This window comes from Kitasatospora sp. NPDC089797 (assembly GCF_040684795.1).
GTDB lineage: Bacteria > Actinomycetota > Actinomycetes > Streptomycetales > Streptomycetaceae > Kitasatospora.
Genome location: NZ_JBFBGS010000005.1, coordinates 172,005 through 228,826, shown reverse-complemented (window position 1 = coordinate 228,826; position 56,822 = coordinate 172,005). Strand labels below are relative to the sequence as shown.

The 56,822-nt window shown below is 74.6% G+C and carries 52 protein-coding genes (2 of these 52 cut by a window edge); 25 read left to right on the top strand and 27 right to left on the bottom strand.

The window, feature by feature from the left end:
- Window positions 1-115, top strand: the end of a protein-coding gene (locus AB0O91_RS06645; RefSeq protein ID WP_363428575.1) for an AAA domain-containing protein. 3,758 nt of this gene lie to the left of the window's left edge; 115 of the gene's 3,873 nt are visible here — the last part of the coding sequence; the start codon falls outside the window, past its left edge; its stop codon occupies window positions 113-115.
- A 631-nt stretch (window positions 116-746) separates the two neighbouring features.
- Window positions 747-1,688 carry a hypothetical protein gene (locus tag AB0O91_RS06640; protein ID WP_363428573.1) on the top strand — a complete coding sequence of 314 codons (942 nt, stop codon included), beginning with the start codon at window positions 747-749 and terminating at the stop codon, window positions 1,686-1,688.
- A gap of 12 nt (window positions 1,689-1,700) precedes the next feature.
- On the opposite strand, the gene AB0O91_RS06635 is transcribed toward AB0O91_RS06640, so the two are convergent.
- From AB0O91_RS06635 to AB0O91_RS06625, 3 genes are all read right to left on the bottom strand, one after another.
- Complete coding sequence (locus AB0O91_RS06635) at window positions 1,701-2,315, bottom strand: hypothetical protein (protein ID WP_363428571.1); 615 nt, start codon at window positions 2,313-2,315, stop codon at window positions 1,701-1,703.
- Window positions 2,316-2,680: 365 nt separating this feature from the next.
- Window positions 2,681-4,021 (bottom strand): GH1 family beta-glucosidase, encoded by a 1,341-nt coding sequence (locus tag AB0O91_RS06630; protein ID WP_363428569.1) that lies wholly within the window; start codon window positions 4,019-4,021, stop codon window positions 2,681-2,683.
- 547 nt (window positions 4,022-4,568) lie between these two features.
- Window positions 4,569-5,507, bottom strand: coding sequence for a LuxR C-terminal-related transcriptional regulator (locus AB0O91_RS06625; RefSeq protein WP_363428567.1), 939 nt, complete (start codon window positions 5,505-5,507; stop codon window positions 4,569-4,571).
- A gap of 523 nt (window positions 5,508-6,030) precedes the next feature.
- Here AB0O91_RS06625 and AB0O91_RS06620 point away from each other — a divergent pair.
- The 9 genes from AB0O91_RS06620 (at window position 6,031) to AB0O91_RS06580 (ending at window position 15,702) form a co-directional block, all read left to right on the top strand.
- Window positions 6,031-6,732 carry a hypothetical protein gene (locus tag AB0O91_RS06620; protein WP_363428565.1) on the top strand — a complete coding sequence of 234 codons (702 nt, stop codon included), beginning with the start codon at window positions 6,031-6,033 and terminating at the stop codon, window positions 6,730-6,732.
- A gap of 1 nt (window position 6,733) precedes the next feature.
- Window positions 6,734-8,008 carry an ATP-grasp domain-containing protein gene (locus AB0O91_RS06615; protein WP_363428563.1) on the top strand — a complete coding sequence of 425 codons (1,275 nt, stop codon included), beginning with the start codon at window positions 6,734-6,736 and terminating at the stop codon, window positions 8,006-8,008.
- Window positions 8,001-9,311, top strand: a complete 1,311-nt coding sequence (locus AB0O91_RS06610) for an ATP-grasp domain-containing protein (RefSeq protein WP_363428561.1) — start codon at window positions 8,001-8,003, stop codon at window positions 9,309-9,311. The genes AB0O91_RS06615 and AB0O91_RS06610 overlap by 8 nt, the downstream gene beginning before the upstream one ends.
- 11 nt (window positions 9,312-9,322) lie before the next feature.
- Window positions 9,323-10,441, top strand: a complete 1,119-nt coding sequence (locus AB0O91_RS06605) for an LLM class flavin-dependent oxidoreductase (protein WP_363428559.1) — start codon at window positions 9,323-9,325, stop codon at window positions 10,439-10,441.
- On the top strand, window positions 10,438-11,880 hold the full coding sequence (locus AB0O91_RS06600; RefSeq protein WP_363428557.1) for an MFS transporter: 1,443 nt from the start codon (window positions 10,438-10,440) through the stop codon (window positions 11,878-11,880). Before AB0O91_RS06605 ends, AB0O91_RS06600 begins: the two co-directional genes overlap by 4 nt.
- Window positions 11,877-12,461, top strand: a complete 585-nt coding sequence (locus tag AB0O91_RS06595; protein WP_363428555.1) for a flavin reductase family protein — start codon at window positions 11,877-11,879, stop codon at window positions 12,459-12,461. Before AB0O91_RS06600 ends, AB0O91_RS06595 begins: the two co-directional genes overlap by 4 nt.
- Window positions 12,454-13,455 (top strand): NAD(P)-dependent oxidoreductase, encoded by a 1,002-nt coding sequence (locus tag AB0O91_RS06590; protein ID WP_363428553.1) that lies wholly within the window; start codon window positions 12,454-12,456, stop codon window positions 13,453-13,455. The genes AB0O91_RS06595 and AB0O91_RS06590 overlap by 8 nt, the downstream gene beginning before the upstream one ends.
- Window positions 13,452-14,462, top strand: coding sequence for a hypothetical protein (locus tag AB0O91_RS06585; protein ID WP_363428551.1), 1,011 nt, complete (start codon window positions 13,452-13,454; stop codon window positions 14,460-14,462). The genes AB0O91_RS06590 and AB0O91_RS06585 overlap by 4 nt, the downstream gene beginning before the upstream one ends.
- A gap of 193 nt (window positions 14,463-14,655) precedes the next feature.
- Complete coding sequence (locus AB0O91_RS06580; RefSeq protein WP_363428549.1) at window positions 14,656-15,702, top strand: alcohol dehydrogenase catalytic domain-containing protein; 1,047 nt, start codon at window positions 14,656-14,658, stop codon at window positions 15,700-15,702.
- 121 nt (window positions 15,703-15,823) lie between these two features.
- Here AB0O91_RS06580 and AB0O91_RS06575 read toward each other — a convergent pair whose 3' ends face one another.
- Complete coding sequence (locus tag AB0O91_RS06575) at window positions 15,824-16,846, bottom strand: LacI family DNA-binding transcriptional regulator (protein ID WP_363428547.1); 1,023 nt, start codon at window positions 16,844-16,846, stop codon at window positions 15,824-15,826.
- Between the two features lie 126 nt (window positions 16,847-16,972).
- Between AB0O91_RS06575 and AB0O91_RS06570 the strand changes: the two genes are divergently transcribed.
- Together AB0O91_RS06570 and AB0O91_RS06565 are read left to right on the top strand one after the other, a co-directional pair.
- Window positions 16,973-17,680, top strand: a complete 708-nt coding sequence (locus AB0O91_RS06570; RefSeq protein ID WP_363428545.1) for an alpha/beta fold hydrolase — start codon at window positions 16,973-16,975, stop codon at window positions 17,678-17,680.
- A 66-nt stretch (window positions 17,681-17,746) separates the two neighbouring features.
- Window positions 17,747-20,263, top strand: a complete 2,517-nt coding sequence (locus tag AB0O91_RS06565) for a glycoside hydrolase family 3 C-terminal domain-containing protein (protein WP_363428543.1) — start codon at window positions 17,747-17,749, stop codon at window positions 20,261-20,263.
- Between the two features lie 72 nt (window positions 20,264-20,335).
- Here the strand turns inward: AB0O91_RS06565 and AB0O91_RS06560 are convergent, their stop codons facing one another.
- The gene (locus tag AB0O91_RS06560; protein ID WP_363428541.1) at window positions 20,336-20,944 is read right to left on the bottom strand and encodes an SMI1/KNR4 family protein; all 609 of its coding nucleotides are present in this window, start codon (window positions 20,942-20,944) and stop codon (window positions 20,336-20,338) included.
- 85 nt (window positions 20,945-21,029) lie between these two features.
- Between AB0O91_RS06560 and AB0O91_RS06555 the strand changes: the two genes are divergently transcribed.
- A complete protein-coding gene (locus AB0O91_RS06555; protein WP_363428539.1) occupies window positions 21,030-21,155 on the top strand; it encodes a hypothetical protein in 126 nt (41 codons plus the stop codon).
- On the top strand, window positions 21,152-21,523 hold the full coding sequence (locus AB0O91_RS06550) for a fic family toxin-antitoxin system, toxin component (RefSeq protein ID WP_363428537.1): 372 nt from the start codon (window positions 21,152-21,154) through the stop codon (window positions 21,521-21,523). The genes AB0O91_RS06555 and AB0O91_RS06550 overlap by 4 nt, the downstream gene beginning before the upstream one ends.
- Before the next feature lie 16 nt (window positions 21,524-21,539).
- On the opposite strand, the gene AB0O91_RS06545 is transcribed toward AB0O91_RS06550, so the two are convergent.
- Window positions 21,540-21,740 carry a hypothetical protein gene (locus AB0O91_RS06545; protein ID WP_363428535.1) on the bottom strand — a complete coding sequence of 67 codons (201 nt, stop codon included), beginning with the start codon at window positions 21,738-21,740 and terminating at the stop codon, window positions 21,540-21,542.
- A gap of 272 nt (window positions 21,741-22,012) precedes the next feature.
- On the opposite strand from AB0O91_RS06545, the gene AB0O91_RS06540 reads away from it, so the two are divergent.
- Window positions 22,013-22,657 carry a restriction endonuclease gene (locus tag AB0O91_RS06540; protein WP_363428533.1) on the top strand — a complete coding sequence of 215 codons (645 nt, stop codon included), beginning with the start codon at window positions 22,013-22,015 and terminating at the stop codon, window positions 22,655-22,657.
- A gap of 11 nt (window positions 22,658-22,668) precedes the next feature.
- Here AB0O91_RS06540 and AB0O91_RS06535 read toward each other — a convergent pair whose 3' ends face one another.
- The 8 genes from AB0O91_RS06535 to AB0O91_RS06500 form a co-directional block, all read right to left on the bottom strand.
- Window positions 22,669-23,364 (bottom strand): alpha/beta fold hydrolase, encoded by a 696-nt coding sequence (locus AB0O91_RS06535; protein ID WP_363428531.1) that lies wholly within the window; start codon window positions 23,362-23,364, stop codon window positions 22,669-22,671.
- An 87-nt stretch (window positions 23,365-23,451) separates the two neighbouring features.
- Window positions 23,452-24,207: a methyltransferase domain-containing protein gene (locus AB0O91_RS06530; protein WP_363428529.1), complete on the bottom strand. Its 756-nt coding sequence runs from the start codon at window positions 24,205-24,207 to the stop codon at window positions 23,452-23,454.
- Window positions 24,208-24,210: 3 nt separating this feature from the next.
- Window positions 24,211-24,978 (bottom strand): SDR family oxidoreductase, encoded by a 768-nt coding sequence (locus AB0O91_RS06525; RefSeq protein WP_363428527.1) that lies wholly within the window; start codon window positions 24,976-24,978, stop codon window positions 24,211-24,213.
- Entirely contained in the window at window positions 24,966-25,835 is an 870-nt protein-coding gene (locus AB0O91_RS06520) for a TauD/TfdA family dioxygenase (protein WP_363428525.1), read from the bottom strand. Before AB0O91_RS06520 ends, AB0O91_RS06525 begins: the two co-directional genes overlap by 13 nt.
- Complete coding sequence (locus AB0O91_RS06515; protein ID WP_363428523.1) at window positions 25,832-27,133, bottom strand: aminotransferase class III-fold pyridoxal phosphate-dependent enzyme; 1,302 nt, start codon at window positions 27,131-27,133, stop codon at window positions 25,832-25,834. Before AB0O91_RS06515 ends, AB0O91_RS06520 begins: the two co-directional genes overlap by 4 nt.
- Before the next feature lie 102 nt (window positions 27,134-27,235).
- Window positions 27,236-31,510, bottom strand: coding sequence for an AMP-binding protein (locus tag AB0O91_RS06510; protein WP_363428521.1), 4,275 nt, complete (start codon window positions 31,508-31,510; stop codon window positions 27,236-27,238).
- A complete protein-coding gene (locus AB0O91_RS06505) occupies window positions 31,507-32,082 on the bottom strand; it encodes a DUF6309 family protein (RefSeq protein ID WP_363428519.1) in 576 nt (191 codons plus the stop codon). The genes AB0O91_RS06510 and AB0O91_RS06505 overlap by 4 nt, the downstream gene beginning before the upstream one ends.
- A gap of 130 nt (window positions 32,083-32,212) precedes the next feature.
- The gene (locus AB0O91_RS06500; protein ID WP_363428517.1) at window positions 32,213-33,013 is read right to left on the bottom strand and encodes a phytanoyl-CoA dioxygenase family protein; all 801 of its coding nucleotides are present in this window, start codon (window positions 33,011-33,013) and stop codon (window positions 32,213-32,215) included.
- A gap of 355 nt (window positions 33,014-33,368) precedes the next feature.
- On the opposite strand from AB0O91_RS06500, the gene AB0O91_RS06495 reads away from it, so the two are divergent.
- The 3 genes from AB0O91_RS06495 (at window position 33,369) to AB0O91_RS06485 (ending at window position 35,239) form a co-directional block, all read left to right on the top strand.
- A complete protein-coding gene (locus AB0O91_RS06495; RefSeq protein WP_363428515.1) occupies window positions 33,369-34,040 on the top strand; it encodes a TetR family transcriptional regulator in 672 nt (223 codons plus the stop codon).
- A gap of 108 nt (window positions 34,041-34,148) precedes the next feature.
- Complete coding sequence (locus AB0O91_RS06490) at window positions 34,149-34,343, top strand: DUF1918 domain-containing protein (protein WP_363428513.1); 195 nt, start codon at window positions 34,149-34,151, stop codon at window positions 34,341-34,343.
- A gap of 41 nt (window positions 34,344-34,384) precedes the next feature.
- Window positions 34,385-35,239 carry a DedA family protein gene (locus tag AB0O91_RS06485; RefSeq protein ID WP_363428511.1) on the top strand — a complete coding sequence of 285 codons (855 nt, stop codon included), beginning with the start codon at window positions 34,385-34,387 and terminating at the stop codon, window positions 35,237-35,239.
- A 27-nt stretch (window positions 35,240-35,266) separates the two neighbouring features.
- On the opposite strand, the gene AB0O91_RS06480 is transcribed toward AB0O91_RS06485, so the two are convergent.
- The 5 genes from AB0O91_RS06480 to AB0O91_RS06460 form a co-directional block, all read right to left on the bottom strand.
- Entirely contained in the window at window positions 35,267-36,520 is a 1,254-nt protein-coding gene (locus tag AB0O91_RS06480) for an MFS transporter (protein ID WP_363428595.1), read from the bottom strand.
- A 5-nt stretch (window positions 36,521-36,525) separates the two neighbouring features.
- A complete protein-coding gene (locus tag AB0O91_RS06475) occupies window positions 36,526-37,086 on the bottom strand; it encodes a GNAT family N-acetyltransferase (protein WP_363428509.1) in 561 nt (186 codons plus the stop codon).
- Window positions 37,083-38,300 carry a type III PLP-dependent enzyme gene (locus AB0O91_RS06470; RefSeq protein WP_363428593.1) on the bottom strand — a complete coding sequence of 406 codons (1,218 nt, stop codon included), beginning with the start codon at window positions 38,298-38,300 and terminating at the stop codon, window positions 37,083-37,085. Before AB0O91_RS06470 ends, AB0O91_RS06475 begins: the two co-directional genes overlap by 4 nt.
- Before the next feature lie 115 nt (window positions 38,301-38,415).
- Window positions 38,416-39,729, bottom strand: a complete 1,314-nt coding sequence (locus tag AB0O91_RS06465; protein ID WP_363428507.1) for a DUF6271 family protein — start codon at window positions 39,727-39,729, stop codon at window positions 38,416-38,418.
- Window positions 39,711-40,787, bottom strand: coding sequence for a phytanoyl-CoA dioxygenase family protein (locus tag AB0O91_RS06460; RefSeq protein ID WP_363428505.1), 1,077 nt, complete (start codon window positions 40,785-40,787; stop codon window positions 39,711-39,713). The genes AB0O91_RS06465 and AB0O91_RS06460 overlap by 19 nt, the downstream gene beginning before the upstream one ends.
- Before the next feature lie 433 nt (window positions 40,788-41,220).
- Here AB0O91_RS06460 and AB0O91_RS06455 point away from each other — a divergent pair, with 433 nt between their 5' ends.
- Window positions 41,221-43,197 carry an FUSC family protein gene (locus tag AB0O91_RS06455; RefSeq protein ID WP_363428503.1) on the top strand — a complete coding sequence of 659 codons (1,977 nt, stop codon included), beginning with the start codon at window positions 41,221-41,223 and terminating at the stop codon, window positions 43,195-43,197.
- Window positions 43,198-43,297: 100 nt separating this feature from the next.
- On the opposite strand, the gene AB0O91_RS06450 is transcribed toward AB0O91_RS06455, so the two are convergent.
- Window positions 43,298-44,701, bottom strand: a complete 1,404-nt coding sequence (locus tag AB0O91_RS06450) for an amidase (RefSeq protein WP_363428501.1) — start codon at window positions 44,699-44,701, stop codon at window positions 43,298-43,300.
- Between the two features lie 303 nt (window positions 44,702-45,004).
- On the opposite strand from AB0O91_RS06450, the gene AB0O91_RS06445 reads away from it, so the two are divergent.
- On the top strand, window positions 45,005-46,354 hold the full coding sequence (locus AB0O91_RS06445; RefSeq protein WP_363428499.1) for a cytochrome P450: 1,350 nt from the start codon (window positions 45,005-45,007) through the stop codon (window positions 46,352-46,354).
- Window positions 46,355-46,458: 104 nt separating this feature from the next.
- Entirely contained in the window at window positions 46,459-47,178 is a 720-nt protein-coding gene (locus tag AB0O91_RS06440) for a rhomboid-like protein (protein ID WP_363428497.1), read from the top strand.
- A gap of 87 nt (window positions 47,179-47,265) precedes the next feature.
- Here AB0O91_RS06440 and AB0O91_RS06435 read toward each other — a convergent pair whose 3' ends face one another.
- Both AB0O91_RS06435 and AB0O91_RS06430 read right to left on the bottom strand, forming a co-directional pair.
- A complete protein-coding gene (locus AB0O91_RS06435) occupies window positions 47,266-47,847 on the bottom strand; it encodes a YetF domain-containing protein (RefSeq protein WP_363428495.1) in 582 nt (193 codons plus the stop codon).
- A gap of 60 nt (window positions 47,848-47,907) precedes the next feature.
- On the bottom strand, window positions 47,908-48,735 hold the full coding sequence (locus AB0O91_RS06430; protein WP_363428591.1) for a LysR substrate-binding domain-containing protein: 828 nt from the start codon (window positions 48,733-48,735) through the stop codon (window positions 47,908-47,910).
- 66 nt (window positions 48,736-48,801) lie between these two features.
- Between AB0O91_RS06430 and AB0O91_RS06425 the strand changes: the two genes are divergently transcribed.
- The 3 genes from AB0O91_RS06425 to AB0O91_RS06415 all read left to right on the top strand — a co-directional run bounded on the left by AB0O91_RS06425 (window position 48,802) and on the right by AB0O91_RS06415 (window position 52,257).
- Window positions 48,802-49,221, top strand: a complete 420-nt coding sequence (locus tag AB0O91_RS06425; RefSeq protein ID WP_363428493.1) for a DUF5997 family protein — start codon at window positions 48,802-48,804, stop codon at window positions 49,219-49,221.
- Between the two features lie 268 nt (window positions 49,222-49,489).
- Complete coding sequence (locus AB0O91_RS06420; protein WP_363428491.1) at window positions 49,490-51,187, top strand: DUF885 domain-containing protein; 1,698 nt, start codon at window positions 49,490-49,492, stop codon at window positions 51,185-51,187.
- 320 nt (window positions 51,188-51,507) lie between these two features.
- Complete coding sequence (locus AB0O91_RS06415) at window positions 51,508-52,257, top strand: hypothetical protein (protein ID WP_363428489.1); 750 nt, start codon at window positions 51,508-51,510, stop codon at window positions 52,255-52,257.
- Between the two features lie 80 nt (window positions 52,258-52,337).
- On the opposite strand, the gene AB0O91_RS06410 is transcribed toward AB0O91_RS06415, so the two are convergent.
- The 5 genes from AB0O91_RS06410 to nadE form a co-directional block, all read right to left on the bottom strand.
- Window positions 52,338-53,732: a nucleotide disphospho-sugar-binding domain-containing protein gene (locus AB0O91_RS06410; RefSeq protein ID WP_363428487.1), complete on the bottom strand. Its 1,395-nt coding sequence runs from the start codon at window positions 53,730-53,732 to the stop codon at window positions 52,338-52,340.
- A 34-nt stretch (window positions 53,733-53,766) separates the two neighbouring features.
- Window positions 53,767-54,534: an SDR family oxidoreductase gene (locus AB0O91_RS06405; protein WP_363428485.1), complete on the bottom strand. Its 768-nt coding sequence runs from the start codon at window positions 54,532-54,534 to the stop codon at window positions 53,767-53,769.
- A gap of 3 nt (window positions 54,535-54,537) precedes the next feature.
- Window positions 54,538-55,014 (bottom strand): SAM-dependent methyltransferase, encoded by a 477-nt coding sequence (locus tag AB0O91_RS06400; RefSeq protein WP_363428483.1) that lies wholly within the window; start codon window positions 55,012-55,014, stop codon window positions 54,538-54,540.
- 297 nt (window positions 55,015-55,311) lie between these two features.
- A complete protein-coding gene (locus AB0O91_RS06395; protein WP_363428481.1) occupies window positions 55,312-56,262 on the bottom strand; it encodes an ADP-ribosylglycohydrolase family protein in 951 nt (316 codons plus the stop codon).
- A protein-coding gene (gene nadE / locus AB0O91_RS06390; RefSeq protein ID WP_363428479.1) for an ammonia-dependent NAD(+) synthetase crosses the window boundary here: on the bottom strand, window positions 56,259-56,822 show its 3' portion. 276 nt of this gene lie beyond the right edge of the window; 564 of the gene's 840 nt are visible here — the last part of the coding sequence; its start codon lies beyond the right edge, outside the window; it ends in the stop codon at window positions 56,259-56,261. Before nadE ends, AB0O91_RS06395 begins: the two co-directional genes overlap by 4 nt.

The following is a 56,822-nucleotide window of genomic DNA, read 5'->3' as shown; positions in this document are numbered from 1 at the left end:
CGTGGGACTGCCTTCGGGCGGAGTCGGAGCCAAATCAGCGCCAGTCGCTCGGAGCATCCGCATCCCCGCATGGCGCATCCTGGCCGGAACAGGTGTACCAGGTCTCACCGGTTGAGCATGCAGGATCCCTCCGAGTCGACGCACTGGTTGGCCGATAGAGGTGCCAGCCACGTGGCGAATGTGTGACGCCGCCCACGGCGCCGACCGGCAGGCCCCGCCACCGAATTCGAGTCCATGATGTCGGCGGCGACCACGGTCAGCTATCCGTGGTCGCCGCCCGCGCACCGCAGCTTCTCTTCTCGCCGCGCGCGGTGAGTCGCAATCAGGTAGTAGCGGTACCAGGCGCAGAAGGTCTTCGGAGTTCGTTCCTATGTCCGGGAGTTGAAGTGAACGAGGCCGAAGCGCCAACCGAACACCTCTGCCCCCGAGTGTCGGTGCAGTCCGTAGACTGAAGTCACGAGTACGTCGTCGAGTGTTGCCGCCGATTCGAAGGCGAGGCCATGTCTGACTCCTTCGTCCCACTCTCCCATCCCCACAGGGCCTCCCGACGTCCGAGGGCGCGGGTCACCGACCGAACCTGTTTCACCCGACCGGAGTTGCTCACTGACCGGCTGCTGATCCAGGTCGACGCATCCCGCGTGGGATTCGCACAGGACTAACTCGACCCCATCCGCAGCGGTCTCGTGATCAGCGGGCCGAGGGCGCTCAGGAAGTCATCCGAACTGCGGGACGACGACTACGCAGGTGTGCTCATCGCCGACCCGGCCTTCTACGAGGCCGGCGTCGCGACGGTGGAGGAGCCCTACCTGTCGCGAACCGACGAGCTACCCGCCGCTGATCCGCTCGGCCAGGCAGTCCAGGAGCAGCTCGCCGTCGGCGCAACGGCGGCGCTCACACCGACCGGGTACCTCCGGGCCGGGGACGCGGCAGCCGCACGGGCTGCCGCGCGCGAGGTGGCGGCGCGCGAGGACCCGCGGATCGTGCTCGCCCTCCCGATCGACGTCGGCTGGCTGCGCAGCGACCTGGTCGGCCGCCTCATCGAAGAACTGGTCGCGGCACCGGACCTGAAGGCCGTCATGCTCGGCGGCCAGTTGGACCCTCTGGCGGGTTTCCCGGAGGCTCTCACCGGGTTGGCGCGGATACTGGCCCGGATACCGGGAACCACCCTGCTACGGACCGATCTCGCGGCATTCGGCGCACTGGCACGGGGGGCGGTGTTCGCCGGCTACGGGCTTTCGAGTCGCCTCCGACACATCGTCCCGCCCGGTGAACCCGCGAAGAGATCGGGGTTCACCACCTCCCCCGCCGTGCTGTTCCCCGAGTTGATGGCCCTGTTCCTTGGCAAGACCCTCGCTCGCCGCTTCGCCGCGACGCACGCACCTGTGTGCGAGTGCGCGGCCTGCGGGCGTCGGCTCCTGGACAGCTTCCCGAGCAACCGGGATGTCCGGCCGGCAGCCCGGCACAACACGGCCGTGCTGATGTCCTGGCATCGGACGTTGCAGGCCCTGACGACCGGGCCCGACCGTCACCGGTGGTGGCAGAATCGCTGTCGTGCCGCAGTGGACCGGTACCCGCTCGTCAACGCCGCCATCCAACAGCCGAACGGCTTCCACGTCCCGCCGCAGCTACTGCGGTGGTCCCTCCTCGGTCCGGCGCCCTCAGCACCGGCCGGCGCAGGAGTCGACTGACGGGCGGGCGGCTCAGCCCAGGCGTCCGTACAACTCCTCGACAAAGTGCCGGGCCGCAGCGGTGTGCCGCTGCGGCCGGTACGCCTCGGGTTCCAGGGCCATCCGGATTCCGTCCGACTCATGGACGAGCACGCCGATGCCGTAAAAGGCGGCCTCCGCCAAGGTTTCGTCCAGCCCTGCGCGCCAACCCCGCAACTCGTCGAAAAGGACGGCTCGTCGGCAGAACGGTGCAAATCGACCCGCACGCTCCAGACCCGTCTGCCAATCGGTGGCCCGCACAACTGCGAGGTCAACGGCGAGCAGCCGGACCGTCCGGCGCGTGACCAGATCCTCGTCCCACTCGACCGCTCCGCGCGGAAGGTCACGAACCACGGCCTGTCCCGGGAGAGAATCCATCGGAACAGGAAGGCCGATCGGGAGACCGAGCAGGCGCTCCAGCACGGGGATCCTGTCCAGCCGCTCGGCATCAACCGCCTGCCGCCTGCCGTGCTCGGCCCCATCAACCTGGTACAGCAGAAGGGCGCGGGTACCCAGGACGGAGAGCATGACGCCTTCACTCTCCGAGGGCACCTTCAAGACCGCCTCGCGCACCGAGTGCCATGCCGCAGGATTCGCCACACTTGCCATGTAGCCCACCCTGCCCTACCGGTCGGTACGACGGCCACGCGCCCCTCCGCCCAGACCTCGTAAGAGTCCTCCGGTGGATCTCGCTTCCGCAGGACAGCGCGCCCCAAACCGCGTTGCGCAGCGAGAGACGCTCGGCACAGAACTCATATCGGGTGGGCGCGTGGTGGCGGGCGTCCCCAGAGTCGCATGGCCGCCCGTCCCCGCGCGACCGGCCCACGACTGAACCACTGGCAACGGGCTGCGGACTTATCGAACACCCTGTCTTTTGCGCAGTGTCTGGGGCGCAGCTGCCGCGGGCCGCGCCATCCAGCTGGCCTCTCGGTCGTTGCCAAGAGGCCATACATCCCACAACGAATGGAGGCCAACTACCTTGGACGAGACGCCCGGTGGGCGGCGATCAGGTCGCGGTACCAGGCGTACGAGGCCTTCGGCGTGCGCCGCTGCGTCGCGAAGTCGACGTGGACGAGGCCGAAGCGCTGGTGGTAGCCCTCGGCCCACTCGAAGTTGTCGAGGAGGGACCAGGTGTAGTAGCCGCGGACGTCGATGCCCTCGGCGACGGCGGCGGCGAGGGCGTCGAGGTGGGTGGCGAGGTAGTCGATGCGGGGCCGGTCGGGGTCGGTGGACTCCTCGACGGAGCAGCCGTTCTCGGTGATGGTGACGGGTGGGAGGGCCTTGCCGTAGAAGTCCCGCAGGCCGAGGAGGAGTCGGGTGAGGGACTCGGGGACGACGGGCCAGCCGAAGGCGGTGTGGGGGACGTCGGGGACGGGGACCAGGTCGAAGGGGAGGTCGGGGCTGCTGGGGGCGGCGACCCGGGTGGGGTTGTAGAAGTTGAGGCCGAGGCCGTCGAGGCCGGGGGCGTGGATGAGGTCGACGTCGCCGGGGCGGATCGCGCCGAAGATGTCGTCGGGGACGCCGAGGGCGGTGAGGTCGGGGTAGCGGCCGAGCAGGACGGGGTCGGTGAACAGCCGGTTGTGCAGGGCGTCGTAGGCCTCGGCGGCGGCCGCGTCCGCGGCGGAGTCGGAGGCCGGCTCGACCGGGGTGAGGTTGTTGGAGAGCATCACCTCCAGGCCGCGCTCGTGGAGCAGCGAGGCGGCCAACCCGTGGGCGAGGAGCTGGTGGTGGGCGGCCGGGAGGGCCTCGAACATCAGGGTGCGGCCGGGCGCGTGGGTGCCCAGGGCGTAGCCGAAGACCGTGTGGACGAAGGGCTCGTTGAGGGTGATCCAGGCGGGGACGCGGTCGCCGAGGCGGTCGGCGACGACGGCGGCGTACTCGGCGAAGCGGTACGCGGTGTCACGGTTGAGCCAGCCGCCCTCGTCCTCCAGGGCCTGGGGCAGGTCCCAGTGGAAGAGGGTGGGGAGGGGCGCGATGCCCGCCTCCAGCAACGCGTCCACGAGGCGGTCGTAGAAGGCGAGGCCGGCCGGGTTCACGGGGCCGGCGCCGGTGGGCAGGACGCGGGGCCAGGCGATGGAGAAGCGGTAGCCGTCCAGCCCGAGGCCCTTCATCAGGGCGATGTCCTCGGGGTACCGGTGGTAGTGGTCGCAGGCGACCGCGCCGGTGTGGCCGTCGCGGACGGCGCCGGGCTGGGCGCAGAAGGTGTCCCAGACGGAGGGGCCGCGGCCGTCCTCGTGCACCGCGCCCTCGATCTGGTAGGCGGCGGTGGCGGCGCCCCAGCGGAACCCGGCCGGCAGGTCGAAACGGTCCGGCATGGCAGCCTCCTGACGAGAATGTGAGGAGGCCTCATGTTACCGGCGCCACCACGGAACACCAGAGGGCGACCGGCCGCTTCCGGACCGGTCCGCACACCCCACCACCCCTGCCCCGAAGGCCAGTTGGACGCGAGGACAAGAGTGGCGGGCACCCCTGCGGTTAATCGCCGGACCCACTCCCGGGGCAATATGCCCGCACATGACAAATCGGGCTTTACCCGCCATTCGACCCGTCATTGTGAACGCCGCATGAAAGAAATCCGGGAGGCCTTTACTGCACAATTCCCGCGATGGATACTACGACGGATCCACCGGCCTTCGATTCGCCCGATCGGCAATCGGCCGGGCCGGACCGCGGGCCCGCCGCACTTCACTCGGAGTTACTGCCCGCGATATCGCCGGAAGCCGCGGTCGCGGAACTCCGGTATTCACTCACCGTCACCGTCACCACGATTCGCGGACGGCCTGCGGGCGTGCAGAAGTGACCACCGGTCGGGCCGCCGCGCCCGGTGGGGGTGACCCCGCCGGGCGGCGCCCCGGCTCCCCCCTAGTCCTGCTCCTGCGCCGGGTCGGCGAGCGACGGCCCGGCGGGCGGCGATCCGGCCGACGACGGCCCGGGGAACGGCGGGTTCGCGCCCCCGTCCACCCCCCAGAGCACGCCGTTCAGGGCGATCAGGTAACCGAGTTGGGCCCGGCTCGAACTCCCGAGCTGCTCCGAGATCCGGCGGACGTGCTCGACGATGCTGCGGCGGCTCAGGCCGACCCGGCGGGCGATCCACTCGTCCGTCTGGCCGGACACCAGGTGGTGCAGGATCGCCCGCTGGGTGTCGGAGATCTGCGGGGTGTGCCGGGCGCCGGCGCTGCTCACGTCGATCGCGCGCTCCCAGATGTGGTCGAAGATCTTGCCCAGGTAGCGGACGATCCCCGGGTGGTGGATCTGCAGGGCGGTGACCTCGCGCTCGTCGTCGATCGGGATGAAGGCGGTCTCCCGGTCGATGATGATCAGCCGGTCGAAGAGCTCGCTGGTGGTCCGCACCTGGCCGCCGGCCGCGGTGATCACATCGATGTACTCCATGGTCGGGACGTCGAAGCGGATCTTGTGCTGGTAGATGGTCCGCTGCCGGATCCCCTGGCGCAGCCGGGGGATCTCCGACTCCAGGGCCCGGGCCAGCAGTTCGGCCGGCCGGCTGGTGCCGGGCTGGGTGGTGAGGAGTTCGGACCGGCAGGCGGCGACCGAGGTGCTCAGCACCTCGCTGATGGTCTCGCTGCCCATGATCAGCGAGTAGCCCGCGCCGTCGCGTCTGGAGGACTCGGCGTGGACCGACTCCAGCGCGGAGAACGCCGCCTGGGTGCTGAGGATGGCCGCCTGGTACTCGGCGACCCGCTCCTCCATCCGGGAGACCGCGAATCCCGCCGCGGTGCCCGGGGAGAGCGCGTAGACGAAGTCCGGCGCATCGGGCAGCGGGGGGGTCAGTCCCAGGCCCACCAGACACTCCGGGGTTTCCGAACGGGGGCGCCGGGACTCCTGGAGAACCGCGGCATACGCCTTCAGTGCCCGCTCGCAGAGTACCGGCGCAGGGGTATCGGGGGAATTGCCTGCTTCCGGGCAATCTGCACAGTGCTGCATAAGTGAGCGGTTCACAACTGTGAAGGCTAACTGATCATGCGCCCGTTCGGACCTGCGTGTCAGGATCGATACATCGCCGACGGGCCTTTGTCCGTCGGCCTAAACGGGGTGTTGAAGGAGCTGGAACGTGCGTCAGTCGGCTAATCGCCTGCTTCGCTTCGCGACCGTTGTCGCGAGCTGTGTGGTGCTCACAATTCTGGCGGCCGAAGGGGCGTCGGCCGACGACTTGTTCCGGTCGGCCGCTGCGACGGCGGGGGCCAACATCCCCGCCGACTCGCAGTGGGGGCCCTGATCCTCCACGATCCGGCCCTCGGGGATCCGCAACCCCGTGGCCGAGCTCACACACCACGCGTGACCTCCACAGGAAGGCAGTTGTCCCACCATGTCCAAGCTTGACCGTGATTCGTTCGAGGCGCTCGCCGCGCAGCTGATGGAGAAGCAGTTCCAGCGCGTGCCGAAGCTGCGCGAGCTGCACCAGGGCGAGTGGATCGACCGCGACTACTACATCCGGCACATCGCCGAGACGGTGCTGCGCATCCGCCTCAACAACGAGGTCGACGCCTACGCCCTGTACCGGGTCGGCTCGCAGGACGACGTGCTCGCCGCGAAGCTGGCGCGCTACCTGGCCGAGGAGTACGGCCACGAGCACATGTTCACCCGTGACCTGGAGCGGTTCGGGATGTCGATCGAGCAGCTCGACGCCACCCCGGTGTTCACCTCCACCGCGATGCTGATGGGGTACCTGCGCCTGGAGGCCGACCGTTCCGGCCCGGCCCCCACCACCATCTGGGACTGGTTCGTCGAGTGGTACTCGGACCGCTACAACCCGGTCATCACCGAGAAGGCCGCGGCCGAGTTCGGCGCGGACTTCGTCTACGGCACCCGCGCGCACATCGCGTTCGACGAGTCGCACGACCACGACGACCTGATGTTCCGCACGGTCTCGCGCGCCGTGGAGAAGTTCAGCACCCCCGAGCAGGCCGAGGCCTACCTGACCACCTTCATCGACCTGATCGGCGACTACTTCGCCGAGCTGTACGCGAGCACCGTGGGCGCCCGCGAAGCGCAGCCGGTCGGGGTCTGACGTGAACACCCGTCGCGAATCCCCGGTCGGGCCCGGCCGCGTCCTCATCATCGAACCGGCGTCGTCGGGTACCGCGTTGGTGGGAGCGGCCCGGGGTCTCGGATTCGAGACCGTGGTGGCCTCCTTCGACGCCGACGACCGCACGGTGCCCGACCGGGTGCGGCAGGAGGCCGATGAAGTCCTCGTCGTGGACACCAACGACGAGGAGGCGCTGTTCCTCGCCGCGGCCTCGGCGCACGGGGCCTCCCCGTTCGCCGGGGTCCTGGCGGGCTTCGAGTTCTACGTCCCGGTCGCCGCCCGGCTCGCGGCGCGGCTGGGGCTGCCCGGCCTGCCGGTCGACACCGTCGAGGGCGTCCGGGACAAGGCGGTGATGCGGGCCGCGACCGCCGCCGCCGGGCTGCGGGTGCCGCGCTTCGCCGAGGTGTCCACCGAGGCCCAGGTCGCGCAGGCCGCCGCCCGGGTGGGCTTCCCCTGCGTCCTCAAGCCGGTGGACTCGGCCGGCAGCGTGCACGTCACCCGGGCCGACGACGTCGACCACCTGCTCGCGGCCTACCGCGAGCTGGCCGCGGACGACCGCCCGGACATGGGCCGGCGGACCGAGGGCCGGGCGCTCGTCGAGGAGTACCTCGACGGTCCCGAGCTGTCGGTGGAGGGCTGCGTGGGTGCGGACGGCCGGACGGTCGTCGTCGCGGTGACCCACAAGGTCCTGGGCCCCGAACCGTCCTTCGTCGAGATCGGGCACGTGGTCCGGGCGGACCTGCCGCCGGCGACCAGGCGCGCGGTCGAGGACTACGTCGGCGAGGTGGTGGACGCGCTGCGGGTCACCGTCGGGCCGTTCCACTGCGAACTGCGGCTCGTCGCGGGCGAGCCGGTGCTGATCGAGCTGGCCGCCCGGCTCGGCGGCGACCGCATCCCTGACCTGGTCGAGGCCGCCACCGGGGTCCGTCTGCCGGAGCTGGCCGTGGCCGCGCTCACCGGGCTGGACGCCGCGGCGCTGCCGTCCCGCGCGCCGCGGGCCAAGTACGCCGGGATCCGCTTCCTCACCGCCTCCGGGGAGGGCGGGCGCCCGACGGCCGAAGGGCTGGCCCGGATCGCCGGGTGGCCCGGAGTGCTGGAGTCCGAGCTCACCCACGCCGCGGACACCCCGGTTCCGGGGGACCAGGACTACCGCAGCCGCGTCGGCCACGTCCTCTACACCGCCGACTCGTACCAAGACGCCCTCGACCTGGGCAGTCGCATCACACTTGGAGTCAGCCTTGCCCTGCCAGTTGCCTGATCAGTCCCCGAGCGAGCCGCCCGTCCCGCCGATCCCGGGCCAGGAACCGCTGCTCCTGGTCGTCAACCGGTTCGACGACGAGTTCGGCGAGTACCACCGCTTCCTGCCGGAGGGCAGCTTCCGGCTGGCCTACCTGGCCACCGCCGACGCCCTCGACCCGCTGGACCGCGAGGGCGCCGTGGCCACCGTCGTGGTCCCCGACCTGCGGCTGGAGACCCTGCTGCCGGCGGCCCGCGCGATCGCCGAGGAGCACGGCCCGCTGGCCGGCGTGGTCGGGCTCTCCGAGTTCGACCTGGAGGTCACCGCTGAGCTCCGCGAGGCGCTGGAGGTCCCCGGCTGGGGCACCGACTACGTGCGGCGCTTCCGCGACAAGACCGTGATGAAGGAGTGGGTCGCGGCCGCCGGGGTGCGGGCACCGCGCTTCCTGCGCCTCACCGCGGACACCACCGCCGAGCAACTCCTCGAGGCCATCCCGCTGCCGCTGATCCTCAAGCCGAAGGACGGGGCCGCCTCGCGCGGCGTCCGGCTGGTGCGCACCGCGGCGGAGCTGACGGCGGCCCTGGCGGAGATCGCCGGCGAGTCCGCGACCGACGGTTACCAGGCCGAGGAGTACGTCGAGGGCCCGATCTTCCACGTGGACGGGATCCGGGTCCAGGGCGAGTACCACTGCGTCACCGTGTCGCAGTACTTGAACACCTGCCTGGACTTCGTGCACGGCACGCCGCTCGGCTCGGCCCTGCTCGACCCGGGACCGCTGCGGGACGAACTGGCCGGCTTCGCGATCGACTGCCTGGACGCGCTCGAACTCTGGACCGGGCCGTTCCACCTCGAAGTGATCACCGACGCCACCGGGCTGCCGGTGTTCCTGGAGGTGGGCCTGCGGCCGGGCGGCGCCGGCGTGCCCTTCCTGCACCGCGACCTGTTCGGGATCGACCTGTACTGCGAGGCGTTCCGCACCACCGTCGGCCTGAAGCCGCTGAGCGCCGAGCACGTGCTGCCCGGCGAGGCCGCCTCCGGCGGCTGGCTGGTGTTCCCCGAGCCGCCGGCGCAGCCCGCCCGGGTGGTCTCCCGGGCGTCGCTGGTCGCCGCCGTGCCCGAGGTGTACGGCGAGGCGCTCCCGGCGGTCGGGCACGTCTTCGACGGCAACGGCGGCTACGACCACGCCGGTGGGCGCTTCCTGCTGCGCGGGGCGGACCAGCGGGCCGTGAACGCGGCCATGGTCGAGGCGATCGCGCACTACCGGGTGGACGTCGAACCCGCCGAGGCGGCCGCGGTCCGCGCCGGTGAGCCGGTGGCGCTGTGAACGGGGACCAGATGAGTACGACGGTGGAAACGGTCGACGAGCGCACGGACACCCGCCCCGGGGAGCTGCGCTTCCACTGGGGCTCGGCGCTCGACGACGGCCAGAAGAAGTCGGCCGAGCGCTACGACTTCCGGGTCCTGGACCTGGAGGGCGCGATCGACTTCGCCCGTGAGGCGGACAAGCTGGGCGTCGAGTCGCTGCTGATGGCCCAGAGCTACGACCTGCCCGACCCGCTCCCGCTGCTGGGCGCCCTGGTCCGGGAGACCGAGAACGTCAAGTTCATCCTGGCCTACCGGCCCGGACTGCTCTCGCCGACGCTGTTCGTCCAGATCGTCAACACCCTCTCCTGGATGTCCGGGGGGCGGATCGCCCTGAACCTGATCTCCGGCATCTCCCCCGTCGAGCAGGGCTACTACGGGGACTTCGTCGCCCACGACGGCCGGCACCAGCGCTCCCGCGAGTTCCTGCACGTCCTGCACGAGCTGTGGCGCGACGGGGAGCCGGTCACCTTCGAGGGCGAGCACTACCGCATCGAGCAGGGGCAGTTGGGCCTGCCCCACTACGGCGGCGGGCGGCCGAAGATCTATGTGAGCGGGGCCTCGCAGATCGCCCAGGACACCTCCCTCACCTACGGGGACTGCTGGTTCCGCTACGCCGACACCCCCGAGAAGATCGCCGAGGAGGTCGGGCCGCTGCTCGCCCGGGGCGGCCGGGTCGGCCTGCGGATGCAGGTGCTGGCCAGGCCCACCCGCGAGGAGGCGCTGGCCGACCTGGCCGAGGTCATGGGCGGCGCGGACGAGGCGCACCGCGCGTGGGTCGCGGAGTTCGTCGCGGCGGCCGACTCGCAGGCCGTGAAGAACTCGTTCCGGCTCGCCGAGGAGGCCGGCCACGGCTGGATGTCGCCGGTGCTGTGGTCCGGCGCGGTCGCCTACCGCGGTGGCCCCGCGCTGTGCATCGTCGGGGACTACGACGAGGTCGCGGACTACCTGCTGCGCTACAAGGCCGCCGGCGTCAGCGAGTTCATCTTCTCCGGCTGGCCGGCCCGGGACGAGATGCAGCACTTCTTCACCCGGGTGCTCCCCCTGGTGCGGGCCCGCGAGCGGGCCGCCGCGGCGGCGGGGACGCCGTGACGGGTGGCACGCACCCGCCGGAGCAGCGGGCGGAGGACCAGGCGGCGGACCAGGCGCAAGCCCGGGCGGAGGGGGCCCGGCAGGAGGAGACCCGGCCGGACGCCCGCTCGGCCCAGACCGGGCTCTTCGCCGCCGGGATCGTCCTCGGCCTGATGGCGGAGCAGGTGGTGCTGTTCGCGGTGCCGTTGCTGATCTACCAGGACAGCCGGAAGGTGTCGCTGCTGGGGCTGGCCTACGCCCTGGAATGGGTGCCCTACCTGATCGCCTACCCGCTCGGCGGGATCCTCGCCGACCGGGACGGCGGCCCGCGCCTGTTCCGGTACGCCAACACCGGGCGGGCCGTGGTGCTGGCCGCCACCGTGGCCCTGTGCCTGGCCGAGCCGGGCTGGACGATTCCGGTCCTGATGGTCAACGGGGCGCTGCTGACCACGCTGGTCGCCCCGATCCACATGGCGATCGAGAAGGTCGTGCCGCAGCTGAGCCGGGGCGAGGCCCTGGCCCGGATGCAGGGCATGGTGCAGAACATGGAGCTGCTGTCCCTCGCCCTGGGGCCGGGACTCGCCATGGTCGCGGTCGCACTGCTGGGCAAGGTGTGGCTGCTGGGCATGGCCGCGGCCATGTTCGCGGTGGCGGCGGCCTGTTGGCTCTCCGTACCGCGGACGGCGGCGGCACCGAGCACCGGTGACGCGCGCACCGCGCTGGCCGAACTCCGGCTGGGCTGGAGCCTGTTGCTCGGCAACCGGCCGGTCGTCCTGCTGGCGGCGGTCAACTTCACGATGAACCTGGCGCTGGCCGCCACCATGGGCGCGAACGCCGCTGTCGTCACCGGTGTCTTCCACCGGTCGCAGTCCGCGTTCGCGATGCTCAACGTCTTCGCGGGGCTGGCGGGGCTGCTCAACCTGGCGGTGACACCACTGCTGTTGAAGCGCTACCAGCCGAAGGTGGTCGGCACGGTCGGCTTCGCCCTCGCCTGCTGCTCGCTGCTGGTGCTGGGCCTGGCCCACTCCTACCCGGTCTACGCGATCGGGTTCGTGGCGGTCGAGGTGGGCGTCGCCTACTACAACACGTTCAACCGGACCCAGCGGGTCCAGGTGATCCCGAGCGAGCACCTCGGGAAGGTGATGGGCCCGTTCTTCCTGATCAACGTGCTCGCCTTCCCGATCGGCGGGCTGCTGATCTCCACCGTCGGCGCCTGGATCGGCCCGCAGCACCTGGTCGCCTGGCTGGCCGTGCTGCTCGCCGCGGTCGGGGCGGTCCTCGTCCCGCTGACCGCGCGCAGCCTCCAGCGCTCGATCGCGGGCCGGCGGCAGCAGTCGGCGGACCGGGCGACGGACCGGCCGACGGGGACTCCGGCCGACGCCGGCACCGACTCCCCCGCCCACCCTCGTGACCCCCTTGACACCCTTGACCGCCTGACGGAATCGGAGGCGAAGGCATGACGACCACCTGGACGCACACCGGGCCGGGCCGGCCGGCCGCCCCGGCGCGACCGGCCGAAGAGCCGCTCTCCGCCGCGGAGTTCCGCGAGGCGATGTCCCACCTGGCGGGCGCGCTGACCGTCGTCACGACCCAGGACGCGCGGGGGAACCGCTGGGGGTTCACCGCCACGTCCGCGCTGTCGGTCTCGCAGACCCCGCCGCTCCTGCTGGTCGGCGTGGGCAACACCTCCAGCTGCCTGGAGGCGATGCTCGGCTCCGAGGGCTTCACCGTCAACGTGCTGGGCGAGCACCAGCGCGCGGTCGCCGAGTCCTTCGCCCGCAAGGGGATCGACCGGTTCGAGGGCCATGACTTCGTGCCGTGGTCCGTCGACGGACCGCCCCTGCTGGCCGACGCCCACGCCGCCTACCGCTGCCGCACCGCCGGTAGCATCCCGGTCGGTGACCACCACCTGCTGATCGGCGAGGTGACCGGCTTCGCGGCCCGGTCGACCGCCGGCCCACTGCTGTGGCACCGCCGGGACTTCGTGGCCCTGAACAGGACGTTCACGGCCCTGAACGAGAAGGAAGCCGTCCATGCCTGAGCAGCGAGTCGTGATCACCGGTGCGTTCCCCGAGCAGGCCGAGGCGCGGCTGCGCGCCCGCGGACTCGATGTCGCCCGGCTGCCCGGCGACATCGAGGAGGACAAGCTGGTGACCGAGCTGGACGGCGCCTGGGCGCTGGTCCACGGCGGCATCTCCCTGCTGTCCCGGCGGGTGTGGGAGCAGGCGCCGTCGCTCGCGACGGTCTGCGTGATGGCGACCGGCTACCGCTCGTTCGTCGAACTGCCCTCCGAGCCCACCCCGACCCGCTTCACCTACACCCCGCACGCCAACGCCGTCGCGGTCGCCGAGTTCGCGCTCGCGCAGCTGCTCGACCTGGTCCGCGGCGTCTCCCGGGGCGCCGCCGCGGTGTCCCGGGGCGAGTGGGACGAGCAGCCGACCCGGTCGCTGACCGACGCCACCCTCGGCATCGTCGGCATGGGCCACATCGGGCGCGAGCTGGCCCGGATGGCCCACTCCGCGTTCGGCACCCGGATCCGGTACTGGAACCGGACGGACCGTCCGGAGTTCGCCGAACTCCCCTACCAGCGCTGCGAGTCGCTGATCGAGCTGTTCGAGGGCAGCGACCTGGTGTCCCTGCACGTCGACCTGGTACCCGGCCGGACCGCGGGGTCGGCCGGGACCGAAGGGCTGATCGGCGCCGACCACCTGCGGGCGCTCGACGGCGGGTTCCTGGTGAACACCGCCCGTGCCGGCCTGGTCGACCCGGTCGCGCTGCGCGCCGCGCTGACGGAGGGCCGGCTCGCCGGGGCCGCGATCGACGGCTACTACACCGAGCCGGCGCCGCACCCCCGGGAGGACCCCTTCGGGCTGCTGGAGTTCGTGCCGGACCGGCTCCTGGTCACCGGGCACAACGGGTTCCACACCCACCAGGCGCTGGACGCGATGGCCGACATGGCGGTCGCCAACCTGCTGGCCGTCGCGGACGGCACCGCGCCGCCGCACCCGGTGCCCGACGAGGCGGCCGGACGATGAGAACGCTGGAGCTGATCGAGGACCACGGCCTGCGGATCGCCCTGCTGGGCGCCGAGGAGGCGCTGGAGTCCGACCCCGCCCGGCTGCGCGCGTTCGCCGCGGAGGACGGTGTCGGCGTCGTGCGGGTGGTGGACCCGCCGGCCGCACTGCACGCCGACCTGGAACGTGCCGGGTTCGCCGTCACCCCGAGCTGGGTCACCTGGCTGGCGCCGGTGCGGACCGGGGACGAGACCTTCCTCGCCGCCATGACCTCCGGGGAGCGCAGCAACGTGCGCCGGGCGCTGCGGGAGACCGCCAAGCGGTCCCTGCGGATCACCGTGCACGCCCCGCTGACCGTCCCGGTGTTCGACGAGTTCCTGCGGCTGTACGAGGACCAGGTCGCGCGGATGCGCAACGGCAGCTCCTACGCGGCGAGTTGGCGCGAGGAGATCACCGCCGACCCGGACCTGTACTACGTGGTCGCGGCACGCGACCCGAACGGCGACCTGCTCGGTGCCTGCCTGTGCTGGGACCAGCCCGAGCTGTCGATCACCCGGATCGCCTTCACCGCGCAGGCGGCGGCCGAGCGCCAGGGCCGGGTGGTCCGGGCGCTCTACCTGACCGCGACCGCCGAGGCGCGCGGGCGCGGGCGGGAGTGGATCTCGCTGGGCAGCGATCCGACGCTGTACGGGCACATCACCGAGCCGGGCCTGTTCGGCTTCAAGGCGCGGCTGGGCTTCCGGCCGGTGCCCACCCGGTTCCTCCAGCCCGCCGGTCCCGACCAGGCCGACGCCGTGGTCGGTCTGCGCGGGCTGACCGACCCCACGCTGCTGCTGTCGTACGCCGGGTCGGGTCACCCCGACCCGGCGGCCGCGACGGCAGTGCCGGCCGCCGCAGCGGCGGACCTTCTTCCGGTGCCCGAACCGCCGCTGCGGCTGACCGTCCTGTCGACGACGCCGGAGGTCGACCTGTCCGCGCACCGCGCCGGGTTCCTCACCGGACTGGGCCTGCGGACGATCACCGGCTGAGCCCCCGCCGGAAGGCGGTGGAGCTCACCGTCCGCCCACGGGCCGGGGTGCCGCCGATCCGCCCGTGCGCGGACGGTCGACGGCACCCCGGCCCGCGCCGCGCGTGGCCGAGCGGCGACGGAGGCACCAAGCTGGTGTGGTCAGCGCGTGCGGGCTCCGCCCCGCGCCGGCCCCCCAGCGAGAGGCTCTCCCGATGGCTGCCACCAGCGCCACCCCCTCCGGCACCAGCCTGCGCGCCGTCCAGGTCTCCGATCCGCAGGCCGCCCCCGTCCTGGCCGAGGTCCCGCTCCGGGAGCCGGGGCCGGGCGCCGTCCGGATCACCGTCGAGGCGTGCGGCGTCTGCCACTCCGACCTGCTGATCGCGGCCGGACTGCTGCCCGGCACCACCTACCCGGTCACTCCCGGTCACGAGATCGCCGGCCGCATCGACGCCCTCGGCGACGGCGTCCAGGGCTGGGCGGTCGGCGACCGGGTCGCGGTCGGCTGGTACGGCGGCAGCTGCGGACGCTGCGACGCCTGCCGGACCGGCGACGGCGTGCTCTGCGCCGAACTCCAGGTGCCCGGGGCCGCCTACCCCGGCGGCTACGCCGAGTCCGTCGTCGTCCCGGCCGTCGCCCTGGCCGCCGTACCGGACGAGCTGACCTCCGCCGAGGCCGCTCCGCTCGCCTGCGCCGGGGTCACCGTCTACAACGCGCTGCGCCGTAGCGCCGCCCGCCCCGGCGACACGGTGGCGATCCTCGGCCTCGGCGGACTCGGCCACCTGGGCGTCCAGTTCGCCCGCGCGATGGGATTCCGCACCGTGGCGATCGCCCGCGGCCAGGAGAAGGGGCCGCTGGCGGAGCGGCTCGGCGCCCACCACTACCTCGACAGCACCGCCGGCGACGTCGCCCAGGCGCTCCAGGCGCTCGGCGGGGCGAAGGTGGTCCTGGCCACCATCACCAACGCGGAGGCCATGTCCGCCACCGTCGACGGCCTCGGCCGCCGCGGCGAGCTCGTGGTCGTCGGCGCCTCGCCGGACCGGCTCGCGGTCAGCCCGCTGCAACTGCTGAACGGCGACCGCAAGGTGTACGCCCACTCCTCCGGCGCCGCCGTCGACACCCAGGACACCCTGTGCTTCGCCGTCCGGTCCGGCGTGCGGGCGTGGATCGAGGAGGTCCCGCTGGCGGAGGCCGCCGCCGCGGTCACCAGGATGGCCGAGGGCCGGGCCCGGTTCCGGATGGTCCTCACCACCGGCCGCTGAGCGGCCGCCGCCCCCGGTCCGAACCCGCCGGGGCTGCCGGGGCCACCACGCTCGCAGCGCCCGTCGGCCCGGACGGTCAGGACGGTCAGGGCGGCCCGGACAGCCCGGACGGTCGAGATGTTCAGGACGACTCGCGGGCGACCAGCTCCACGGTCAGCAGCTCCCGGCGGAGCGGTGGCGCGTCCGGGTCGGCGACCACCCGGTCGACCAGCTCGGCCAACTCCTCGCCGGCGGGCAGCCGCATCCGGACCGAGCTCAGCCGCGGGCGGAGCAGCCGGCCGAGCAGCAGGTCGTCGGCGCCGACCACGGCCACCGGGTGGGGGGCGTCCGAACCGGCGTCCTGGAGGGCGCGCAGGGCGAGCATGGCGTACTCGTCGTTGTAGCCGAACAGGCCGTCGAGGGCGAGGTCCCGGCAGCGGGCGGCGAGTTCGGCGGCGGACTCCTCGGTGTAGTCCAGCGGCAGCGGCTCGACCACGGCGCCGGAGCCGGCCGCCTCGACGGCGGCCCGGATGCCGGCCAGTCGGGGGGCGCTGAACACGGCGAGCGCCGGGTCGGTCGGCAGCACGACGCCGATCCGGCGGCGGCCGCGCTCCAGCAGGTGGGCGGCGGCACAGGCGCCGACCTCCCGCTGGTCCATGATCAGCGCGTGCGCGCCGGGCACCGGCGACGTGCCGAGGGTGAGCACCGCCCGGACGCCGGAGCGGCGCAGGAGCCCGACGCCGTCGGGGGTGAGCCCCGGGTCGACGCAGAACACGGCGGTGGGGCGCAGTTCGGCCCAGGCCCGGACGGCCTCGTCCCCGCCGCCGGCCGTCGGGCCCAGCAGCACGGGCGTGTAGCCGTGGCGGTGCAGGGCGTCCTGGAGCTCCCGGTAGAACCCGCTGAACAGCGGGCCGATCGGTGCGGTGTTGCCGGCCAGCAGCACCAGGCCCGTCCGGCCGGCCCGCAGCGAGCGGGCGGCGGCGTGCGGGACGTAGCCGAGCCGGTCGGCGGCGGCCCGGACCTTGAGCCGGGTCTGCTCGCTGACCCGGCCGCCGGCGGTGTTGTTGAGCACGAAGGAGACCGTGGCCCGGGAGACGCCGGCCAGGCGGGCGACGTCGGCGCTGGTGGGCGGCGGGGCGGCGGTGTCGGTGCGGTCACTGTCCATAACGGTTCGGATCTTTTCACGACTGGCTCTGGCCGGGTGGCGGATCGCCCTGCTAGACACATGGTTACACGAGTAACCGTTACACGTGTAACGTGAGTGTCGAAACCGGTCGAAAGGCTTCCCACCATGAAGTTGCACACCGAGGAATGGGGCACCGGCGAGCGCGTCGCGCTGCTGGTGCACGGCATCATGTCCGACCACCGCACCTGGCGGCGGGTCGGCCCGGCCCTGGCCGAACGCGGCTACCGCGTGATCGCCGTCGACCAGCGCGGCCACGGACGGAGCCCGCGCGGCACCGGCGCGACCCCCCGGGAGCGCTACGCCCTGGAGGCCTACGCCGAGGACCTGGTCGAGACCCTGCCCGCCGGGGCCGACCTGGCCGTCGGGCACTCGCTCGGCGGGATCTCGCTGCTGCGCGCGGTCGAGCGGCTGGCACCGGCCCGCGCCGTCTACGTCGACCCGGCCTGGCGGTTCGGAGCGGCCGCGGGGGTGGACCCGGCGCTGTTCGTGCAGTTCCGGGACGCCACCCGGGAGCAGATCACCACCCTCAACCCCCGCTGGGCGGGCGCCGACGTCGACGTCGAACTCGCCACCCTCGCCGCCTGGGACCCGGACTCGGCCCTGGCCATGCCCGGCCAGGAGTCCGACCTGCCGACGGCGGCCGCCGTGCCCTCCCTGGTGGTGCTCGCCGACCGGAGCTTCCTGGTCGGTGCCGAGGACGCCGAACTGCTGCGCGCCCGCGGCTTCCAGGTGCGCACCGTGCCGGGCGCCGGACACACCGTGCACCGGGACGACCACGACGGATTCATGACCGCGCTGGACGGGTGGGTCTGAACCGTGGCGGACCACCCGGAACACCAGGAGACCACGGCGACCACGGCGCCCCACGAGGAGACCTCGATGCCCGACAGCACGACACCCGCAAACCCTGACAGCACGACGCCCGCGAGCCCCACCGCCGACGCCCGCCGGGAGAGCGCCGTCGAGGCCGCCCTCGCCCGGCTGGACCTGCCCGCCAAGGTCGCCCTGCTCGCCGGCGCCGACATGTGGTCGCTGCCCGCCGACGAGCGGATCGGCCTCGGCCGGCTGGTGTGGTCCGACGGCCCGGCCGGCGTGCGCGGCGAGCAGTGGACCCCGGACGACCCGTCCGTCGCCCTGCCCTCGCCGACCGCCCTGGCCGCCACCTGGGACGTCGACCTGGTCCGCCGGGCCGGCCGGCTGCTGGCCCAGGAGGCCCGCCGCAAGGGCGCCCACGTGGTCCTGGCACCGACCGTCAACCTGCACCGCAGCCCGCTCGGCGGCCGGCACTTCGAGTGCCTCTCCGAGGACCCGCTGCTCACCGGCGAGATCGGTGCCGCCCTGGTCTCCGGCGTCCAGGACGGCGGGGTCGCCACCACGCCCAAGCACTTCGTCGCCAACGACTCGGAGACCGACCGCTACACCGTCGACGTCCGGGTGGACGAGCGCACGCTGCGCGAGCTGTACCTCGCACCGTTCGAGACGATCGTCCGCAAGGCCCACCCCTGGGGGCTGATGGCCGCCTACAACGCCGTCAACGGCCCGACCATGAGCGAGCACGCCGAGATCAACAACGCGGTGCTGCGCGAGGAGTGGGGCTTCGACGGCGTCCTGGTCTCGGACTGGACCGGCGCCCGGGACACCGTACGGGCGGCCCTCGGCGGCCTCGACGTCGCGATGCCCGGCCCGGCCACCGTCTACGGCGAGCACCTGGTGCGGGCCGTCCGCGAGGGTCTCGTCCCCGAGGCCGTGGTGGACGAACTGGCCCGCCGGGTCCTGCGGTTGGCGGCCCGGGTCGGCCTGCTGGCGGGCGCGCCCGCCGCCGTCCCGGCGGACCGGCTGCCCGCACCGGTCGACGGCGAGGCGCTGGTGCGCGAGTTGGCGGCGCGCTCCTTCGTCCTGCTGCGCAACGAGGGCGGGGTGCTGCCGCTCGACCCGGCGCCCGCCTCGGTGGCGCTGATCGGCGCGGCCGCGACCGAACCGCGGATCGGCGGGGGCGGCAGCGCCCAGGTCTTCCCGACCCGGCTGGTCAGCCCGCTGGCGGGCCTGCGCGCCGCACTCGGCGCGGGCACCTCCCTGGTGCACGCGGTCGGCGCCGACCCGCGCACCTTCCTCCCCCCGGCCGCCTTCCCGTGCACCGCCGAACTGCTCGGTGCCCGGGGCCCCTTGGGCACCGCCGCGCTCACCGGCGGCGACCTCCGGTGGCTCGGCGCCCTGCCCGGCGACGTCCCCTTCGCCGAGCTCACCGCCGTCCGGCTGACCGGCACCCTGACCACCGGGGCCGCCGGGCGGCACCGCCTGGCCGTCCGCGGCGTCGGCCGGTTCCGGCTGGAGGCGGACGGCGAGGTGCTGTTCGACGGGACGCTGCTGCCGGAGGGCGAGGACCCGGCCGCCGCCTTCCTCAACCCCCCGGAGCACCGGGTCGAGTGGGAGCTCGCCGCCGACCGCGAGGTCGAGGTCGCGCTGACCTACACGGTGCCGCAGACGGGCGGCTTCGCCGGATTCGGCCTGGTCTCCTTCACCCTCGGCCACGCCGCACCGAGCGTCTCCGCCGAGGAGTTGATCGAGCAGGCCGTCGCGGCGGCCCGGGCGGCCGAGGTCGCGGTGGTCGTGGTCGGCACCACCGAGGAGGTGGAGAGCGAGGGCGTGGACCGGACCGACCTGCGCCTGCCCGGCCGCCAGGACGAACTGGTCGCCCGGGTCGCGGCCGCCAACCCGCGGACCGTGGTGGTGGTCAACGCGGGCGCCCCGGTGCTGATGCCGTGGCGCGACTCGGTCGCGGCGGTGCTGCTCGGCTGGTTCCCCGGCCAGCAGGCCGGCGAGGCCCTGGCCGACGTCCTCCTCGGCACGGTCGAACCGGCCGGCCGGCTGCCCACCACCTGGCCCGCCGAGGAAGCCGACGTCCCGGTCCGGGAGGTCACCCCGACCGACGGCCGGCTCGACTACACCGAGGGCCTGTTCATCGGCTACCGGGCCTGGCAGCGCCGCGCCGGTGCCGCCCCCGCCTACTGGTTCGGCGCCGGCGGCGGCTACACCCGCTGGTCCTACGAGGGCCTGGAGGCCCGCCTCACCGAGGGCTCCGCCGACACCCTGGCCGAGGTCGCCGTCCGGGTCCGCAACACCGGCGACCGGCCCGGCCGCGAGGTGGTCCAGGTCTACCTGGCCACCGACGGCTCCGACCCCAGCCGCCCGGACCGTCAACTCGCCGGCTTCGCCGTGGTCGAGGCCGCCCCGGGCGCCGTCGCCACCGCCCGGATCACCGTCCCGCGCCGCGCCGTCCAGACCTGGGACACCGCGGCCCGCACCTGGCGCACCACCCCGGGCGTGCACACCGTCGAAGCCGGCCCCAACGCCGGTGACCGCCCGCTCGGCCTGGCCCTGGTCGTCCCGCAGCACTGACCGGGCCGCTCCCGGCCACTCCTCGGCCGACCGCCGACCGCCAACCGCTGAGCCGCCCGAGTGCCGGGCGGCTCAGCGGTCGTTCCACCAGCCGCGGCCGGTGTTCCACTGCCCGATCCAGTCGAGGAAACCGAACGGGCGGGCGCCGTCCGTGTAGACGTCCCCGTCCGGCCCCGCGTAGGGGAAGGCGATGCCGTCGGCCAACTGCCAGACCGTGCCGCGCTGCGGTCCGGCGGTGACGAGGGCCCAGTAGCAGCCGGGCTCCTCGGCACCGAGGATGACGGAGCCGTCCCGGTAGAGCGAGGTCATCCGGGCGACGTGCTCCTCCGGATCGAAGTCGTACTCCCACTGCCACTCCTCGGTCAGCGGGAAGGGCGCGGCCGGATCCCGGGGCGCCGAGCCGTCGAACGGCTCCGGGGAGAGCCAGTTCACCGAGTCCCAGTCGGACCAGCTGTCGGGCAGCCGGCCCAGGGGCAGCAGGACCTCCTCACCGGTACCGCTCGGCGATCCGGCGCAGAAGCCGTTCGCGACCCGCGTCACGAAAGTCCGGTAGGGCTCGGGCAGGGTCACCCCGTGCCGGGCCTCCCAGGCTTCGAGTTCGCCCTCGTCCAGCGGCGGGAGGCCGCGCGCACCGCCACCGGGCACACCACCGATCACGCCGCTGACCACATCGTCCGTCATGTGGCCAGGCATACCAGCCGGGTCCGACAACCGCCGGGCCCCGGCACGTTGGTAGCACCCGCTACACCTCGCTACGCTCGCGCTCATGAACCAGCTCACCGTCCGACCGGCGACCGTCGCGCACACCCCCGGGCCGACGTTCGGGAACGCCTGCGGACCGCGCCCGCACGGCATCCGCACCCGCACCCGCACCGCGGTGGAGCAGGCGTGATCCTCCGGATCGACCGGGCCTGGCTGCTCGACATCGCCCACCGGTTCCTGCCCACCGACCCGGACGTCATCGACTACGGCACCCTCGCCGCCGCCGTGGCCCGGCACGGCGACGAGGTGATGGACGTCCCGGTCTACGAGGCCGTGCACCAGCGCGCGGCAGCCCTGATGCACCAACTCATCCGCGTCCCGGCGCTGGAGTCGGGCAACGAGCACTTCGCCTCCGTGGTCGCCGCCGCCTACCTCAGCGCCTCCGGCGTCACCGTCACCGCCGGGCCCGGCGAGGCCGTGGACCTGGCCGCCCGGATCCGCACCGGCAGCGTCGGCGTCCGGGAGGCCGCGGCCGTGATCCGCACCTGGTACCGCTGACCGGCCGCCGCGCGGCTCAGTGGGTGGCCCGGACCGCGACGCCGACGAGCCGGAGGATGGCGTGGCCCCACGGGGTGGCGGCGATCAGGACGCCGAAGGTGACGCAGAGGAAGGCGGTCAGCTTCTCGTCGACCCGGCTCCGGGATTCGGTCCGGCGCATCAGGCGGAGGACGATGACGATCCCGAGCACCGCGCTCGCACTGATGCCGAACCGCATACGCACCCACTCTCGGTGACGATTCGAAGACGTTCTGTGAGCATGGCAGAGGGCGGGACCCGCCGTGGCGGGTTACCGGAAATCGCCCCACCCGCAGCCGAGGGCCACCCGCCCGCCGCCCGGAGTCGCCCGCCCGCCACCGGTGTTCGGCCGCCGGGCGCCGGGATCCGGACAATCCGGGCGCTGCGGCCGGGGAGTCCGCGGGATCGTCGGCGGGCGGGCGGCGGCGGCTCCTAGGCTCTCCCGGACACCGTGGCGCGAGGGGGAATGCCGTGGCCCGCAGGCCTGTCCGACGTCGCCGGTCGACCGTCAGCCGCCGGGCGCGCCGGGCCCGGGACAACGCCCTGCTGGTGGGGGTCACGGCGGTGGCCGCACTGGCGGTGGTCTCCGCGCTGGTGCACTGGCTGGCGCAGCACCTGCTGCCGGCCGCCGCCCTGCTGGTGCTGGCCGCGGGGGCGGGCGCCGCGGTGCTGGTCGTCCGCGCACGGGCGCGGCAGCGGGAGTTGGACGTCCGGACCGCCCAGCTGCGGCACATCGGGCCGTTCCTGACGATGAGCCCCAAGGCGTTCGAGCACGCGCTGGCCGACCTGTGCCGACGGGACGGCTGCACGAAGGTGACGGTGGTCGGCGGCGCCGGCGACCTCGCCGCGGACGTACTGGCCACCACCCCCGCCGGCCAGCGGATCCTGATCCAGGCCAAGCGCTACGGCCCCCGGACCTTCGTCGGCTCCCAGGACGTGCAGAAGGTCAACGGCACCTACCGCGACGTGCACCGCTGCCAGTTGGCCGCCGTGGTGACGACCAGCACGTTCACCAAGGCCGCGGCCGCCTTCTGCGCCCAGGTCGGCATCCGCGCCGTGGACCGCCGGGCACTCGCCCTCTGGGCGGAGGGCACCGGCCGCCCGCCCTGGGCCTGACCCGCCGGGGGTCACGGCGCGGCCGCGTCGATCAGCAGCCGGGCCAGCTCGCCCGGCCGGGAGAACATCGGCCAGTGGCCGGTGTCGAGTTCGGCGGACCGCCAGTGCCCGGCGGCCAGCAGCGCGGCCGCCTGCTCGTCCGGTTCCCCGGCCGCCAGGCAGGTGATGTACGTCGCGGGCAGATCGGCGAGCGGGCCGGTCAGGGTGGCGGGCTCGGTGAGGGTGGCACCGGGATGCGGGGTCGCACCGGCGACGATCCGCGCGGTCTGCTCCTCGGTGAGGCCGTGGCCCGCGAAGTGCTCGGGCCGCGCACAGGGCCAGGAGCCGCCGTTCGCCTCGATCGCGGCCGTCAACTCCGCTCCCCCGTCGGGCCAGCCGGCGGCGAAGGACTCACCGTCGACGGGGAGGGCGGCGTCCAGGAAGACCACCCGGGCCGGCCGGGGGCCGATCAGCTGGGCGGCCTGGCCGACCGGGACACCGGCGTAACTGTGGCCCACCAGGACGACCCGGTCCGGGGCGTGCCGTTCGACCTCGGTCACGACGTCCTGGACGTGGGTCCGCAGCCCGGCCGGGCGGCCGCGCTTCTCGGCCAGCCCGGACAGCGTCAGCGGGTGGGCGGCGTGACCGGCCGCCCGGAGGTGCGGGACCACGTCGTCCCAGGCCCAGGCCCCGAGGCGGGCCCCGGCGACCAGTACGAAGTTCGCCATGACCGCACCGTAGCGGAGCCGGCCGCCGGGTGTCCCACGGATATCCGGCCGCCCTCCCCGCGGCTGCTCCGCCGCGGGCGGACCAGGTCAGCCGCCCGGTTCCCGGTGCCGCCACCGCACCGGGTCGTCGACGGCCCCGGCCCGCTGCGCGGCCGGCCGCGCCGGGGGCCGGTAGCCCGTGCAGGCGAGCACCAGCATCTCGTCGGCCCCCGGCTGGAACTCGTAGGCCACCTGCTCGACCCGGCTCCCGATCCCGGCGCCCGCGAGCTCCTCCCGCAGCCGCTCCAGCCCCGGGTACCGCTCGCCGGTGTCGTACACCACCAGGGGGAAGACCCGGACCTCCCGCCGTGCCACCCGGGCGAGTTCGAGCAGCGCGTCGCGCTGGAACTCCCCGCCCAGCCGGTTGGCGTAGGAGAAGACCAGGTGCGAACTGAGCACCAGGTCGAAGGAGCCGTCCGCGAAGGGGAGTTCGGGCAGCGCCGCGGCGACGTAGCGCTCCGGGCGGGCGGCGATGTCGGCCCGGAACAGTCGGGCGCCGGCGCTCCACCGCCGCACCAGGTCGTCGGCGCCGTTGTACCAGGAGCGCGCGAAGTCCGCCGTCTCCCGCGCCAGCCGGTCCCGCTTGAAGCCGGTCTCCCGTTCGACCAGCAGGCCCAACTCCTCCCGGTGCACGGCGTACTCGCGGTCCGCCGCGACCGCGTCGATGCCGCGCCGCCCGGCCTCCGCGACGAAGCTCGCCGCGCCGGCCGGGCAGTCCAGGATCCGTCGGCCGGGGCCGAGGTCCCCGTCGGTGAGCGCGAACATCGCCCGGTACTCCGCGAAGGAGCGGGCACTGACCAGCACGGTTCATCCCCTCCCGAGGTACGGCATGGTGGCCGGCAGCACCACCAGGGACTGGATGGTGGTGTCCGGTGGCTGCGCCGCCATCAGCAGCAGGGCGTCGGTGAACCGCTCCACCGGGATGGTGGCCTCCACCGCCATGGTGCCGTCCGCCTGCATCGCGGCCGGCTGCGGCGCGCCGTCCGACGGGGCGACGTTGCCCACGTCGATCTGCCCGCAGGTGATGCCGTACGGGCGGCCGTCCAGCGCGAGCACCTTGGTGAGACCGAGGACGGCGTGCTTGGCGGCCGTGTAGGCGAGGGAGTTGGGGCGGGGCACGTGCGCGGAGGGCGCGCCGTTGTTGATGATCCGGCCGCCCTGCGGGGTCTGGTCGCTCATCAGCCGGAAGGCCTCCCGGGCGCACAGGAAGCTGCCGGTCACGATGGTGTCCAGGACCCGGTTCCAGTCGTGGAACGGCGTCTCGGCGATCGGCCGGCGCGGGGCGGCGGCGCCCGCGTTGTTGAACAGCAGGTCGAGCCGGCCGTAGCGGTCGCGGACGGCGTCGAACAGCCGGGCGACCTCCTCGGGGCTGCGGATGTCGGTCGGCACCGCCAGCACCCGGTCCGGCCCGACGTCCGCGAGCGCGGCGGTCTCCTCCAGCGCCTCCTTGCGGCGCCCGGCGAGCACCACCGTCCAGTCCGCGGCGAGCAGGGCCAGCACGGAGGCCCGGCCGAGGCCGCTGCCACCACCGGTGACCAGGGCGATCCTCCGGTCCGGCCGGGTCACCGCGCCCATTCCTCCCCCTCGTTGAGCCAGATCCGCAGCATCCGCCGGGAGTACCGGCCGGGTTCGTCCAGGAACGCGGAACGCCCGTGCAGCACCCGGCTGTTGCGGATGATCAGCAGGTCCCCGGCGGCCATCGGCAGGCCGAAGGCGATCTCCGGGCGGTACAGCACCTCGTCCAGCACGCCGAGCGCCTCCCACTGACGGTCCGTCAGTTCCGGTCCGCCGCGGTCCGGCGAGGAGCGGACGGTGCGGGTCTGGTAGTAGCAGCCGGTCGTGCCGTCCGGGCGCGGGTACAGGATCGGGGTGACGACCAGCTGCGGGCCCGCCCGGCCGGTCCGGTCGAAGGTCCAGTCCTCGCAGAGGGTGGCCAGGGCGTCCGGCCGCTCCCGCCCGATCAGTTCGTGGACGTGCCGGGCGCTCGCCAGTTTGGTCAGCCCGCCGCCGTCGTAGGCGGGCTGGATGCAGAACAGGACCAGCAGGTCGCAGGTGTCGCAGTGGAAGCCGAGCTCGGTGTTGCCGTCGCCGTTCTGGTCCCGGAGCACCGAGGTGAGGTCGCCGCGCCCGTTCTGCGGCACGATCCGGCCGTAGTCGCGCAGCAGGAAGGAGAGCGCCTCGGTGATCTCCCGCTCCGGCCGCTCCGGGTCGATCAGGTTGGCGAGGTGGGTGATCCCGACCGAGTCGGCGGCCTCCCGGACGAAGGTCCGCAGCCGCTCGCGCACCGGGTCGCCGGCGCCCCAGCGGCCGGCCCGGGCATCGGCCCAGAGCAGCTGCCGCTCCCCGTCGCTCAGCGGCAGCGACCAGAGCTGCCGCCGGGCCTCCAACTCCAGGCTGCTCCAGCCGATCTCGGTGACGGCGTACTCGTTCACCGCGCCACCTCCGGGCCGGTCCCGGCCGCCACGGCCTTGGACCAGAGCGCGAGCGCCTCGTCGACCTGGCCGGCCGTGACGACCAGCGCCGGGATCATCCGGACCACGTTGAGGTGGATCCCGCAGAGCAGGAGCAGCAGCCCGAGCTCGGCCGCGGCCTGCTGGACCCGCCGGGCGGTCTCCGGGTCCGGCGCGCCGTCGGGCCGGCAGAACTCGCTGGCCGCCATCAGGCCGAGGCCCCGGACGTCGCCGATGCCCGGCGCCCCGGCGGCGACCGTCCGCAGGCCGTCGAGCAGCCGGGCGCCCTGGAGGGCCGCGTTCTCGACCAGCCGCTCCTCGCGCAGCACGTCCAGGGTGGCCAGCGCGGCGGCGCAGGCCACCGGGTTCCCCCCGTAGGTGCCGCCCTGCGAGCCGGGCCAGGCCCGCCGCATCAGGTCGGTCGGCGCGGCGATGGCGGACAGCGGGAAGCCGCTGGCCAGGCCCTTGGCAGTGATCAGGACGTCGGGCCGGAGGCTCCCGCCGTCCGGGCGGGCGGGCTCGTGCTGGTGGGCCCAGAACCGGCCGGTGCGCCCGAAGCCGGTCTGCACCTCGTCCACCACCAGCAGGAAGCCGTGCCGGTCGGCGCGCTCGCGCAGCCCGGCCAGGAACCCCGGCGGGGCGGGGACGTAGCCGCCCTCGCCGAGCACCGGTTCGACGAACACGGCGGCGGTCTCGGCGGGTGCGGAGGCGGTGGCCAGCACCTCGTCCAGCCCGCGCAGGGCGTACGCCACCGCCTCCTCCTCGGACAGGCCGAGCGAGCGCCGCAGCCGGAACGCGGCGGGGAACGGCGCCACCGCGACCCCGGGCATCAGCGGACCGGTGCCCGCCCGGAAGCGGGTCCCGGCGGTGGTGAGCGAGGCCGCTCCCATGGTGCGGCCGTGGAAGGAGCCCTCGAAGACGATCACGTTCTGCCGCCCGGTGGCCTGCCGGGCCAACCGCAGCGCCGCCTCGACCGCCTCGGTGCCGGCGGTGGCGAAGAACAGCGAGTCCAGGCCGGGCGGCAGCACCTCGCCCAAGCGCTCGGTGAGGGTGAGCAGTTGGTCGTGCAGGACGGTGGTGTACTGGCCGTGCAGCAGCCGGCCGGCCTGTTCGCGGACGGCCGCGACCACCCTCGGGTGGCAGTGGCCGGTGCTGGTCACCCCCACGCCGGAGGTGAAGTCGAGGTAGCGGCGGCCGTCGGCGTCGTAGAGGTGGAGGCCTTCGCCGCGCACGGCGACGACCGGGGTGGCCTGCTTCAGCACTGGGGAGAGCTGGGACAACGGAGTCTTCCTTCTCTCGGGGCCTGTCGGGGTTCGTTCGGGGCTTGCTCGGACTTCGTTCAGGACTTGCTCGGGCCCGTTCGGGCCGCTCGGGGTGGCAGGTCAGCGGCTCCGCAGGTCGGCGGACCGGCGGGCCGGCAGGTAGCCCGCCTCGGCGGCCCAGCCGAGCGCGGCCGACCACCACTGCGGGGTCGGCGCGCCGAAGCGCACCCCCAGCCGGTCCAGCACGGAGGCGGTGTACCCGCTGTCCACCCGGATGTTGCGCTCCTCCTGCTGGGACCAGGCGGCGGCCAGCCGGGCGGCCGTCGGGTGCCGCCGTTCGGCACGGGCGAGCGCGACCGCGAAGGCCGGCTCGTCGACGAGCCGGACGGGGTACCCCGACGCGCCCAGCCAGCGCACGAGTTCGTCGTGCGGGGTCTGGTACGGGGTCTCCACGTGATAGGTGCCGGGCGCGGTGTGCGGGGCGAGGGCGATCGCGGCGATCCCGGCGGCCACCGTGTCCACGTGCGAGAACGCGAAGGCGGTGCCGGGCCGGCCGGGGGCGGCGCCGGCCAGCAGGTAGCCGCGGACCAGCTGGTAGATCCGGTTGTCGCCGACGTTGGCCTGGAACGCCCCGGTGCGGCTGTGCGCGGCTATGTGGCCGCTGCGGTAGAGGTAGGCGGCGTGCCCGGCGGCGCCCCAGGCCCGGACGGCCTGCTCCGCCCGGTACTTGGTGCGCTCGTACGGGGTGCGGAAGTGCTGGCCGATCCACAGGTCGGCCTCGCTGAACCGGCGCGGCGGGCCGTCCACCCCGCCGGCGACGGCCAGCGTGGAGACGTGGTGCAGGCGGGCCTCCGGGGTGTGCTCGTCGATCCAGCCGAGCAGCCGGCGCACCGCCGTGTGGTTGGCGCGCTCCAGGTCGTCGGGGGCCGCGACCAGCCGGACGTCGGCCGCCGCGTGCACCACGATCCGGGCCTCCCGGGCCCGTTCCAGGCCGGCCGGGGAGAGACCGAGACCGTCCCGCTCCAGGTCCCCGGCGACCACCCGGGCCCGCTCACCGGCCAGCCGCCGGACCGCCTCGGCGTCGTCGGCGGCCCGCACCAGGCAGGTGACCACCGCACCGCGCCGCCGGAAGGCGTCCAGCAGGTGCCGCCCGAGGTAGCCGGTGGCGCCGGTGAGCAGCACCCGGGCGGGTTCGCGGACGGCCGCCCGGGCGGTGGGCGGCACCCGGGCGTGCAGCAGCTGCCCGGAGGTGGACAGCGGCAGCCGGACGGGCTGCTCGGCGGTGGGCCCGGCGAGTGCCGTGGCGACCCCGCCGAGGATCCGCCGGGCGGCCTGGTGGGGCACCGCGGGCCAGCCGTAGACCAGGTCGGCGACCAGGCGCTGCTCCACCACCCGTGCGGTGAGCCGCAGTCGATACAGCGGATCGCCGCCGGCGCAGCGCGCCACCCCGGCCTGTTCGTCCGCGACGGTCCAGTCCAGCGCGGGTTCCTCGGGCAGGCGGAAGGTGCCGAGGAAGTTGAACCCGACGGTCGGCCGCGGGCCGGGGGCGTCCATCGGCCGGACGGGCGTTCCGCGCAGCCGCCGCGCCGTCTCCGACGGGCCCGTCGGGCCTGCGGCCGGGTCGGGTCCGCCGTGGCGCAGGTGCTTGACGGCGGTGAACCAGCCGACGGTGTCCAGGAATTCGTCCGGGTCGCCGTCGCCGACCGTGTCCCGGCCGTGGGTCTCGACCTCCACCGTGAGCCCGGGCCGGCCCTCCCAGCGGGCGACGGCGCCGGCGAAGGCGTCGAGCAGGACGGCCTCCAGGCCGGCCCCGCCGCCGTGGCGCGCGACCAGCCGGGCGGTCGCCGGTGCGTCGAGGGTCCAGCTGAGCGCGGCCGGCCCGGCGGGCGGCGCGGGCTCCTCGGCGGACAGCACCGGAGCCGGCGGGGCGGCCGCGGCCCACTGGTAGAAGTCGGGGGTGGGCGGCAGGTCGGCCGGCTTGTGGTCGAGCAGCGCGCGGTAGGCCCGGGCGAGGTCGTCGAGCAGGATCCGCCAGGAGAGGCCGTCGACCACCAGGTGGTGGGCGATCAGCGCGAGCCGCTGGTCGGTGCCGGGCGGGCCGGTGAACAGGTGGGCGCGCAGCAGCCGTCCGGCCTCCGGGTCGAGGCTGCGGTGGAGTTCGGTGCAGACGCCGGCGACGGTGTCGGCGATCTCGGCCGCCGCGCGCGGGATGCGGGAGTGGGAGACCGGATCGAGGTCGGCGACCGGCCGGGGTTCGCCGTACCCGTCCGGTGAGAGCGGGCGGCGCAGCGCCGGGTGGCGTTCGAGGACGGCGGCGACCGCCGCCGCGAGCGCCGCCGGGTCGACGGTGCGGCGGCAGCGCAGCAGTACGGACTGGTTCCAGTGCCGGGGTTCGTCGACCGCGTGCTGCCGGTACAACCAGCGCTGGGCGGGGGCGAGTCGGCGCCCGCCGTGATCGCCGCGCGGGGCCGGGACGGCGGCCGCGGCGGCGGGCCGGACGGGCACCGCCACTGCGGCCAGGCCGGCTGGCGTCGGGTGCCGGTAGAAGTCCTCGTGGCCGACCCGCAGCCCGGACCGCCGCAGCAGGGCGATGGTGCGCATGGCGAGGATGGAGTCGCCGCCGAGGCCGATCACGTCCGCGTGGGCGCCGACGGCGGGCAGTCCGAGCGCGCCGGCCCAGAAGCGGGCGATCTCCCCGGCCAGCCCCGCCCCCACCGATCCGCCCGGGTCCGGCCCCGGACCCGGACCCGACCTGCCCGCACCCGACCCGCCCGCGCCCGGATCGACCGCGCCCGGGTCACCGGGGAGCGCCCCGGCCCGTTCCCGCACCAGTCGGGCCACCAGTTCGCCCAGCCGCGACCGGTCCAGCTTCCCGTTCGGCCCGACCGGGAACTCCGGCAGCACCAGGATCGGCCGCGGCACCGAGTAGCCGGGCAGCCGGTCCCGCAGGTGGGCGTCCAGGCCTGCCACCTCGGCACCGGCCAACAGGCGGACGGCGCCGAGGAGTTGCCCGCCGACCGCGGTCTCCCGCAGCAGCGCCGCGGAGCCCGCGACGCCGGGGTAGCCGTCCATGGCCCGTTCCACCTCGGCCAGGTCGACCCGGTAGCCCCGGACCTTGACCTGACGGTCCACCCGGCCGAGGAAGACCAGGTTCCCGTCGGCCCGCCGACGGCACAGGTCGCCGGTGCGGTACATCACCCGGCCGTCCCGCCGGACGAACCCGCGGGCGGTCTCGTCCGGCCGTCCGTAGTACCCGGCGGTGACGCCCCGCCCGCCGATCAGCAACTCTCCCGGGGCATCGGCGGCAGCCGTCCGCCCGGCGCCGTCCAGTACGGTCAGCAGCACCTCGCCGATGCCGCTGCCGATCGGTACGGTCGGTTCCCCGTCCGGCAGTTGGTGGGCGGCGGTGGCCAGGAAGCAGGTCGCGCCGACGGTGGTCTCGGTCGGTCCGTAGTGGTTGACCAGCCGTTCGGCGACGCCGTCGTCGAGCAGGGCGGCGGCCAGCGGGCGCGGCAGGGCCTCGCCGCCGAGCAGCAGGGTGCGCAGCCGCGGGGTGTCGGCCGGGCGGTCCTCCAGCAGGGCGGCCAGGTGCGAGGGGGTGGTCTTCAGGGTGTCGACCCCGGCGCGGCGCAGCGCGGCCCAGAACGCCGCCGGGTCGCGCACCTCGCGGTCGGGCACGACGTGCACCGAGCCGCCGGTGGCCAGCGCGAGCAGCCAGGCGGTGTGGCCGAGGTCGGCGGCGAGCGTGGTGACGTGGGCGAGCCGGGGTGCGTCGGCCTCGGTCAGCCCGAGCCGGTCGGCCAGGGCGTACGCGTAGTGCACGGCGTTGGCGTGGGTGACGGTGACCGCCTTGGGTTCGCCGCTGGAGCCGGAGGTGAAGGACAGGTACGCCGGGTCGGCGCCGACCGGGCGGTCGGCCGCCCGGGCCGGGGGCGCCCCGGCGGGCCCGGCCAGGACGTCCACCACCTCGACGCCCACCCCGTCCGCCCCGCCTGCCCCGTCCGCCCCGCCGACGCCGACCCAGCCGGCCGGGCGCTCGGTGGCGAGCACCCGCCCCACCCGGACGGCCGCCAGCCGGCGGGCCAGGTCGGCCGCGGTCCACTCGGGATCGGTCAGCACGGCGGCCGCGCCGGAGCGCAGCACCCCGTGCAGCAGCACCAGCATCCGGGCGTCCCGGGGCCCGAGCAGGGCGACCCGGTCGCCGCGCCCGGTGCCGCCGGCCGCCAGCCGGGCGGCGATCCGCCCGGCGGCCGCGTCCAGGGTGCGGTGGTCGAGGGTGCGGACGCCGTCGCTGACGGCGGGCCGGTCGGGGTGGAGGCGGGCGAGACGGGAGAGCAGCCCGCTGAGCGAGCCGGTGGCGGGGGTCGGCCGGGCGTGCCGCGTCGCGGAGGTCACGCGGGCTCCTCCCCCGTCCGCGGCGTCCTCGCCCGGGCGGGCCGGGGCGGCACCTCCGGGTCACCGGCCAGGTACCCGTCCAGCTCGATGCCCCCGGCCAGCCGTCCGGCCAGCCCCCAGGCCACCATGCGGTGCAGGCCGTCGAGGTGGATCAGCCCCGGCGCGAGCACCAGCCCGGCGTAGTCGGGGTGGTCGACCGGGGCGGTGCTGAGGAAGAGCGGGGTGAAGGGCGCCCGGCGCAGCAGCCGCAGCTTCGCCGAGCAGACCGGGTTGGCCGCCGTCCAGTCGGCGCCGCCGGAGCGGACGCGTTCGGCCGCCCGGGCGACGGTCAGCCCGGTCCGCGGGACGAGCTCCCGCTCGCCGCCCTCGCTGAGGTGCCAGGGCAGGACGACGCCGAGGACGTCGGCCGGGGTCAGCCGGATCCGCCACCAGCCGCCGGGGAGCGTGTCGGCGCGTTCCAGGTTCTCCTCGCCGTACAGGTTGGTGTTGGCCTCGTGGGCCCGCTCCACCGGGTGGTCCCGCAGGTAGGCCTCGTGGACCTCGGAGTAGGCGACGGCGGTGACGATCTCCACGCAGTGCTCCTCTGGCGGTTCGGACGACTCGGACAACTCGGACGGCCGGGGCGGCCCGGGCGCGGACGGCCCGGGCCCTGGCGGCGCGGCAGGCTCCGCCGGCCCGGACGGCCCGGGCACCCCGCCCGGCTCAGACGGTTCCGGTGTACTCGGTGAAGTGCTGCTCGGCGAACAGGTCGGGCCACTGGCCGTCGGCGAGGTCCAGTTCGCGGGCCCGGGCGAGCATCTGCCGCCAGTGCGGCTTCACCGGGCGCCAGCGCGCGCCGACCTGGCAGTAGGACGCGTCGATGAAGTAACGCGGCCGGCCCGGCCCGTCGGGCGCCGGTCTGCGGGTGTGGAAGAGCGCCGAGTTGAGCAGCACGGTGGTGCCGGGCGGCAGCCGGTCGATGACCACCTCGCCGGGCAGTTCCGCGGTGCCGTGGTGGGCGTAGGCGTCCTTGTCGACGGAGCGGCGGTGCGAGCCGGGCAGCACGGCCAGGCTGCCGACCCGCTCGTCCAGGCCGCCGAGGTAGTGCAGCGCGTGGACCATCAGCAGCGAGGGGTCGGAGCCGTCGTTGGGCTCGCAGTCGTGGTGCCAGGGCTTGCCGGGGACGCCCGGCGGCTGGCGGTCGCTGTGCAGGTGGTGGAAGACGAAGGACGGGCCGATCAGCCCGGTCAGCGCCCGCAGCAGCGGCGGGTGGGTGAGCAGTTCGCCATGGGCGGGGAGTTCCAGCTCCAGCACCGGGGGCGGCCCGTGCCGGGCCGGGTCGGTGCAGGCGGCGATCGACCGGGCCCGCAGGCCCTCGTCGACCCAGCGGTCCACCTCGCGGGCGAGCCGTTCGCGCAGCGCTTCGGGCAGCAGCCCGGGCAGGACCAGGTAGCCGGCTTCCAGGAACCGGCGGCGGCGGTGCTCGGCGGTGCGGGCCTCACGCCCGGTGGGGTACGGGGTCACCGATCCGGCCCCCTCCTTCCGTTCGACGGGACGCACAGCGGGACGTGGTTCGCTCGGGGAGGCGCATGGGCGGGTCCAGACCTCGGGTGGCGGCGGGTGTCGCCCGTCGTCGCCACGGACTGCCGGAGTCGCGGTCACCACGAAGAGGAGCGTGATGATCACGCAAGGTGATCCGCCCCAGGAGTATGAACCGGCCATCGCGTCCACGACAAGACCAAAGCCAACCCGTGGCCACCTTCCCGCCACCGTGCCGTTCAGCTCCGGCCACCACTTGATTCGCGCCCCAACCGAAACTCCGGCGCTCCCCCGCCCCGATGATTCGCCGTCGGAACAGCGGATGCGGCAGAGTTGCCGCATGAGCGTCGACGCGCGAAGTCTGCGGCACAGCCCCGGCCCGGCCCGGCGGCGGCCGGTCCAGCAGCGCAGCCAGGAGCGGTACGGCCGGATCCTGGACGCCTGCGCCGAGCTGCTGGACGAGGCCGGGGCGACGGCACTCACCACCAAGGAGGTCGCCCAGCGCGCCCAGGTGCCGATCGGCACCCTGTACCAGTTCTTCGCGGGCAAGGAGGACCTGCTGGCCGCGCTCGCGACCCGCAACCTCGACCACTACCTCCAGCGCCTGGACGCCCGGCTGGCCCGCTCGGCGCCGGTCGGCCCGGCCGGGTTCACCGACCTCGCGGTGGAGGAGTTCGTCGCGATGAAGCGCGCGGTGCCCGGTTTCGGCCAGGTGGACTTCGGGCTGGCCGGCCCGGTGGTGCCGTCCGGGGTGCGCGACGGGACGCACCTGCTGGACGCGGGCGTGGACAACAACCACGCCGTGGCCCTGCGCTTGCAGGCGCTCGGCGGCGAGCTGTTCGAGGCGGGCGACCCGGCGGCCACCACGCTGGCCCTGCGGGTCGCCCTGGAGGCGGCCGACGCGATCCTCAAGCTGGCCTTCCGGGGGGACCCGCAGGGCGATCCGGCCCTGATCACCGAGTGCAAACGGCTGGTGCGCGGTTACCTCGCGCAACAACTGCCCACCGGCTGACGCCCGGCCCGGGAGCCCCGCGCGCCCCGGCCGTCCGAGGCGTTGCGCGCCCGCCGTGCCCGCAGCAGAGTGGATAGCGGAACGTCCGCACGACGCGAGGAGCAGACCATGCACGCAGCGGTAGGCGACCGGCTCCACATCCACAGCAGGTCGGTGGGCATGGTGGACCAGAAGGGCGAGATCGTCGAGGTGCGCGGTACGGACGGCCAACCACCGTACGTGGTCCGCTTCGAGGACGGCCACGAGGGCCTGGTCTACCCCGGCCCCGACTGCAACGTCGAGCCCGGACTGGCGGAACGCTGACCCACGCCCCCGCCGCCCCGCGGTCGGGGCGGTGAGGAGCGGTGTCCGCCGCCACGACCCCGCTGCCCGGGGCGCTCGCCGGGCTCGCGCCACTGCTGGACCACTACGGGTACCTCGCGGTGGCGCTGCTCGTGCTGCTGGACAACTGCGGCATCCCGGTACCGGGGCAGACCATCCTGATCCTCGCCGCGGTGTACGCCGGCAGCGGGCACCTCGACCTCGCCGCCGTCCTGGCGATCGCGGCCACCGCCGCGACGCTCGGCAACGCCCTCGGCTACCTGGTCGGCCGCACCGGCGGGCGCGCTTTCGTGCACCGCTGGGGCCGCTACGTGCTGCTCACCCCGGCCCGGCTGGAACGCGCGGACGGCTTCTTCGCCCGGCAGGGCGGCAAGGTGGTCACCGTCGCCCGCTTCGTCGACGGGCTGCGCCAGTACAACGGCGTCATCGCCGGGACCACCGACATGCCGTGGCGGCGGTTCGCGGTGTTCAACCTGCTCGGCGCCCTGCTGTGGACGGCGGTCTGGGGCACCTTCGGGTACGTCGCCGGGGCCAACATCGGGACGGTGTACCGGACGGCGATCCGCTACCAGCTGTGGTTCGCGGTCGGGCTCGGGCTGCTGGTCGCGGCGTTCCTACTGCGGCAGGTGCTGCGCTACCGGCGCCGCCGCCGCGCGGACGGCGGCGGCGCGAACGGCGGCGGGCCGGGCGGTGGTTCGACCGACGGCCCGGACGGGTCGGACGGCGCCCCGGCCGGCGCCCCGGACGGGGGAGCGAACGACGGCCCGGAGCAGGCCGGTCAGCGCAGCGGGAACACCTGCGGAACGAGCTCGCCCGGCTCGCCGCCACGGGGAGGACGGACGGGCCGGGCGAGGACTGGAGGGGCGGCCGGGGGCTGACGGGCCGGGCGGGGACCGAAGCGGCGGTCAGCCCGTCTCGGCGACGAGCCGGGGCTCGGCCGTCCGGGCCTGCGGCCAGCTGATCCGGGCGGCGCAGAGCGAGACGACGGCGGCGGAGGCGGCCACCGCGGCCATGCCCCACACCAGGCTGGTCCCACCGGCGATGAAGCCGATCACGGCGGGGCCGGCCAGCAGGCCGGTGGTGCCCATCGCGGCGACCAGGGAGAGCGCGTCGGAGCCCTGCCGGGCGGCCGCGACGTAGACGCAGGGGGTGACGGCAGCGACGCCGAGGCCGACGCAGGCGAAGCCGAGCAGGGTCGGCACCACCCCGCCGACCAGCAGCGCGACGGCCAGGCCGAGGCCGGCCAGCAGGCTGCCGGTGCGGACGATCCGGCCGTCACCGAAGCGGGTGCGCCAGCCGTCGGCGAAGATCCGGGCGCACACCATCATCACCGAGACGACGGCGATGCCCATCGGGGCGACTCCGGCGCCGGCGTGGACCACGTCCTTGAGGTAGAGCGCCGACCAGTCGTTCATGGCACCCTCGGTGACGGTGCCGAAGACCATCGCCAGTCCCATCCAGAGGGTGGCCGCGACCGGCAGCGCGAAGCGGCGGCGCCCCTTCCGCCCCGTCCCGTCCGACTCGGCGGCGTTCTCTGTCTCCGGACCGGTCCCCGTCTCCGGGCCGGCCGCCGCCTCGGCGGTCTCCGCCGGGCCGTCGGCGAGCAGGCCGGGCCGGGCGGCCAGCACCAGCACCGCGAGCAGCAGCGCGGCCAGCCCGAAGTGCACGGCGAGCGAGCCGGTGAAGGCGTTGACGCCGGAGGCCAGCAGGGCGGCCAGCAGCGAGCCCGCGCTGAAGGTGGCGTGCAGCCTGGACATCGTGGTGCGCTCGAACCGGGCCTCCAGTGCGGCGCCCTGGGCGTTCATCGCCACGTTCAGGCAGCCGACCGCGACGCCGTCGCAGAACAGCACCAGGAGGGTGACCGGGTAGTTCGGCACCACCGACAGGGCGACCAGGATCACGCCCAGGGCGAGCGCGGACAGCACCGAGAGCAGGCGGGAGCCGAACCGCCGCATCAGCACCGCGACCAGCGGGAAGGACACCGCCGCGCCGATCCCGCAGGTCATCAGCAGCAGGCCGATCTGGGCCTCGCCGAGGTCCAGCCGGGCCTTGAGCGCGGGCACCCGGGAGACCCAGGTCGCGTACTGGAACCCGAGGGCGAAGAACAGTGCGCCGATGGCCAGTTGGGACCGGCGGAACGGGTCGCGGGAGGGGGACATGTGCATCAGCCCACTTCGGCTCTGGGTGCGGACCCGGGGGTCGGCTCCGCGGGGTTCGGGGCGCGGTCCAGCGGCTTGGCCATGTAGACGGCCTCGGCGCCGTAGCTCGCGGGCAGCCCGATCTCGGGCCGGGCGCGGTAGCCCAGTTGCGACCACAGCACCTGCGAGCCGCGCACGGCGACCAGCGAGAGGGTCCGGTGGCCGGCCGCCCGGCCGACCTCCTCCAGGTGCCGCATCAGCCGGGGGGCCAGCCCCCGGCCGCGCGCCCGTTCGGCGATCACCAGGTCGTGGGCGTGCAGGTTGCTCTGCGCACGGCCGTCGGCCGCGCCCTCCTCGGCCGCGCTCAGGTCCGGGCAGCGGAACAGCGGGTACGGCAGGGCGAGCAGGTAGCCGGCGAAGCCGTCCGCGTCCTCCAGCACGAAGCAGGTGGACGGCGAGGCGCGGTGCCGGGAGCGCAGCGCCGCCCCGCCCTCGGACAGCCCGCTGGCGGCGTAGGCGCGGTCCTCGGCCGCGATCACCGCCGGCCAGTCCGCCTCGCGGAGCAGCCGGATCCGGATGTCGGTCATCCTCGTTCCCCCTCGGGACGGCCGCCGACGACGGTGTACGGCAGCGGTGCGAAGCCGTTGAACCCCCGGGTGGCGTAGGCGGTGGAGTACGCCCCGCAGGAGTGGATCCACACCGGGTCGCCGGAGGCGAGCGCGTGCGGGACCCGCACCGCGCCGTCCTCCTGGGCGAACGCGTCGTCGCTGTCGCAGGTCGGGCCGGCCACCACGGCGTTGACGAACTGGCCGCCGGGGTGGGTGGGGAACTCCAGCCGGTACTGCAACTGGTCCATCTCGTACAGGCCGTTGAACTTTCCGCAGCTCAGGTAGAGCCAGTCCTCCCGGGTGCCGTCGAGCCGGTGGCGGGAGGTGAGCCGGGCGACGTGGGCGCGGATCGCGCCGTGGTCGGCGACCAGGTGACGGCCGGGCTCCAGCAGGAACTCCAGCGGGGCGGCGTTGACCGCGCGCAGCCGCTCCATGCCCTCGCGGATCACCGCGAACATCTTGTCCAGCGGCGGCTCCAGCGGTCGGCCGTGCCGGTCGAGCACGCCCAGGGCGGGCAGTCCGCCGCCGAGGTTGACCCGCTCCGGCACGATGCCGCGCCAGTTGAGCGCCTCCAGCACGGCGGCCAGGGTGTCGATCGCGGCGCCCCAGGCCTCGGCGGTCATCTGCTGGGAGCCGACGTGCACGGACAGCCCGGAGGGCGTCAGCCCGGCGGTGCGGGCGGCGTCGAGCACCCGCAGGGCGTCCTCGGGCGAGCAGCCGAACTTGTGGCTCAGGCCCCACAGGGCGCCGTCGCCGGTGGTCGCGATCCGGCAGAACACCCGTGAGCCGGGGGCGTGTTCGGCGATCGCGGCGACGTCCTCCAGGCTGTCGGTGGCGAAGTCGCGCACGCCCAGCCGGTAGGCCTCGGCGATGTGCCGGTCGGACTTGATGGTGTTGCCGTAGTGGATCAGCTCGGGCGGCACGCCGGTGCGCAGCGCCTGGGCGATCTCCTGCGGGCCGGCCGCGTCGAAGCCGGAGCCGAGCCGGGCGAGGTGGTCGAGCACCTCGTCGACCGGGCAGGCCTTCATCGCGAACCGGACGGCGATGCCCGGCAGTTCGGCGCGCAGGGCGGCGTACTGGCGGCCGATGCCGTCGAGGTCGTAGACGACGGTGTCCTCGGTGGCGGCGGCGAGCGCGGCGCGCAGGGCGCCGTGGTCGTGCTGGTCGGGGCGGGGCGCGGCGTCCGCGTGCACGGTGGCGGACGCGGTCGGGGCGCGGTGGCCGGCCTGTCGGGCGCCGTTGCGGCACCGGTCGGCGGTCGGCCGTGGATCGGTGGTCTGACGTATCACGGATGAACTCCCGGTGCGGCTACCGTGGCAGCCGGTCGGCGGGGGTGGCTTTGCTCGCCCGCACCAGCGGGCCCCACGCGTCGATCAGCAGGGCGAAGTCCTCGATGTCCGCCTGCGCCTCGTCGAGCAGGCGCGCCCGTCGGGGCGCCAGGTGGTCGGCGAACTCGGCGTACTGCCCGCCGAGTCGCCGGTAGCAGCGGTCGATCTCGGCGAGCCGCCGGTGGTTCTCGGCGCGGTCCGTCGCGGCGCTGCGGCGGGCCGAGTCGGCGACCGCTCCGGGGCGGACGCGGTGCTGCTCGTCGAGCAGGGCTCCGCCGGCCCGCTCCAGGTCGGCGTAGACGGGGTGGAGGTAGAGCATGGAGAGCAGGAACTTGGCGTAGCGCTCGTGGTAGGCGGTGAAGCCCGCGCCGACGCGCCGTTCCGGGGTGTAGTAGTTGACGATGTGCCGGTTGTGGGTGACGCCGGGCAGGGTGGCGTCGTGCACGAGGTGGTGCAGGAAGTAGTCGCTGCCGATGGTGGCGGTGGCGGGCGGCAACGGGACGCGCTCGTAGACCTCGTGGTCGAGGGCGATGTTGCACATGTCGATCCGCCAGATGTCGGGCCGGTCGAGCACGGCGCGGTCCGCGCCGAAGGGCTCGGTGCCGCCGCCGGTGAAGGAGTCGGCGACGAGTTCCCGCCGCTCCTCCTCGGTGGCGTCGCTGGGCGCCCAGAGGGCGACCAGGTCGTGGTAGACCTCGGGGTCGAGCGCGCGGATCCCGCCGAGGTCGACGGAGAGTTCGCCGATGAAGGAGGCGCCGACCAGGGCCACCGGCTTGTCGGCGTGCGCCGGGTCGAGGGTGTACTCGGTGACGGCGGCGGCCGCGTCGGCGGCCTTGAGGCCGATGGTGGCGAGTTCGTGGTCGATCGGGAACACCGGTGCGCCGTCGTGCCACTGGTAGCGGCTGTCGGAGTCGCGGCGGTGCACCGAGGTGCAGCCGAGGGCGGCGGCCAGCAGGAACGCCCGGTTGGTGCAGGCGCCGTAGGAGACGGCGTCGGGGAGCATCAGGTCGAGCAGCCGGTCCCCGCCGGGGAGGCCGGAGCGCTCGATCGCCGCGCGCAGGAAGGCCCGTTGGGCCTCCTCGTCGAGGTGGTGGACGAGCACGCCGTCGGCGGCCGGCAGTGCGGCGAGGGCGGCGGCGTGCCGGGCCCGGGCGGCCGGGTCGGCGGAGTCCAGCACCAGCAGGTGCACCTGGACGCCGAACTCCCGTGCGGCGTGGGCGGCTTCGGCGCCGATCGCGGGGATGGTGTCCGCGCACTCGCGGTTGGTGGGCAGGGTCAGGCAGACGGCGCGCATGACCGCTCCTCCGCGGGCTGCTCGAAGGTGCGGCCGGTCCAGGACTTCAGGCCGAGCAACTTCTCGCCGAGTTCGGTCAGTTCGGCCGGTCCGTAGCGCAGCGCCTCGGGCCGGTCGGCGTCCCCGACCAGGGTGCGGTTCCAGTCCGGGGTGGCGAGGGTGCGCCAGGACTCGACCCGGGAGCGGCGCAGCGGCTCGGCCTCCTCCAGGGCGGGCATCATGGACAGGTACTGGACCGAGCGCACACCGCCCTCGGAGGTGTTGGGGGCGACCCCGTGGGCCAGCAGGCCGTTCCAGATCAGCAGGTCGCCGGCCTTCAACTCGGGCCGCACCACGGGGTACTCGTCGCGGTCGACGGCCGGGCGGATCGGGTCGCGGTCGGCGGGCTGGGCCGCCTGCCAGGTGTTGTAGCGGCGGAACAGCTCGGGGTCGCACTGGAAGCCGCCGTGGTCGGGGGCGGTGTCGTTGAGCGCGATGATGCCCTGGACGCGCTGGGGCAGCATGCCCTGGGTGGTGTCGACGTCCCAGTGCAGCTCGATGTCGAAGCCCTCGTCGGTGGGCTCGATCAGAGCGCGGTCGCGGTTGCGCACGTTCGGCGGGTTGAGGTTGAGCCGGTCGAGGGTGACCCAGAGCTCCTCGCAGTCCCAGACGTCCACGAAGGCGTCGTAGACCCGCTGCGCCTGCCGGCTGTCCCAGATGAGCTGGTGGTGGTAGGCCTCGACGAAGCCGTAGATGTGCAGGTGCCGGTCGAGTTCGTCGCGGTAGTCGCGCTCGCGGTACCAGTCCTCCGGGCGGTCGGGCGACAGGCCCTGGAACTCCCAGGCGAAGTCGAGCAGCCGCTGGGCGGCCGCGGCCGGGATCGCCTCCCGCACCACGACGTAGCCGTAGGTCTGCCAGTGGGCGAAGTCCGCCTCGGAGAGCACCCGCAGCGGGTGCTTCTTGCGCACCTCGCGCAGGGCGGTGCGGGCGAGGTAGCTCTCGGTGTCGGCACTGAAGTAGGGGCGCGCGGAGGCGGCCCGGTACAGATATTCCTCGGGGGCTTCGGCAGGGCTCGACATGGGCGGTCACTCCGTGGTTCGTGGTCGATGCAGCGCTTCCTCGGGCGCCCGGCGTGGGCACGGCGAGCCGGTGGCCGGTCGTCGGCCGGAAGGGGAAATGGGTGCGCGGACCGGACGCCCGTCCGCATGCGCTCCTTCTCGCCTCGGCCCCCGAGCAGCGTCCAGCGCCACGTCAGGGGGCCAACTCGCCCGTTCGACAAGGACACTCACCCCGCATCAGGCGTTGCCGAACCGCGCTCCCCATACGTTGGACTAGACCAACTAATGGTGTCAACCCTTTCCCGCGGGTTACCGATTGGGAAATCTACGCAGTTCACGACGCCTCTCGGGGTTCGCTATATGTTTCGGAGACTGACATAAGGACCCGGGAATGTTTCGACAATTGACATAAGCACGATGGGTGAACCGGCCCGCGGCGCCGTACGTTGGGTCTGTGGCACGCACCCGACCGGCCCCCGCCCGGCTGGCCCCGCCCGGCTGGTTGACCGCGGGCCTCCGGCCCCGCGACGCGCCCGTCCCCTGGGCCGCGGCCGCCCGCGCCGCGGTCGCGCTCGCCGTCCCGCTCGCCGTCGGCACCGCCACCGGCCGCACCGGCTACGGCGCCCTGGTGTCGATGGGCGCCCTGTCCGGGGTCATCGGGGACACCGCGGACGCGTACCGGATGCGGGTGTTCAACATCGCCGTGCCGCAGCTGTTCGGCGCCCTCGGGGTGCTGCTCGGCACCCAGGTGCACGGCTCCGGCTGGACGGCGGTCGCGGCGCTGACCGTCGTCGCGCTGGTCTCCGGCATGATCTCCTCGATCGGCGCGGTCGCCTCGGTCTCCGGCCTGCTCCTGCTGCTGGACGCGGTGGTCGGCGCCGGTCTGCCGATGCCTCCCCCGTGGTGGCTGCCGCCCGCCCTGCTGCTGCTCGGCGGTCTGCTGGTGCTCGCCCTGACCCTGCTCGCCTGGCCGCTGCGCGGCGGCACCCCCGAGCGCGCCGTGGTCGCCGACACCTACCGGGCGGTCGCCGGACTGCTGGAGAGCGCCGGCACCCCCGACTACGAGGACCGGCGCCGGGCGCTCACCCAGTCGCTCAACGACTCCTACGACCTGCTGCTCGCCCGCCGGGCCCGCCGGCACGGCCGCTCCGCCACCCTGGTGCGCCTGCTCGCCCAGCTCAACGCGCTGATCCCGGTGGTCGAGGGCACCGCCGCGGCCCACCTGCGCCCGCCCGACCTCGGCCCGCTGCCCGCCGCCTACCCGGCCGCCGTGCGCGAACTGGCCGACGCCGTCGGACGGGGCGGCGGCGCCGGGCGGGGCGGCCAGGCCCCGCCGTCCGTGCTGCCCGAGCTGCCCGAGCCGCGCGGCCCGTCCACCCGGGCGCTGGCCGAGGCGATCGGCCACGCCGCCACCGTCGTCCGGGAGGCCGCCCCCGACCCGTACGGCTCCGCCGACCGGCTCGGCCACCCCGCCGGCCTCCGGGTGCGCACCGGCCGGGCGGCCCGGTCACTGCTGCTGTCCGGCGCGTCCTGGCGGTACGGGCTGCGCCTGGCCCTGTGCATCGGACTGGCCCAGGTGCTGGTGTCGGTGATCGCCGTCCCCCGCTCGTACTGGGTGTCCCTGACCGTCACCTTCGTGCTGAAGCCGGACTTCGGCTCGGTGTTCTCCCGGGCGGTGCTGCGCGCGCTCGGGACGGCCGCCGGGCTGCTGGTCGCGATCCCGGTGCTCGCCGAGGTGCCGCACGGCTGGTGGGACGTGCCGGTCATGGCGGCGCTCGCCACGCTGATCCCGGTGCTGTCCGCCAAGGGGTACGCCTTCCAGACCGCCGCGATCACCCCGGTCATCCTGATGCTCTCCGACCTGCTCAACCACCAGGGCTTCCACCTGGTGGCGCCCCGGCTGTACGACTCGCTGATCGGCTGCGGGATCGCGCTGCTGGCGGGCTACCTGCTCTGGCCGGAGTCCTGGCACACCCGGATCGGCGACCGGCTGGCCGACGCCGTCCAGGACACCGCCTCGTACGTGACGCTGGCCTTCACCACCGCGCCCGGGCGGGACGAACCGGCCCGGGCCCGCTACCGGCGGCGGCTGTACCGGGACCTCTCCGCCGTCCGCAGCGAGTTCCAGCGGGCGCTCACCGAGCCGCCGCCGGTGGGCGCCCGGGCGCAGGCGTGGTGGCCGCTGGTGATCGCGGTGGAACGGATCGTGGACACCACCACCGCGACCCGGGTGCGGATCGAGCACGGGGCGCCGGTGCCGACCCCGGCCGAGGTCGCCCTCGTCACCCGGGAGCTGTCCGACCTGGCCGAGGCGCTGCGCACCGGCGCACCGCTGCCCCCGGACGGCGGCCCGGACGCCCTGGCACCGGACTGCGCGCTGGCCCGGCTGCACCACGAGGTGCACGCGGCCCGGTCGGTCGCGGCCGGCTGAGCACCCGGCCGCCGGGGCGCGGCCCGCCGGACCCAGCGCGCCGACCGGGCACGAGCCGGGCCCCGGCCGGACACGAGCCGGGCGCCGGCCGCGGCGCGGGTCAGTCCTGGATGCGCCGCCAGGGCCGGTCCGACTCCAGCGCGAAGGCCAGCTCCAGCAGCAGCCGCTCCTGCCCGTGCGCGGCCGACAGGTGCACCCCGATCGGCAGCCCGCTCGGCGCCGCCCCCGCGGGCAGTGCGATGCCCGGACCGCCGGTGACGTTGTTGACCGGGGTGAAGGCCACGTAGCGCAGCAGCCGGTCGATCAGCTCGTCGAAGGCGACGTTCGGGCTGAGGTGCCCGATCGGCGGGGCGGTGTGGGCGAGCACCGGGGAGAGCACCGCGTCGTGCTCGCCGAAGATGCCCGCGTACACCGCCTCGGCCCGGCGCAGCCGGCGCAGCACCCCCGGGGTGCGCCGGAACTCCGCCCGGAAGCTGCGGCGCAGCCCGGTGGTCAGCCCGTCCAGCTTCCCGGCCCGGAAGCTCGGGTCGAGCACCACCCGGCCGGTGAGCGCGATCACCCAGGCGATGTAGCCCCAGTACGAGAGGAAGTCGCGGGAGAACTCCTCGCCGAACGGCAGGGTGGTCGGCACCACCCGGTGGCCCATCGCCTCCAGCCGGGCGGCGGTCTCCTCGACGGCCCGGCGGGTCGCCTCGTCGGTCTTGGCGGTCGGCGAGTCCACCACCAGCCCGATCCGCAGCCGGCGGCTGCCGGGGCCCTCGACCAGCCCGATCGGGGGCAGCCCGGGGTTGCGGTGGTGGCGCTCGGCGGCGGCGAAGAAGGCGGCGGTGTCGCGCACCGAACGGGTCACCACCCCGTCCGTGACCAGGTCGATCGGCAGCTTGCCGCCCTGGGCGTTGGTGACCAGCCGGCCCCGGGTGGGCTTGAGGCCGACCAGGCCGCAGCAGGCCGCCGGGATCCGGATCGAGCCGCCGCCGTCGTTGGCGTGGGCGATCGGCACCACGCCGGCCGCGACCAGGGCCGCCGAGCCGCCCGAGGAGGCACCGGGCGAGTGGGAGGTCTTCCAGGGGTTGCGCACCGGCTGGGCGGTGGCGAACTCGGTGGAGGCGTTCAGGCCGAACTCGGGCAACCGGCTCTTGCCGAGCACGGCCAGGCCGGTGGCCAGGAACTGGTCGGCGAAGGCCGCGTTGCGGCGGGCCGGGCGGGCCCGGTAGGCCTCGCTGCCGTTGGTGGTGGGCAGGCCGCGCAGGTCGACGTTGTCCTTGAGGAAGGTCGGCACGCCCCAGAGCGGGCCGTCGATGCCCTCCCGGCTGATCCTGGGCCGGTCGTAGGTGGCGTGGGCGACGGGCAGCAGCGCGCCGTTGATCCGCCCGGCGCGGGCGACGGCGGCCGCGACCAGTTCCCGGGGGTTCACCTCGCCGGCCCGGACCAGGGCGGCCAGTGCCACCGCGTCGTGTGCGCCGAGGGCGTCGTCGGTGAACGCGTGGGTGCGCTCGTCGGCCATCCCAACTCCCAACCGGTAGTACCAACGGGCCGTACCGGCCGGTAGTACCAGCCGGTAATCGTGCGGAGCCCGCAGTCTAGGGGCGCGGCACCTCCCCCGGATACCCCTGCGCCGGACGGCCCCCGCCGGACCGTCAAGCCCGGCCCGGCGCACGGGCGTTCGGCCTGCGCCCCCGCGTTCACCCCACCCGCCGGGCACGGACCGTTCGTGGACAGTTTCACCGCCGGGCGCCGGGAAAGATCCGGGGAGGATCCCGAACGATCCCGAACACCCGACGAACCGGCCCTCCCCGAGGTGACGCCCGTGCCCGCCCAGTACCGCCCGACCGCCCGCTACACCTCGGTCACCGCCCCGCGCGCACTCCCCCTGCTCGGCCACGCCCCCGCCCTGCTCCGCGACCCGCTCGGCTTCGTGGCCGGCCTCGCCGCGCACGGCGACCTCGTCCGGCTGCGGCTCGGCCCGCTGGACGCCTACGTCGCCTGCCATCCCGACCTGGTGCGCCGGCTGCTCACCGAGGACCGCACGTACGACAAGGGCGGGATCGTCGTCGAGAAGGCCCGCGAGGCCTTCGGCAACGGCCTCGCCACCTGCCCCGCCGCCGCCCACCGGCGCCAGCGCCGGATGCTCCAGCCCGCCTTCCACCGCGACCGGCTGCCCGGCTACGCCGCCCTGATGGCCGAGGAGATCGCCGGCACCACCGCCCGCTGGCGCGACGGCGACACCGTCGACGTGCCCGCCGCGATGTACCGGCTCTCCACCGCCGTCACCGCCCGCTGCCTGTTCGCCGCCCACGAACGGGCCGGCACCCTGCCCGTGCACGCCTGCATGGACGAGGTCGCCCACGGCGTCGCCCGGCGGATGATGCTCCCGCTGCCCGGCGCCGACCGGCTCCCCACCCCCGGCAACCGCCGCTTCGCCCGCGCCCGGCAGGACCTCCGGGAGATCACCCGGCGGCTGACCGCCGACTACCGGGCGGCCGGCACCGACCACCACGACCTGCTCTCCGTGCTGCTCGGCGCCCGCGACGAGGACGGGCAGGGCCTGACCGAGGACGAGATCCACGACCAGGTGGTCACCTTCCTGCTGGCCGGCATGGAGACCTCCGCCGCCACCCTGTCCTGGGCCTGGACGCTGCTCGCCGCCAACCCGGCCGTCCGCGAACGGCTGCACACCGAGCTGGACACCGTCCTGGACGGCCGCCCCGCCCGCCACCAGGACCTCCCCGCCCTGCCGCTCACCGCCCGGATCGTCAGCGAGACCCTGCGCCTCTACCCGCCCGCCTGGATCCTCAGCCGCACCACCTCCACCGCCGCCGAACTCGGCGGCCACCCGCTCCCGGCCGGCGCCACCATCCTGTACAGCCCCTACCTGCTGCACCGCCGCGCCGACCTCTTCCCCTGCCCCGACCGCTTCGACCCGGACCGCTGGCTCACCACCGCCCGCCCCGCGCCCGGCAACTACACCCCGTTCGGCCTCGGTGCCCGCCGCTGCATCGGCGACGCCTTCGGCACCACCGAGGCCGCCCTCGCGCTCGCCACCATCGCCGCCCGCTGGACGGTCGCCCCCACCCGGGACCGGCCGATCCGGCCGCACCGCAGCGCCTCGCTGTCCCCGCGCCCGTTCACCGCGCGGCTCGGCCGCCGCATCCGCTGAGGGGCGCGCCGCTCCGGAGTTCATCGGCATTCGGTACTGTCCCGAGGTGGCCGACCGCATCCGGGCCGGCCTGACCAGCCGCTCGACCGGGACACCATCAGACCATGAACGCTCGAAGCCCGTTGGGGCTCCTCACCGGGCTGCTGCACGCCGTCCGCACGTACCCGCGGCGCTCGCCGCTGACGCTCTGCTACGTCGGGCTGCTGCTGCTCGGGCACGCCTGGCTCGAGTACGGCCTCTCCGAGGCCCGGGCCGACGACCTGCGCGCGTACGTCAGCACCAACCTGGACAACCTGCACGACCACCCGGTCCGCGCCCTGGTGGGCAGCGCCCTGCTGTACGACGGCACCCTCACCGACATCACCTCCACCGGCTTCGGCGGCACCCTGATCACCCTCGGCCTCGGCATCGCGGTCGGGCTGTCCTGGGCCGAACGCCGCTTCGGGACCCCGCGGGCCGCCGCGGTCTTCCTCGCCGGACACGTCGGCGCGACCCTGGTCACCGCCCTGGTGATCCTCCTCGCCGTGCACCAGGGCTGGTACCCGGAGAGCGTGCGCGAGGCCTCCGACTACGGCATCAGCTACGGCGCCCAGGCCGCGCTGGCCTTCGCCACCCTCGCGCTGCCCCGCTGGGCCCGGCTGCCCTGGGCCCTGTTCGTGTTCGCCTGGCCGCTGGCCGGCGACCACGAGTGGCCCGGCCCGCTCCCCGAGTTCACCACCGTCGGCCACCTGCTGGCGGCCGCCCTCGGCTTCGCCCTGGCCGCCGCCACCGCCCGGGGCCGACGGCACAGCACCGCCCTCGCCGCCGCCCGCAGCGGGGGGTGACCCGCGCCGCCGGGCCGCCGGGCCGCTGGGACGTCATCCGGGCGGCTGCCGCACCGCCGGGCGCGGGCCGGTCAGTGCGGGGGACGGTCAGTGCGGGGGACGGCGGTCGGCGGCGAGCGCGGCCAGCATCCGCTCGATCGACTCCAGCCGCGCCCGCAGCTCCTCGACGTCGCCCTTGGTGGCACTCTGCTCGGCCACCCGGAGGGTGACCAGCAGCTGCCCGTCCGGCTCCAGCCGGGCCCGCGCGACATCGCTCACGTTGTCGCCGTTCTGCAACCGGATGGCGTGCTCCAGCTCGGACGGCCGCAGCGCCAGCTCGCGCAACGCGCCGGGCACCAGCTCCCCGTCGCGCACCACGGTGGTGGGCGCGCCCTCCAGCAGCCGGGCGGCCCGCGGGTCCCGGGCCAGCCAGCGGGTGACACCGGCGTTCACCGCGATCAGGGTGACCGCGCCGACCGCGCCGCCGAGCAGGCTGTTGTCGTTGCCGATGATCGCGTTCTGCACCACGTTGGAGAGCAGGAACACCACCACCATGTCGAAGGTGTTCAACCCCGCCAGCCCGCGCTTCCCCGCGAGCCGGAACAGCACCAGGATCAGCACGTAGACGGCGATCGTCCGGAGGATCTTCTCCACGATCGGAATCTGGACGACCATCAGGTCATTCCACACGGCCCCGCTCCTCCCACCACGACTGTCCGGAACGGGGCCGACGCTACCCCCCGGACGGCGTCAGGATCGCCGCTTCGGCTTCCCCTTCTTGGCCGCCGCCTGGCCCCGCCCCTTCGGCGCGCCGGACCGCTGCGCGCCCGGCTTCTGGCCCCCGCCCCGCTGGCCGGCCGCCTTCTGCCCGCCCGCCTTCTGCCCGCCGGGCTTCTGCTGCTGGGGCTTGCGCTGCGCCGCGGCCTTCTTCGGGTCGCCCTTCGGCTGGGCCTCGGCCGCCGCCCCGGCCCCGCGGCCGCGGGAGCTGTTGACCGTGCGTCCCCGGACGATCCCGATGAACTCCTCCACCAGGTCCGTGGTCGCCTCCTGCGGCCAGGCCAGGGCCACCCGGGACTGCGGCGCCTCCGGCACCGGCCGGTAGGTGAGGTCCCGCCGGTGGTGCAGCCGGGCCAGCGACTGCGGCACCAGCAGCACGCCGACGTTGGCCGCCACCAGCTCGACGGCGTCCTCCGTGGTGTCCGGCCGGGCGATCGCCGGGCGGCCGGGCAGGGTGTCGGCGGTGAGGCCGAGGGTGTCGTCCAGCGGGTGGAAGACCACCTCCTCCGCAAGGTCGGCCAGGGCGACCTCCTCGGCGGCGGCGAGCCAGTGGTCCTTGGGGAACACCACCACGGTGGTCTCGGTGTACAGCGGGATCGCGCTGAGCACGTCCTTGTCGACCGGCAGCCGGATCAGCCCGACCTCGGCCTCCCCCTCCCGCAGGGTCCGCTCGCCCTCGGTGGAGGGCACCGCGACCAGGTCGAGCGGGACGTCCGGGAGCCGCTCGCCCCAGACCCGGGCCCATTTGCCGGGGGTCACGCCCGGGACGTACGCGAGCCGGAAGGACGGGTTCACCTGCATGTCTGTCACAGGGCAAGGCTACCGACCGTGACCGGAGGCGCCCGCGCACTCCCTTACCCTTGTCACATGACATCGCTCAAGCAGAAGACCAGCCAGACCATGAAGCCGGCCACGGCGGCCAAGAAGCTGGGGATCTACCTCGCCGCGGCGCCGACCGGCTTCCAGGAGGGCGTGGTCTCCCGCGAGGAGCTCAACGCGCTGCAGACCGAGCCGCCGCAGTGGCTCCAGGACCTCCGCAAGAACGGCCCGCACCCGCGCCCGGTGATCGCCGCCAAGCTCGGCATCTCCATCGCGGGCCTGGCCCGCGGCGGCGTGACCGAGGCGCTCACCACGGACGAGATCGACGCGATCAAGGCCGAGAACCCGCTCTGGCTCCAGCACGAGCGCGCCAACCAGGTGGACGTCCGCAAGGAGACCGCCCGGATCAAGGCGAAGCACGAGAAGGAGGCCGCCGAGAAGGCCGCCAAGGAGTCGCAGCAGCGCTGAGCCTCCCCGGCCGTCGGGCGACGGGCGACCGTTGCTGCCCGACGGTCGTTGCTGCCCGACGGGGCCCGCGGCCTGCCCGGCGGCTCAGCTGCTCAGCTGCCCGCGGCCTGCCCGGCTGTCGGCGCTCTGCCCGGCGGCCGTGGCCTGCCCGGAGTCCACGGAGTCCTGAATTCCGTTTCGGCGGCGGCGCGTTCACGGCGTGCGGACGGAACCCCTTTCCGCCCGCCGCGTATTGACCGCGCCGCCGCCGACTCCGAATAATCGCCCAATGAGCGACCAGCCGAGCGACAGATCGAGCGCCTCCGCCCCACAGGCCGAACTCGCCGCCCTCGCCGAGGAGTTCTTCGCCGCGAAGAACGCCCACGACCCGTTCGAAGCCACCCTGAGCGGCGTCGAGGGGCACGCCCACGAGGTCCCCGACCCGTCCCGCGCGGCCGCGCTGCGCCACCGCGAGGAGCTCCGGGACCTCGGCACCCGGCTGGCCGCCGTCCCGCTGGACGCACTGACCGGCGAGGACCGGATAACCCACCAGGTGCTGGACCTGCTGATCGGCAACACCGTCACCGAGATCACCCACGGACTGTCCGGGTTCAGCGTGTCGGCGTCCGTCATCGCCCCGCAGAACACGGCCTTCATCTCGCTCGCGGCGACCGCCGTCGACCACGAGGGCACCGACGCCTACCTGGAACGGCTGGCCGGGCTCCCCGGCTACTTCGACGCCGCCCTGCAGCTGGCGCTGGACGCCGCCGCCGAGGGCCGCCACCCGCTGCGCAGCGGGGTCGACGCCGCCGTCACCCAGCTGGACGCCTACCTGGCCGGCCACCCGGCCGAGGACCAGATCCTGAAGCCGCTGCGCGGCCGCCGGGAGTTCGACCGGGCCCAGGTCATCGTGCGCGACGGCGTCCGCCCCGCGGTGGCCCGGTACCGGGCCGGGCTGGCCCAGCGGCTGGCGGCCCAGGCCCGGCCGGACACCGCGGCCGGGGTCTGCCACGTGCCGGGCGGCACCGAGGGCTACGCCGACGCCGTCGCCCGCTTCACCCGGCCCGGGCTGTCCCCCGAGGAGGTCCACCGGATCGGTCTGGAGACCGTGGCGGCGCTCCGCGAGGAGTTCTCCGAGCTGGGCGGCAAAGTGCTCGGCGTCCGCCACCCGGACACCGTGCTGAGCACGCTGCGCGAGGACCGCGCCCTGCGGTTCGGCAGCGCGGCCGAGCTGATCGCCCTGGTCGACGGCGCGCTGGAGCGGGCCCGCCGGGCCTCCGCCGACTGGTTCCGGACGTACACGATCGCCGACTGCGTGACCCGGGAGATCGATCCGATCGAGGCGGAGACCGCGCCGCTGGCGTACTACCAGTCTCCGGGCCCCGGCGGCCTGCCGGGCATCCACTGGATCAACACCCTGCGCCCGGAGACCCGCTTCACCTACGAGTACGAGGCGATCGCCTTCCACGAGAGCATCCCCGGCCACCACTTCCAGATCGCGGTCGCCCAGACCCTGCACCACCTGCCGCGGTTCCGGCAGCGGGCGGAGACCGCGCTGACCGCCCACCTCGAGGGCTGGGGCCTGTACACCGAGCGGCTGGCCGACGAGATGGGGCTGTACAGCTCGGACCTCGCCCGCTTCGGCATGCTCTCGATGGACGCGCTGCGGGCGGTGCGCCTGGTGGTGGACACCGGGCTGCACCACTACGGCTGGTCGCGGGAGCGGGCGATGGCCTACATGCGGGAGAACACCGCGACCCAGGAGGCCAACGTCCGCAACGAGATCGACCGCTACATCGCCTGGCCCGGCCAGGCCACCGCCTACCTGATCGGCCGCCGCGAGCTGGTCCGGCACCGCGAGCGGGCCCAGGCCGCGCTCGGCGGGCGCTTCGACGTCCGGGAGTTCCACCACCAGCTGATCGGGCACGGCAACCTGCCGCTCGGGGTGCTGGACGAGGTGGTCACGGACTGGATCGCCACGCAGTAGGGGCGGGCCCGGCCGCTGGACCCGGCCGCCGGATCCGGCGGCGCGTCAGGAGTGCGAAAACGATTCCGCGCGCCCGCAACAGCCCTCCCGCGCCCGGACGTGGCGTCACCCTTTCGGCCCCCTCGACGCGGTAGTGTCCGCTGGCGCGGCCTCCGGCATCCCGCCGGGCGGCCCCCGCACCGGCTGAACCGACCTCACCACCCCGGTCCGTCCGGACCGGTTGGTCCGTTCGGTCCGGGCGGTCCGGGCGGTCCGGGCGGTCCGGGCGGTCCGCGTGAACACCGGAACACCCGATCCACCCGAACGACCTGGAGGAACCCGTGCCGGCTCCCGTCCGTGGTGCCCTGGCGATGGCCGCGGCCGTCCTGCTCGCCGCCGCCGCGGGCTGCTCGTCCGGCGGCGGCCACACCACCGCGAAGAGCAGCGCCCCGAGCAAGGAGAGCACCCACGCCTCCGCCCCGGAGGCCGCGGGCGGCGCCCCCCAGCCCGCCCCCGCCAAGATCGCCACCGGGCCCGGCCCGAAGAGCTCCTACGACGCCCAGCCGCAGCCCGCGGCGGGCAGCTGCCACTACCGCTACACCGCGGACAAGCAGCCGCTGCCGGACCCGAACTGCACCCCGGGCGCGATCAGCCCGGCGGTCGACCAGGGCAACATCAAGGACACCATCTGCAAGCCGGGCGGCTACACCTCGACGATCCGCCCGCCGGTCAACATCACCGGCAAGGAGAAGTCCGAGAACGCCAAGTCGTACGGCTACACCGGCCCGATGGGCGACGCCGAGTACGACCACCTGATCAGCCTGCAACTCGGCGGTGACCCCAACGACCCGCGCAACCTCTGGGTCGAGCCGCCCTCCCCCGGCCACACCCCGGGCAAGGGCCCCAACAATCCCAAGGACTCGGTGGAGACCCACCTGCACACCGCGATCTGCAAGGGGCAGGTCACCCTGGCCGCCGCCCAACAGGCGATCGCCACCGACTGGACGACGGCCGAGGCCAAGCTCGGCATCGCCAGGAGCGGGGCCGCCGCGCCCACCCCGGAGCCGGACGCCGACGGCGACGACGGCTGACGGACCGTTCCGGCGCCGCCGCTCCCGCCGCCGAACCCCCCGCTGGGGGTGCGGAGTTCGACGGCGGGACCGGCCCGGGCTCAGAGCGACCCGACCAGCTCCGCGATCGTGTCGAACGGCCGGTACTCCGCGAACTCCGCGCCCAGCGTGCGGGCCCGCTCGCGGAACCGCCCCTCGGCGAGCACCTGCTCGACCGCCCGGCCGACGACGTCCGGCTCCGGACGGGCGGTCCGCAGGTCCAGCCCCACGCCCACCCACTGCACCCGGGCCGCCACCTCCGGCTTGTCCTCGCTCGCCCCGGCCACCACCAGCGGCACCCCGTACCGCAACGCGGTCTGCACCCCGCCGTACCCGCCGTTGCTCACCAGCACGTCGGTGTGCGGCAGCAGCCGGTCGAACGGCAGGTACCCGACGGCCCGGACGTTGTCCGGCAGCCGGCCGCCCAGCAGCCCGGCCAGCACCTGCGGCCCGTCCGGGCGGGCGGTGGCGGCCACCACCAGCACGTCCCGGTCCGCCAGCGCGCGGACCGTCGGCACGACCAGTTCACCCAGGTCACCGTTGGCCAGCGTGCCCTGGGTCACCACCACCACCGGCCGCTCGCCGGTGACCTCGTCCCACCACTCGGGCAACGGCTGCTCCTCGCCGACGTTCCCGGGCAGCGCGCCGATCATCCGGTAGGAGGCGGGCGCGTCGCCGCGCGGGTACTCGAAGCCCGGCACGGTCAGCTGGAGGAACACGTCCGGCACCGTCACCTGGACCAGCCCGCGCGGGCCCGCCGGCAGACGGACGCCCGTCTCCGCGAACACCCGCTCCGCGTACTCCTGCAACGGCGCGCCGCACCGGTCCATCTCCTCCTGCAACGAGCGGTTGCGCGCCCGGCCCGCCTCGCCGGGCAGCGGCGGCAGCGCCAGGCCGAACGGCGCGGTGTCCGCGCTCGGCAGCATCGACGGGGTGATCCCGACCCCGATCAGCGCCGGGCGCTCCGCCCTCGGGCGGGCCAGCGCCAACGGCAACGCGCCCTGGACGAAGGCGTCGGCGATCACCGCGTCGGCCGGGAACTCCGCCAACAGCGCGAGCAGCGCCCGGTACTGGTGCGGCACCGGATCGAGGAAGACGTGCCGCACGTCGAAGGCGATCCGTTCCGGGCCGGGCGCCAGCTTCGCCCGGCCCGGGAAGGACGCGTCGAGGTCGCGGTCGTCGAAGTCCGCCTCGGCGGGCAGCGCGGCGAACCGCACCCCGGCCCGTTCGACGGCCTCCGCGAAGCGCGAGCCGCCGAGGAGGACCACCTCGTGGCCGCGCGCGGCGAGGTCGGCGGAGATGGCCAGCAGCGGGCTGACGTGCCCGTGGGCGGGCAGGGCGGTGGTGATGATCCTGGACAGCGGAGACTCCTGGGTGTCGGCCGTGGCTTCCCGCGCACGGGCTCTCGGGCACGGGTTCTCGGGCAGTTCCTCCGTACGGTTCGTTACGGGACTCACCGTGAGCAGGGGCGGTGGACGAGCGATGAACGGCTCATCTGCCCAGAACCGCGCCCCCGTTCAGGCCGATCACCTGCCCCGTGAGGTAGCCGGCCGCGGGGGAGGCGAGGTAGGCGACCGCCGCGGCCACGTCCTCCGGGGTGCCGGCCCGGCCGACCAGCGTGTCGGCGACCTTCCGGGCGTGGAACTCCTCGCTCCACCCGGCGCCGAAGATCCCGGTGTCCACCACGTACCCAGGTGCGAGCACGTTCACCGTCACCCCGTCCGGCCCCAACTGCCGGGCCAGACCGAACGCCCAGCCGTGCAGCGCGGCCTTCGCGGCGGCGTACGAGCCCGCCGAGTGCGGGCCCGCGCCACCGCGCTGGGCGGCCGCCGAGCTGATCACCACCAGCCGGCCGCCCGGGCGGCGCAGCATGCCCTGGAGCGCGGTGGTCAGCAGCACCGCGGTGAGCAGATTGGTCTCCAGGTCCCGCCGCCACGAGGCGGCCAGCGAGGCCAGGCTGCCGTCCTCGGGCGGGGTGACGACCGCGCCCGCGTTGTTCACCAGCACGTCCACCGGCCCCAGTTCACCGACCCGGGCGGCCACCGCCTCGACGGCCGCAGGATCGGTGAGGTCGCCCGCCACCGGCACCACCGTCCCCGGACCCGCCGTCCGCTCGATGCCCGTCCGCGCCTCCTCCAGCACCGCCGCCCGGCGGCCCAGGATCACCACCCGGCAGCCGTCCGCGGCCAGCCGGGCCGCGATCGCCCGGCCGATCCCGGTGCCTCCGCCGGACACCACCGCGAGCCGCTCGCCCACCACCTGTCAGTCCTCGTCGTCGTAGTAGGCGTGCATCAGCTCGGTCGACCACCCGGGCTGACGGACCTCGCCGCGCGGACCGAACTCGACCAGGTACGGCTTGATGTCCAGCACCGGCGTGCCGGCCACCGCGTCCAGGCCGGTCACATGGAGGTCCAGGCCGTCCACCCGGACCAGCGAACAGCGCGAGACGCCCAGCCGGTTGGGGCGGTTCTTGCCGCGCTGGGCGAAGATGCCCACCAGCGGCCAGTCGGTGTTGCCGCGCGGATGCCGGGCACCCGTCTCGATCTTGGACTCCGGCACCCGGTCGAAGTGGTAGACCACCTCCAGGTGCGAGAACTCCGCCAACCCGTACAGCGCCTCCGCGGTGAACTGCCCCGCGTCCAGCCGGATCACCGACCCGACGCTCCCCCAGCGGTCGTCCCGCACGTCCTCCCGGCCCCCGACCACCTCGGCCACCGGACGCACCGTCACATCGTCCATGCTGCTTCCCCTTCGGCACCGAACCGTTCCGCTCCGTACGGTAGCGACCCGCACGCGCCGACGATCACGGGGGCCCACCGGGAACCGGGCGCGGTACGACCCGGGCAGCGGAGCGCCCGGAGCGGCTCCGTGCCGACGGCGGAGTCGGGCCGGTGCCGCTGGCGCCCGTGGATCCGGACCACGGGCAGCAGCGGCACCGGCCCGAGGGCCTCCGCAGGAACCGCCGCTGACCGGGGTTGCCGCGAAGACCGCTCCTGACCGGGGTCCCCGATCACCCGGCCGGCCACTGGGCCCGGATCACCCCGCCAGCCGCCGGGCCAGGAGCAGCAGGTCGGATGCCCGCAGGACCCGCCCGTCCGAACCCGGCAGGGGGACGTGCAGCGGCTCGGTCCAGCGCGGCGGGATCGCCGCCACGCCGTAGCGGGCGCCGGCCAGCCCGCCGGTGACGGCGGCCACGGTGTCGGTGTCCCCGCCGAGGTCGACGGCGGCGGCCAGGGCCCGCTCGAAGCCGTCGGTGGTGCGCAGGGCCCAGACCGCCGAGCCCAGGCAGGGCCAGACCGCGCCGTTGGGTTCGGTGGCGCGGTCGGGGTGCCAGTCCGGGGCGAGGACGGCGGCGTAGCGCTCGCGGTGGTCGGGGTGGACGGCCGCCAGGACGCCCGGGAGCTCGACGAGCGGATCCGCGCCGTCGAGGGCGAGGCGGACCAGCTCGTGGAAGATCGCGGTGCCCTCCCAGGCGGCCCGGTCGCCATGGGTCAGCGCGGCGATCCGGCGGGCGGCGTCCATCGTGGCCTCCCGTCCGGCGCGGGCGAAGGCGACCGCGGAGGTGGCGGCGCGCATCAACGAGCCGTTACCGGCGGCGCGCAGGGTGGAGTTGAAGTGGACGCCCGCCGCGAGGTCCCAGGGGTCGCCGCTGGTGAGGACGGCTTCGGTCTGGATCCCAATGTCCTTGGGGTCCGCGGCGGCCCAGCGGCGGAACCGGTCGAAGATGTCCGACAGGTCCAACTCCCCCTGCTCCAGGAGGGATTCGGCGACCAGGACGGCCATCTGGGTGTCGTCGGTGGCCTCACCCCGCTCCCAGCCGCCGCCGGCGACGAGTTCCACGCCGCCGGCGGGGAAGCGGGCGGTCAGGGCGCCGGCCGGGCCGAACTCGTAGGGCGCGCCGAGGGCGTCGCCCACCGCCGACCCGAGGACGGCCCCGGCCGCACGCCCGACCCGCTCCCGCTCCGTTGCTCCGTCCCGGTCGGTCACACCTGACCCGGGGTGATCGGCAGGCCACGCTTGTGCTCGGTGCGCCGGTAGTGGCCGAGAACGGTCCGGAAGACCTCCTCGCTGACCGGGCGACCCTCCAGGAAGTCGTCCAGGGCGTCGTACTCGACCCCGAGGGCGTCCTCGTCGGGCTTGCCGGGGGCAAGGTTCTCCAGGTCCGCGGTGGGGACCTTGCCGACCAGCTCCACCGGCGCCCCCAGGTGCGCCGCCACCGCGCGGACCTGACGCTTCGTCAGACCGGAGAGCGGCATCACGTCGGCCGCGCCGTCGCCGAACTTGGTGAAGAAGCCGACGGCCGCCTCGGCCGCGTGGTCGGTGCCGACGACCAGGCCGCCGCACGCGCCCGCGGCGGCGTACTGGACCACCATCCGCTGGCGGGCCTTGACGTTGCCGCGCACGAAGTCCTCGTGGGCGTGGTCGGCGAAGGTGAGGCCGGCCGCCAGCAGGGCGTCGAAGGCGGCGTCGGTCGCGGGCTTGACGTCGACGGTGAGCAACTCGTCGGCCTGGATGAACTCGAGCGCGCGCTGGGCGTCCGCCTCGTC

Coding starts and splice junctions, on each gene's coding strand:
- AB0O91_RS06635 (WP_363428571.1), bottom strand. CDS start 2,315: ATGGCAAGTGTGGCGAATCCTGCGGCATGGCACTCGGTGCGCGAGGCG.
- AB0O91_RS06630 (WP_363428569.1), bottom strand. CDS start 4,021: ATGCCGGACCGTTTCGACCTGCCGGCCGGGTTCCGCTGGGGCGCCGCC.
- AB0O91_RS06620 (WP_363428565.1), top strand. CDS start 6,031: ATGTCCAAGCTTGACCGTGATTCGTTCGAGGCGCTCGCCGCGCAGCTG.
- AB0O91_RS06605 (WP_363428559.1), top strand. CDS start 9,323: ATGAGTACGACGGTGGAAACGGTCGACGAGCGCACGGACACCCGCCCC.
- AB0O91_RS06595 (WP_363428555.1), top strand. CDS start 11,877: ATGACGACCACCTGGACGCACACCGGGCCGGGCCGGCCGGCCGCCCCG.
- AB0O91_RS06590 (WP_363428553.1), top strand. CDS start 12,454: ATGCCTGAGCAGCGAGTCGTGATCACCGGTGCGTTCCCCGAGCAGGCC.
- AB0O91_RS06585 (WP_363428551.1), top strand. CDS start 13,452: ATGAGAACGCTGGAGCTGATCGAGGACCACGGCCTGCGGATCGCCCTG.
- AB0O91_RS06580 (WP_363428549.1), top strand. CDS start 14,656: ATGGCTGCCACCAGCGCCACCCCCTCCGGCACCAGCCTGCGCGCCGTC.
- AB0O91_RS06575 (WP_363428547.1), bottom strand. CDS start 16,846: ATGGACAGTGACCGCACCGACACCGCCGCCCCGCCGCCCACCAGCGCC.
- AB0O91_RS06570 (WP_363428545.1), top strand. CDS start 16,973: ATGAAGTTGCACACCGAGGAATGGGGCACCGGCGAGCGCGTCGCGCTG.
- AB0O91_RS06565 (WP_363428543.1), top strand. CDS start 17,747: ATGCCCGACAGCACGACACCCGCAAACCCTGACAGCACGACGCCCGCG.
- AB0O91_RS06560 (WP_363428541.1), bottom strand. CDS start 20,944: ATGACGGACGATGTGGTCAGCGGCGTGATCGGTGGTGTGCCCGGTGGC.
- AB0O91_RS06555 (WP_363428539.1), top strand. CDS start 21,030: ATGAACCAGCTCACCGTCCGACCGGCGACCGTCGCGCACACCCCCGGG.
- AB0O91_RS06545 (WP_363428535.1), bottom strand. CDS start 21,740: ATGCGGTTCGGCATCAGTGCGAGCGCGGTGCTCGGGATCGTCATCGTC.
- AB0O91_RS06535 (WP_363428531.1), bottom strand. CDS start 23,364: ATGGCGAACTTCGTACTGGTCGCCGGGGCCCGCCTCGGGGCCTGGGCC.
- AB0O91_RS06525 (WP_363428527.1), bottom strand. CDS start 24,978: ATGGGCGCGGTGACCCGGCCGGACCGGAGGATCGCCCTGGTCACCGGT.
- AB0O91_RS06495 (WP_363428515.1), top strand. CDS start 33,369: ATGAGCGTCGACGCGCGAAGTCTGCGGCACAGCCCCGGCCCGGCCCGG.
- AB0O91_RS06490 (WP_363428513.1), top strand. CDS start 34,149: ATGCACGCAGCGGTAGGCGACCGGCTCCACATCCACAGCAGGTCGGTG.
- AB0O91_RS06480 (WP_363428595.1), bottom strand. CDS start 36,520: ATGTCCCCCTCCCGCGACCCGTTCCGCCGGTCCCAACTGGCCATCGGC.
- AB0O91_RS06475 (WP_363428509.1), bottom strand. CDS start 37,086: ATGACCGACATCCGGATCCGGCTGCTCCGCGAGGCGGACTGGCCGGCG.
- AB0O91_RS06465 (WP_363428507.1), bottom strand. CDS start 39,729: ATGCGCGCCGTCTGCCTGACCCTGCCCACCAACCGCGAGTGCGCGGAC.
- AB0O91_RS06460 (WP_363428505.1), bottom strand. CDS start 40,787: ATGTCGAGCCCTGCCGAAGCCCCCGAGGAATATCTGTACCGGGCCGCC.
- AB0O91_RS06450 (WP_363428501.1), bottom strand. CDS start 44,701: ATGGCCGACGAGCGCACCCACGCGTTCACCGACGACGCCCTCGGCGCA.
- AB0O91_RS06440 (WP_363428497.1), top strand. CDS start 46,459: ATGAACGCTCGAAGCCCGTTGGGGCTCCTCACCGGGCTGCTGCACGCC.
- AB0O91_RS06430 (WP_363428591.1), bottom strand. CDS start 48,735: ATGCAGGTGAACCCGTCCTTCCGGCTCGCGTACGTCCCGGGCGTGACC.
- AB0O91_RS06425 (WP_363428493.1), top strand. CDS start 48,802: ATGACATCGCTCAAGCAGAAGACCAGCCAGACCATGAAGCCGGCCACG.
- AB0O91_RS06420 (WP_363428491.1), top strand. CDS start 49,490: ATGAGCGACCAGCCGAGCGACAGATCGAGCGCCTCCGCCCCACAGGCC.
- AB0O91_RS06400 (WP_363428483.1), bottom strand. CDS start 55,014: ATGGACGATGTGACGGTGCGTCCGGTGGCCGAGGTGGTCGGGGGCCGG.